At 56.9% G+C, this 56,694-nt stretch carries 54 protein-coding genes, 1 tRNA gene and 1 CRISPR repeat array (2 of these 56 cut by a window edge); of the genes, 21 read left to right on the forward strand and 34 right to left on the reverse strand.

Annotation, left to right across the window (positions count from 1 at the left end):
• Window positions 1-260, forward strand: the 3' portion of a protein-coding gene (locus DSCA_RS07880; RefSeq protein WP_155315904.1) for a GNAT family N-acetyltransferase. 181 nt of this gene lie to the left of the window's left edge; the window shows 260 of its 441 coding nt (coding positions 182-441); its start codon lies off the left edge, out of view; it ends in the stop codon at window positions 258-260.
• 278 nt (window positions 261-538) lie between these two features.
• A CRISPR array of direct repeats spans window positions 539-2,275; the repeat unit is 32 nt; unit sequence GTTTCAATCCACGCCCCCGCGTGGGGGGCGAC.
• A 185-nt stretch (window positions 2,276-2,460) separates the two neighbouring features.
• Here DSCA_RS07880 and cas2 read toward each other — a convergent pair.
• The 3 genes from cas2 to cas4 are packed head-to-tail and all read right to left on the reverse strand — an operon-like array spanning window position 2,461 to window position 4,429.
• Window positions 2,461-2,751 (reverse strand): CRISPR-associated endonuclease Cas2, encoded by a 291-nt coding sequence (cas2, locus tag DSCA_RS07885; protein WP_155315905.1) that lies wholly within the window; start codon window positions 2,749-2,751, stop codon window positions 2,461-2,463.
• Window positions 2,752-2,756: 5 nt separating this feature from the next.
• Entirely contained in the window at window positions 2,757-3,788 is a 1,032-nt protein-coding gene (cas1c, locus tag DSCA_RS07890) for a type I-C CRISPR-associated endonuclease Cas1c (protein ID WP_155315906.1), read from the reverse strand.
• The gene (gene cas4 / locus DSCA_RS07895; RefSeq protein ID WP_155315907.1) at window positions 3,785-4,429 is read right to left on the reverse strand and encodes a CRISPR-associated protein Cas4; all 645 of its coding nucleotides are present in this window, start codon (window positions 4,427-4,429) and stop codon (window positions 3,785-3,787) included. Before cas4 ends, cas1c begins: the two co-directional genes overlap by 4 nt.
• A gap of 94 nt (window positions 4,430-4,523) precedes the next feature.
• Here cas4 and DSCA_RS07900 point away from each other — a divergent pair, with 94 nt between their 5' ends.
• On the forward strand, window positions 4,524-4,823 hold the full coding sequence (locus tag DSCA_RS07900; RefSeq protein ID WP_197904759.1) for a HigA family addiction module antitoxin: 300 nt from the start codon (window positions 4,524-4,526) through the stop codon (window positions 4,821-4,823).
• 183 nt (window positions 4,824-5,006) lie between these two features.
• Here the strand turns inward: DSCA_RS07900 and cas7c are convergent, their stop codons facing one another.
• The 12 genes from cas7c to DSCA_RS07960 all read right to left on the reverse strand — a co-directional run bounded on the left by cas7c (window position 5,007) and on the right by DSCA_RS07960 (window position 18,348).
• Entirely contained in the window at window positions 5,007-5,915 is a 909-nt protein-coding gene (gene cas7c, locus DSCA_RS07905; protein WP_155315909.1) for a type I-C CRISPR-associated protein Cas7/Csd2, read from the reverse strand.
• A 34-nt stretch (window positions 5,916-5,949) separates the two neighbouring features.
• Window positions 5,950-7,962: a type I-C CRISPR-associated protein Cas8c/Csd1 gene (cas8c, locus tag DSCA_RS07910; protein WP_155315910.1), complete on the reverse strand. Its 2,013-nt coding sequence runs from the start codon at window positions 7,960-7,962 to the stop codon at window positions 5,950-5,952.
• Between the two features lie 2 nt (window positions 7,963-7,964).
• Window positions 7,965-8,705 (reverse strand): type I-C CRISPR-associated protein Cas5c, encoded by a 741-nt coding sequence (cas5c, locus tag DSCA_RS07915; RefSeq protein WP_155315911.1) that lies wholly within the window; start codon window positions 8,703-8,705, stop codon window positions 7,965-7,967.
• 22 nt (window positions 8,706-8,727) lie between these two features.
• Window positions 8,728-11,073 (reverse strand): CRISPR-associated helicase Cas3', encoded by a 2,346-nt coding sequence (cas3, locus tag DSCA_RS07920; RefSeq protein WP_155315912.1) that lies wholly within the window; start codon window positions 11,071-11,073, stop codon window positions 8,728-8,730.
• An 807-nt stretch (window positions 11,074-11,880) separates the two neighbouring features.
• The gene (locus DSCA_RS07925; protein ID WP_155315913.1) at window positions 11,881-12,855 is read right to left on the reverse strand and encodes a helix-turn-helix transcriptional regulator; all 975 of its coding nucleotides are present in this window, start codon (window positions 12,853-12,855) and stop codon (window positions 11,881-11,883) included.
• A 384-nt stretch (window positions 12,856-13,239) separates the two neighbouring features.
• Window positions 13,240-13,479: a hypothetical protein gene (locus tag DSCA_RS07930; protein WP_155315914.1), complete on the reverse strand. Its 240-nt coding sequence runs from the start codon at window positions 13,477-13,479 to the stop codon at window positions 13,240-13,242.
• A gap of 381 nt (window positions 13,480-13,860) precedes the next feature.
• Window positions 13,861-14,427: a flavodoxin family protein gene (locus DSCA_RS07935; protein WP_155315915.1), complete on the reverse strand. Its 567-nt coding sequence runs from the start codon at window positions 14,425-14,427 to the stop codon at window positions 13,861-13,863.
• Between the two features lie 242 nt (window positions 14,428-14,669).
• Window positions 14,670-15,032, reverse strand: a complete 363-nt coding sequence (locus tag DSCA_RS07940) for a hypothetical protein (RefSeq protein ID WP_155315916.1) — start codon at window positions 15,030-15,032, stop codon at window positions 14,670-14,672.
• A 250-nt stretch (window positions 15,033-15,282) separates the two neighbouring features.
• Window positions 15,283-15,483 carry a cold-shock protein gene (locus tag DSCA_RS07945; protein WP_155315917.1) on the reverse strand — a complete coding sequence of 67 codons (201 nt, stop codon included), beginning with the start codon at window positions 15,481-15,483 and terminating at the stop codon, window positions 15,283-15,285.
• Between the two features lie 326 nt (window positions 15,484-15,809).
• Complete coding sequence (locus DSCA_RS07950) at window positions 15,810-17,090, reverse strand: OmpP1/FadL family transporter (RefSeq protein ID WP_155315918.1); 1,281 nt, start codon at window positions 17,088-17,090, stop codon at window positions 15,810-15,812.
• A 120-nt stretch (window positions 17,091-17,210) separates the two neighbouring features.
• The gene (locus tag DSCA_RS07955) at window positions 17,211-17,978 is read right to left on the reverse strand and encodes an enoyl-CoA hydratase/isomerase family protein (protein ID WP_155315919.1); all 768 of its coding nucleotides are present in this window, start codon (window positions 17,976-17,978) and stop codon (window positions 17,211-17,213) included.
• Window positions 17,979-18,039: 61 nt separating this feature from the next.
• A complete protein-coding gene (locus DSCA_RS07960) occupies window positions 18,040-18,348 on the reverse strand; it encodes a hypothetical protein (RefSeq protein ID WP_155315920.1) in 309 nt (102 codons plus the stop codon).
• Between the two features lie 374 nt (window positions 18,349-18,722).
• Between DSCA_RS07960 and DSCA_RS07965 the strand changes: the two genes are divergently transcribed.
• A complete protein-coding gene (locus DSCA_RS07965) occupies window positions 18,723-20,288 on the forward strand; it encodes a sigma-54 interaction domain-containing protein (RefSeq protein WP_197904760.1) in 1,566 nt (521 codons plus the stop codon).
• Between the two features lie 27 nt (window positions 20,289-20,315).
• On the opposite strand, the gene DSCA_RS07970 is transcribed toward DSCA_RS07965, so the two are convergent.
• The 3 genes from DSCA_RS07970 to DSCA_RS07980 form a co-directional block, all read right to left on the reverse strand.
• Window positions 20,316-21,263 carry a GGDEF domain-containing protein gene (locus DSCA_RS07970; RefSeq protein WP_155315922.1) on the reverse strand — a complete coding sequence of 316 codons (948 nt, stop codon included), beginning with the start codon at window positions 21,261-21,263 and terminating at the stop codon, window positions 20,316-20,318.
• 164 nt (window positions 21,264-21,427) lie between these two features.
• Entirely contained in the window at window positions 21,428-22,231 is an 804-nt protein-coding gene (locus DSCA_RS07975) for an enoyl-CoA hydratase-related protein (protein ID WP_155315923.1), read from the reverse strand.
• 101 nt (window positions 22,232-22,332) lie between these two features.
• Window positions 22,333-23,181 (reverse strand): SDR family oxidoreductase, encoded by an 849-nt coding sequence (locus DSCA_RS07980; protein ID WP_155315924.1) that lies wholly within the window; start codon window positions 23,179-23,181, stop codon window positions 22,333-22,335.
• A gap of 323 nt (window positions 23,182-23,504) precedes the next feature.
• Here DSCA_RS07980 and DSCA_RS07985 point away from each other — a divergent pair, with 323 nt between their 5' ends.
• From DSCA_RS07985 to DSCA_RS08010, 6 genes are all read left to right on the forward strand, one after another.
• Complete coding sequence (locus DSCA_RS07985) at window positions 23,505-25,304, forward strand: AMP-dependent synthetase/ligase (protein ID WP_155315925.1); 1,800 nt, start codon at window positions 23,505-23,507, stop codon at window positions 25,302-25,304.
• 146 nt (window positions 25,305-25,450) lie between these two features.
• Complete coding sequence (locus DSCA_RS07990; protein ID WP_155315926.1) at window positions 25,451-25,918, forward strand: Zn-ribbon domain-containing OB-fold protein; 468 nt, start codon at window positions 25,451-25,453, stop codon at window positions 25,916-25,918.
• Between the two features lie 24 nt (window positions 25,919-25,942).
• Window positions 25,943-27,082: a thiolase family protein gene (locus DSCA_RS07995; protein ID WP_155315927.1), complete on the forward strand. Its 1,140-nt coding sequence runs from the start codon at window positions 25,943-25,945 to the stop codon at window positions 27,080-27,082.
• 218 nt (window positions 27,083-27,300) lie between these two features.
• On the forward strand, window positions 27,301-28,464 hold the full coding sequence (locus DSCA_RS08000) for a thiolase C-terminal domain-containing protein (RefSeq protein ID WP_155315928.1): 1,164 nt from the start codon (window positions 27,301-27,303) through the stop codon (window positions 28,462-28,464).
• A 339-nt stretch (window positions 28,465-28,803) separates the two neighbouring features.
• Window positions 28,804-29,274, forward strand: a complete 471-nt coding sequence (locus tag DSCA_RS08005; RefSeq protein WP_197904761.1) for a Zn-ribbon domain-containing OB-fold protein — start codon at window positions 28,804-28,806, stop codon at window positions 29,272-29,274.
• On the forward strand, window positions 29,268-30,089 hold the full coding sequence (locus tag DSCA_RS08010; RefSeq protein WP_155315929.1) for a hypothetical protein: 822 nt from the start codon (window positions 29,268-29,270) through the stop codon (window positions 30,087-30,089). Before DSCA_RS08005 ends, DSCA_RS08010 begins: the two co-directional genes overlap by 7 nt.
• 235 nt (window positions 30,090-30,324) lie before the next feature.
• Here the strand turns inward: DSCA_RS08010 and DSCA_RS08015 are convergent, their stop codons facing one another.
• Window positions 30,325-30,759 carry an iron-sulfur cluster assembly scaffold protein gene (locus DSCA_RS08015; RefSeq protein WP_155315930.1) on the reverse strand — a complete coding sequence of 145 codons (435 nt, stop codon included), beginning with the start codon at window positions 30,757-30,759 and terminating at the stop codon, window positions 30,325-30,327.
• Window positions 30,760-31,025: 266 nt separating this feature from the next.
• Here DSCA_RS08015 and DSCA_RS08020 point away from each other — a divergent pair, with 266 nt between their 5' ends.
• Complete coding sequence (locus DSCA_RS08020; RefSeq protein WP_155315931.1) at window positions 31,026-31,535, forward strand: hypothetical protein; 510 nt, start codon at window positions 31,026-31,028, stop codon at window positions 31,533-31,535.
• A 98-nt stretch (window positions 31,536-31,633) separates the two neighbouring features.
• On the opposite strand, the gene DSCA_RS08025 is transcribed toward DSCA_RS08020, so the two are convergent.
• A complete protein-coding gene (locus tag DSCA_RS08025; RefSeq protein ID WP_155315932.1) occupies window positions 31,634-33,016 on the reverse strand; it encodes a PilZ domain-containing protein in 1,383 nt (460 codons plus the stop codon).
• A gap of 196 nt (window positions 33,017-33,212) precedes the next feature.
• Complete coding sequence (locus DSCA_RS08030; protein ID WP_155315933.1) at window positions 33,213-33,569, reverse strand: hypothetical protein; 357 nt, start codon at window positions 33,567-33,569, stop codon at window positions 33,213-33,215.
• Between the two features lie 157 nt (window positions 33,570-33,726).
• Here DSCA_RS08030 and DSCA_RS08035 point away from each other — a divergent pair, with 157 nt between their 5' ends.
• Window positions 33,727-34,515, forward strand: a complete 789-nt coding sequence (locus DSCA_RS08035; protein WP_155315934.1) for a TrmB family transcriptional regulator — start codon at window positions 33,727-33,729, stop codon at window positions 34,513-34,515.
• A 24-nt stretch (window positions 34,516-34,539) separates the two neighbouring features.
• Here DSCA_RS08035 and DSCA_RS08040 read toward each other — a convergent pair whose 3' ends face one another.
• Together DSCA_RS08040 and DSCA_RS08045 are read right to left on the reverse strand one after the other, a co-directional pair.
• The gene (locus tag DSCA_RS08040; protein WP_155315935.1) at window positions 34,540-35,169 is read right to left on the reverse strand and encodes a rhodanese-like domain-containing protein; all 630 of its coding nucleotides are present in this window, start codon (window positions 35,167-35,169) and stop codon (window positions 34,540-34,542) included.
• 10 nt (window positions 35,170-35,179) lie between these two features.
• On the reverse strand, window positions 35,180-35,341 hold the full coding sequence (locus tag DSCA_RS08045) for a hypothetical protein (protein WP_155315936.1): 162 nt from the start codon (window positions 35,339-35,341) through the stop codon (window positions 35,180-35,182).
• 325 nt (window positions 35,342-35,666) lie between these two features.
• On the opposite strand from DSCA_RS08045, the gene DSCA_RS08050 reads away from it, so the two are divergent.
• The 5 genes from DSCA_RS08050 (at window position 35,667) to DSCA_RS08070 (ending at window position 41,767) form a co-directional block, all read left to right on the forward strand.
• Window positions 35,667-36,509, forward strand: a complete 843-nt coding sequence (locus DSCA_RS08050; RefSeq protein WP_155315937.1) for an MBL fold metallo-hydrolase — start codon at window positions 35,667-35,669, stop codon at window positions 36,507-36,509.
• Between the two features lie 11 nt (window positions 36,510-36,520).
• Window positions 36,521-37,651 carry a branched-chain amino acid ABC transporter substrate-binding protein gene (locus DSCA_RS08055; RefSeq protein WP_197904762.1) on the forward strand — a complete coding sequence of 377 codons (1,131 nt, stop codon included), beginning with the start codon at window positions 36,521-36,523 and terminating at the stop codon, window positions 37,649-37,651.
• Window positions 37,652-37,943: 292 nt separating this feature from the next.
• A complete protein-coding gene (locus tag DSCA_RS08060; RefSeq protein ID WP_155315938.1) occupies window positions 37,944-39,296 on the forward strand; it encodes a saccharopine dehydrogenase C-terminal domain-containing protein in 1,353 nt (450 codons plus the stop codon).
• 2 nt (window positions 39,297-39,298) lie between these two features.
• Window positions 39,299-40,612 (forward strand): bifunctional lysine ketoglutarate reductase /saccharopine dehydrogenase family protein, encoded by a 1,314-nt coding sequence (locus DSCA_RS08065; RefSeq protein ID WP_155315939.1) that lies wholly within the window; start codon window positions 39,299-39,301, stop codon window positions 40,610-40,612.
• A gap of 18 nt (window positions 40,613-40,630) precedes the next feature.
• Complete coding sequence (locus tag DSCA_RS08070) at window positions 40,631-41,767, forward strand: saccharopine dehydrogenase family protein (RefSeq protein ID WP_155315940.1); 1,137 nt, start codon at window positions 40,631-40,633, stop codon at window positions 41,765-41,767.
• 191 nt (window positions 41,768-41,958) lie between these two features.
• On the opposite strand, the gene DSCA_RS08075 is transcribed toward DSCA_RS08070, so the two are convergent.
• The 4 genes from DSCA_RS08075 to DSCA_RS08090 all read right to left on the reverse strand — a co-directional run bounded on the left by DSCA_RS08075 (window position 41,959) and on the right by DSCA_RS08090 (window position 45,621).
• Window positions 41,959-42,690 (reverse strand): amino acid ABC transporter ATP-binding protein, encoded by a 732-nt coding sequence (locus tag DSCA_RS08075; RefSeq protein ID WP_155315941.1) that lies wholly within the window; start codon window positions 42,688-42,690, stop codon window positions 41,959-41,961.
• On the reverse strand, window positions 42,687-43,697 hold the full coding sequence (locus DSCA_RS08080; protein WP_155315942.1) for an amino acid ABC transporter permease: 1,011 nt from the start codon (window positions 43,695-43,697) through the stop codon (window positions 42,687-42,689). Before DSCA_RS08080 ends, DSCA_RS08075 begins: the two co-directional genes overlap by 4 nt.
• Window positions 43,698-43,848: 151 nt before the next feature.
• Complete coding sequence (locus DSCA_RS08085; protein WP_155315943.1) at window positions 43,849-44,673, reverse strand: transporter substrate-binding domain-containing protein; 825 nt, start codon at window positions 44,671-44,673, stop codon at window positions 43,849-43,851.
• A 234-nt stretch (window positions 44,674-44,907) separates the two neighbouring features.
• Window positions 44,908-45,621 carry a glutamine amidotransferase gene (locus DSCA_RS08090; protein WP_155315944.1) on the reverse strand — a complete coding sequence of 238 codons (714 nt, stop codon included), beginning with the start codon at window positions 45,619-45,621 and terminating at the stop codon, window positions 44,908-44,910.
• A gap of 233 nt (window positions 45,622-45,854) precedes the next feature.
• On the opposite strand from DSCA_RS08090, the gene DSCA_RS08095 reads away from it, so the two are divergent.
• Window positions 45,855-47,981, forward strand: a complete 2,127-nt coding sequence (locus DSCA_RS08095; RefSeq protein ID WP_155315945.1) for a 6-phosphofructokinase — start codon at window positions 45,855-45,857, stop codon at window positions 47,979-47,981.
• Window positions 47,982-48,121: 140 nt separating this feature from the next.
• On the opposite strand, the gene DSCA_RS08100 is transcribed toward DSCA_RS08095, so the two are convergent.
• Window positions 48,122-48,355 (reverse strand): hypothetical protein, encoded by a 234-nt coding sequence (locus DSCA_RS08100; RefSeq protein WP_155315946.1) that lies wholly within the window; start codon window positions 48,353-48,355, stop codon window positions 48,122-48,124.
• 220 nt (window positions 48,356-48,575) lie between these two features.
• On the opposite strand from DSCA_RS08100, the gene DSCA_RS08105 reads away from it, so the two are divergent.
• A complete protein-coding gene (locus DSCA_RS08105) occupies window positions 48,576-49,625 on the forward strand; it encodes a cytidine deaminase (protein ID WP_155315947.1) in 1,050 nt (349 codons plus the stop codon).
• 910 nt (window positions 49,626-50,535) lie between these two features.
• Here DSCA_RS08105 and DSCA_RS08110 read toward each other — a convergent pair.
• Window positions 50,536-51,096, reverse strand: a complete 561-nt coding sequence (locus DSCA_RS08110) for a DUF4136 domain-containing protein (protein WP_155315948.1) — start codon at window positions 51,094-51,096, stop codon at window positions 50,536-50,538.
• Between the two features lie 159 nt (window positions 51,097-51,255).
• Between DSCA_RS08110 and DSCA_RS08115 the strand changes: the two genes are divergently transcribed.
• Together DSCA_RS08115 and DSCA_RS08120 are read left to right on the forward strand one after the other, a co-directional pair.
• Window positions 51,256-51,918 (forward strand): MBL fold metallo-hydrolase, encoded by a 663-nt coding sequence (locus DSCA_RS08115; protein WP_167527665.1) that lies wholly within the window; start codon window positions 51,256-51,258, stop codon window positions 51,916-51,918.
• A 57-nt stretch (window positions 51,919-51,975) separates the two neighbouring features.
• Window positions 51,976-52,248 carry a hypothetical protein gene (locus tag DSCA_RS08120; RefSeq protein ID WP_155315950.1) on the forward strand — a complete coding sequence of 91 codons (273 nt, stop codon included), beginning with the start codon at window positions 51,976-51,978 and terminating at the stop codon, window positions 52,246-52,248.
• Window positions 52,249-52,390: 142 nt separating this feature from the next.
• Here DSCA_RS08120 and DSCA_RS08125 read toward each other — a convergent pair whose 3' ends face one another.
• From DSCA_RS08125 to DSCA_RS08140, 5 genes are all read right to left on the reverse strand, one after another.
• Entirely contained in the window at window positions 52,391-52,672 is a 282-nt protein-coding gene (locus DSCA_RS08125) for an integration host factor subunit alpha (protein WP_155315951.1), read from the reverse strand.
• A gap of 47 nt (window positions 52,673-52,719) precedes the next feature.
• The gene (locus DSCA_RS32920; protein ID WP_269434654.1) at window positions 52,720-52,848 is read right to left on the reverse strand and encodes a hypothetical protein; all 129 of its coding nucleotides are present in this window, start codon (window positions 52,846-52,848) and stop codon (window positions 52,720-52,722) included.
• An 82-nt stretch (window positions 52,849-52,930) separates the two neighbouring features.
• Window positions 52,931-53,263, reverse strand: coding sequence for a hypothetical protein (locus DSCA_RS08130; RefSeq protein ID WP_155315952.1), 333 nt, complete (start codon window positions 53,261-53,263; stop codon window positions 52,931-52,933).
• A 167-nt stretch (window positions 53,264-53,430) separates the two neighbouring features.
• On the reverse strand, window positions 53,431-55,281 hold the full coding sequence (locus tag DSCA_RS08135; protein WP_155315953.1) for an ATP-dependent helicase: 1,851 nt from the start codon (window positions 55,279-55,281) through the stop codon (window positions 53,431-53,433).
• Window positions 55,282-55,498: 217 nt separating this feature from the next.
• Window positions 55,499-55,574, reverse strand: a tRNA-Thr gene (locus DSCA_RS08140).
• Window positions 55,575-55,605: 31 nt separating this feature from the next.
• Between DSCA_RS08140 and mfd the strand changes: the two genes are divergently transcribed.
• Window positions 55,606-56,694: the start of a transcription-repair coupling factor gene (gene mfd / locus DSCA_RS08145; protein WP_231716418.1), read on the forward strand. It continues 2,415 nt past the right edge of the window; the window shows 1,089 of its 3,504 coding nt (coding positions 1-1,089); the start codon lies at window positions 55,606-55,608; the stop codon falls past the right edge of the window.

The raw sequence follows: 56,694 nt of genomic DNA on the forward strand, positions 1-56,694 counted from the left end.
GCGCCGCCATCCCCCACGGCAACGGCGTTTTCGAAATGGCCAAACTGGCAGTTGCCCCATCTGCACGGGGCAAGGGCATCGGCCGGCAACTGGCCCGGGGCGGCGATCGATTACGCCAGGAATGCCGGCGCGCGGAAAGCGGTCCTGGTGGCCAACCACCAGCTGGCCACAGCGCTGAAGCTTTAGGAACCCATGGGGTTCGTCCCCCCCCTTCCCGCGGACCTCAGTTATGTGACCGCCGACGTCTACATGGCGTTTGAACTGTGAGGCGGTGATCAACGGGCACTGATAATGCAATTTTCCCATCAACTGCTTCCGCTCCGGCAGACGGTTCACTCCCATTAAGCTCATGCAGTATGGTGCGGGAAAATGGCGCGCAAATGCTAAAAAAATTGTATTTTCTTATCGTTAGTGTTCGTCCAGAAACAGGCAAATTTGGCAGAGATCTCCCGCTGAAAACCAGACGGGCCAGAGGAACGCGCGCGAAAAATTTTACCGCCTCGTATGGATCACGGGATGTCCCACAGGCATATAGTTGGTGTCGATCCACGCCCCCGCGTGGGGGGCGACTAACGCCGGGTATATTTTGGAGCCGGAAATACAGGTTTCAATCCACGCCCCCGCGTGGGGGGCGACTATCTCATTGTTAATGTTCCATGCACTGCGATCAGTTTCAATCCACGCCCCCGCGTGGGGGGCGACCTGCCTATGATGCCGATGGCAATCCTATCTATAAAGTTTCAATCCACGCCCCCGCGTGGGGGGCGACGTGACACTGAGAATGTTTCCAACGCTTGACGATGTTTCAATCCACGCCCCCGCGTGGGGGGCGACTCAGGCTTGAGCAGGCCCGGAATCAGTGTCTGCAGTTTCAATCCACGCCCCCGCGTGGGGGGCGACACCCATTGATATAGAAAACAATATCGTTATAGGAGTTTCAATCCACGCCCCCGCGTGGGGGGCGACTCAAAGACCTTGGCGAGGAATCCTACAGCAAGGGTTTCAATCCACGCCCCCGCGTGGGGGGCGACATCTCCTTGATTAGTAGATTTTCACCCGTGGCAGGTTTCAATCCACGCCCCCGCGTGGGGGGCGACGCGTTACCCGCACGCCGGCGTCGCGCAATCGCTTGTTTCAATCCACGCCCCCGCGTGGGGGGCGACTGCCCATGGCCATGCCAAGGCACATCGTCTCCTGTTTCAATCCACGCCCCCGCGTGGGGGGCGACAACCTGTGACGGCCCGTTGGTTCCGTCACCGATCAGTTTCAATCCACGCCCCCGCGTGGGGGGCGACTGCCGACCCCGCATGCTGGGCCCCGACAAAACAGTTTCAATCCACGCCCCCGCGTGGGGGGCGACGGACGGCGTCAACCTGCATATGGAGGCAATCCATGTTTCAATCCACGCCCCCGCGTGGGGGGCGACCTTCCTAAGTCAAGGATAAATGTAACACATAAGTTTCAATCCACGCCCCCGCGTGGGGGGCGACCGTTTTATCCGCACTGGTGGCCATCAGAACAAATGTTTCAATCCACGCCCCCGCGTGGGGGGCGACGATAGAATACGACCTGTCCGAGGAGTATTCTTCGTTTCAATCCACGCCCCCGCGTGGGGGGCGACCGCCCCCCATGTAACTCCCCCATGATAATTGTTGTTTCAATCCACGCCCCCGCGTGGGGGGCGACAAAATCGTTTTTTAAATAAAGAGGTTTAAAATGGTTTCAATCCACGCCCCCGCGTGGGGGGCGACCACCATTTATGGGATTGATGATTGCCATAAAAAGTTTCAATCCACGCCCCCGCGTGGGGGGCGACGCTACCATCTGTTAAAGTCGTTTCTTTAAAAATGTTTCAATCCACGCCCCCGCGTGGGGGGCGACCTGTCTTCTGGCCTTGTTGGGAATGGGGACCAAAGTTTCAATCCACGCCCCCGCGTGGGGGGCGACCTGGTGGGCTCGATAGTGTTGCCAATCCAACATTTGTTTCAATCCACGCCCCCGCGTGGGGGGCGACTCATGATTCCTCCCTGCCCGTGCGGGCTTGTTTGTTTCAATCCACGCCCCCGCGTGGGGGGCGACGCCCAATCTGTGCAATCAAGGTAACCAGGGGCTGTTTCAATCCACGCCCCCGCGTGGGGGGCGACTAGGCTTTTTCATAATTTTTGCCCACGCCATACGTTTCAATCCACGCCCCCGCGTGGGGGGCGACTGGGCCACCCCGCCGGGTGGGGTGGATACCAGCGGTTTCAATCCACGCCCCCGCGTGGGGGGCGACCGCTGCTGTTTAAAGCCTTGTTTTTTAATGCACAAATTGCCGCCCTAACGCGACAATTGTTGAAATTGGCGTTAATGTTCTCACCAGAAAATCCCACCACCGCCTTATCCGAATTAAAACCAAGCATATAAAGCACTTTGCGAACACCCCTGAAAAATCGTGTGCACTTGGGGTTCGCAACGGGATCAGACGATCAGCGGCCCCTCCTGGTCGAAACTCGCTTTCGCGCCCACATGCTCGATCCGTTTTCGCCAATTGGCGCCGAGAAAGTAAAACCGCAGGCTGTCGGTTTCAGGTTCGATCTGGTCCATGAGTTTTTGCCTGAAGACCGTCCATTGGGCCGGATCCACGATGCACTCGAACACGGAATATTGAACCCGCTGCCCATGGTTTTTGCATATTTTCGCCACCCTTCTCAGGCGGCCCGGCCCGCCTGCATCAACAGTCGACACATCGTAACTCACGAGCACCATCATGGGGTTTACCTCCAGACAAACGGCGGATACGCATCCAGGTCACCCCGCATATACCGGGCCAGCAACAGGGCCTGGGTGCTGAACAGTAACCCGATGCTGACTTTTTCCTCCAGAAAGGGATGGAAAATCTCATCCTGCTTGCGCTTCTGGTATGCCATCAACACCCTCTTTCGCAAATCGTCGCCCATGAGCACCGCCCCGGTTTCCTGGACAACGAAGTCCTTTTTTACCGCCTGGCCCCGGTTGATCAAAGACAACACCATTCGATCCGCAATGATCGGCCTGAACTCCTCCATCATGTCCAGTGCCAGTCCGGGACGGCCCGGGCGATCCCGATGCAGATACCCGACCGCCGAGTCCAGGCCCACGGCTTCCAGTGCCGAGCGCACGTCGTGCAGCAGTATCGTGTAGATAAAAGATAGCAGGCAGTTGACCGGGTCCAACGGGGGACGGCGATTGCGCCCATTAAACGAGAATCCGTTGCGTTTATTGACGATGAGATCGTCGAAGACGCCGAAATAGGCCCGTGCGGCATCCCCCTCCATTCCCCGCAGAGAATCCAGCGGCATGCCCGGCCGGATGCTCTTGAGCAGGGCGGAAATGTGGTTCGATGCAGAATTGATCTTGGTCGCGTCCACTTTATCACCATGGTCCCTGACCGCCCGCTGCAATACGGTTCGGGTGTTGGCCAGTTTACCCACCAGGACGTCATGGGCGATGCGGGCCGACGCATCGTCGCTGTCCGCTCGCCGATACTGCTCACGCCGCAGGAGCACATTGCCGGAAACCGGGCCCTGAACCCGCGCCAGGAATCGACCGTGCTCGGTCAGGAAACTCACCGCCACATCCTTGTCGGCACAAAACCCCATGAGATAGGGGCTGCACATCACACGTCCGAAGCAGACGATACCGTCCAGGGTGTGCACGGGAAGCTGAAGCTTCTTTTCTCGGTCAACGGAGATGACGACGGTCTCGCCTTCCTTGTTCAGGTAGGCGCCCTGGGTGGTCACGAACAGGGTGTTGAGATGCTTTTTCATTTTTCCTCTCGGATGGCATCAAGGTAACGGCCGGCAGACTTTTTCCCGTTCAATTTTTCAGGAAGGCAATAGGAGAAAAAAGAACAGTTCGGGCAACGTTTGTCGAACACGGGTTTAGGCGTGACCCGTGCCTCGAAGAGTGCATGAAGACGAACGGCCATCTGTTCCGTCTCCTTGCGCAATGAACCATCGATAGCCACGTCCTGCCGTCGACGGGTCTTCCCGTAAAAAAGCGCCCCATTGTCGATGCGATGCCCCAGCATCTCCTCCAGGCAAAGGGCCTGTGCGCAGAGCTGAATCTTGTCGCAGTTGTCCTTCTTGGGCCGCCCGCGCTTGTACTCCACGGGAAAGGGTCGCCAGTAAAATTTTCCGTCTGAGGTCTTTTCCCGGTGAAACTCCACCACATCGGCCTTGCCCACCAGACCCAGCCGCAGCGATCTCAGTGCCACCGTATAGGCGATTCGCACATCCCGCCGCGACTCGCGTTTGCCCGAGTCCACCCGGTCGTGCATGATGCGCCCTTCGGCGGTAAACCGGTTTTCCAGCCACACCTGCTCCACATGGATCAGGGCGCACTGCCGCTCACAGAAGCATATGTGTTGAAGCGCAGAGAGGGGCAAGAGATCGGATTCTGCAAACATAATAACCCTTGGCGATACTATCTCGAGTGGTTGCTAATGTGACCATGATGGTGACTATACAGTCGAAATTGTCGACTACCATTGAGGTATGACCATGAGAAATTTTCCACCCATCCATACCGGTAAAATCCTGCTGGAAGCATTAATGAAGCCCTTGGGCATCAGCCATTACCGCCTGGCCAAGGACATCAGCGTTCTTGCCATGCGCATCAGCAAAATCTGCAACTGCAAAAGCGGCGTCAGCGCAGACACAGCCTTGCGCCTGGCCCGTTATTTCGGCACCTCCGTTGAATTCTGGACCGGCATCCAGACCCACTATGATACCGAACGGGTCAAAATGGAGTTGGGTGACCGGCTTGAGAAAGAGGTAAAGGTGCTGGATCGGGTGGCGTAGCCGAGTTCACACTTCAATTTGTATATCTGGTCGATGGCCCGCGCATGGTCTACCACCTCTTCATGGTCCTTGAGCTGTTGGCCGGCGATGGTCACGCCCCCTCCAGCACGAAAGCGGCTTCACCAAGCGTCAGGCCGTTGCTGAGAGCGAAAATACCAGCAAATTGGTTTTTCAGGCACTAAATCACTTGCAAAGTCTTTGCAACGCCTCACCTTCCAATGGATCGAGTTCTTCCGGTTTTAGATCGTTTAACGTGTCCAGTTTGTCGTAGGTTCCGTCTGCTTTCACGATGTCCATCAACGTGCGGTGAACCTTAGCGGAAGAATATTGACCGCTTGGACTTTTGTGTTGCCACCATATCACTTTCACGACTTCCATGCTGCCCTCGGGTCGCGCAGATGAAACATCATTGACAAATAGCGTTTGCAAAGCCAATTTGATTTTATTAGCGTCGTCATCCGAAAAGCCGGTCTTGCTGGCGAGTTGCGTATTGATAGCGCCGTAGGTTACGTAAATGCCTTTATCAACGCGGTGCTTCATCCCCATGGTATCACCGCTTTTTTTATCAGGATTTTTCTCGGTTTCGAGATTGACACTCTTGGTAATTTGCAAGCTATCCGGCGTAATCGGCTCGATACTAAACGCGCTTTGAATGGTTACGGGGCCGCGAATTCCAATCGACACTGCGTCTGCGTCTTTATCTTTATTCCCTTTGAACGCAAAAACTTGTCCGAATGCCCGCACGTCCATCCATTCTTTGGGTGCGTTGTTTCTTGTATCGGCCGATTCGATTTTCTTATCCTCAACATCCTTTTTCCACCTACCTAAGGCGGCCTTAAATCGGTCATTAAGCGAACGAAACTCATCACCTGGAGCCCGATTGTCATCCGACTGAACAAAAATGGATTCGCCCATATCCTGCAGACGGTTGCGAACTTTACGTTTGAGACAAACGTCCGAAATTTCACCAAAGCCGTCGTAGGTTTGGCGAGGACGGTTTCCGTTCAGCGGGTCGCCATTGGGATTCGCCCGATTAACGGAAATAATTACTGCAAAATCAATTTTGTTCGTGAGCGCTTTATTGTCCGTCATTGTTATCCTCCTATTTTTTATAATCGGTTGATTGTTATTTCTTTTCAGCAGCAGCCTTAACCAGACTGTCGATATAGGCGCGTTCATGGTAATAGCCAATTAGATACGAACCGTTCAGCGGCGTATCTTTTTCGTAATCACCCGTTGTAAATTGATTCATCACCGCTTGAATTTCATTAAACGCAAATCCACCTTTTACAGTTTGAATATACGGATTGAGGCAACCGTGAATGGTTTGCCACGTTCTGAACGGACGCTGGACAAATGCTTGCATATGCCGAATCGCAGCGGTAACAACACGGGGGTTATCCTTTTTGTATAGGGCGTATTCCTCCAGTTTGTCCGCCGCACCAAGCAGTCTGCCATAAAGGTAATCACGGCCGGTTCTGTCGAGTTCAATGCTCAATTTGTAGTCCTCCTCGTTGCGTTGTTTAAAATCCTTGCGCACCAGCGCACATACCGTAGATGCGATTTGCTCATAACCATTACGGTCAAATTTACCATTCCTTTTAATTGCCAACGGATTGGCGGCCCGCCGAATAGCCGCCACCACATAATCTTTAGGCAAAAACGCTCCGTCAAAAACACAGCGGAGCAACCGTTCCCGTGCCGCTTTTTTGATCTTTGTATAGCTCTCATCCTTACCGCCTCTTGGCTTGCCGTAAACCGCCTCGATGATTTTATCCACGGACGGCGCGCCGATATAGGGAACATATTTCTCATCAACTTTTTCCCAAAACTTTTGATGCCATTTAATGGAGCTATGCCAGTCGGCGACTCTTTCAAGATATTCGTTTCTGTCCAGTTCGCGGTAAAATGTAATAGACAATCGACCTGATTTATCGCTAACAGCATCCAGCGCAATCACCGCAGTTTTGGCATGTTGCTTCAACGCCTGACTGTGTCCAAATCCGCCAAGGGAACTCCTCAGGGCATCCGCATAATCAAATCCCGTTTCGGCGCGAAGGTCGATTTGAATATCGCTTTCCGTTTTAACCGATGATCCTTTCAGAACAGCCAAAATACTTTCGTCTTCAATCGGAGGCGCCAAGAGTTTTTCCATGGAGCCAATCGTAAAGGACAAAATCACCTGCTCGCCACAACCACATCCCCGATCATTGATGAGATATCGCAAAAACTGGTGCGCTTTCTGAGAAGCGTTGTAACCAATGGATACGGCCTCGGAGGGTTCGCTGAATTTCCCTCGAAACGTGTAATTCGTTTTATCATTACCGGAAATAAGCTTTGCATTAGCAGAAACACTGGATATCTTTTTGGGGTGAAAAGTGGCAGCCGGTTCTTTCTTGCCAGTAATATAATCCAACGATTTCAAGCTGTTTTTTACAGAGAAATAATATTGATGCCACGCACTGAAAAACGTGTCCTCTTCCCAAACTTTTGTTTGCTGATTACCGGGTATTTCTACTTGGAAAACAACATTTACATTATCTTTTAATTTCATGTCTTTCAGGTCAGTGGCGACTTTTCGTTTGGAAATATATTTATAAATTGCTTTAACCTGTTCTGTTGCAAACGAAGATTTGGCGAAACTTTCCAGTTGCTCTAAATAAGTTTCTAATTTTTCCCAACTCCTTTTCAGCTTTTCAACGCGGTTTTTATAGTTTTTCCATAGTTTATAATATGTAGAAGACTTTTTACTTTTTTTTATCTTTTTTTCATGGTCTTGGATAAAATTTAGATGGTTCGATAATACACTTAAATTTCGTGGGTATTTTCCAGGTAAGCCTTTAAAATACCCGTATTGGTCAAACATCGGGTAAGGAATTATTGATGTACTGGTTCTTTTCAAACTTTCTTCAGATGTGGGTATCGTGATATTGACAAGAGGATTCCCGGGGTCTTTTCTGGTTGGTTTTTTCTTTTTTTCGATTTTATCGTAACCAACAAAGTTCCCGTCACCATCAATAAGTATAACGGCAATAATATCGTTGTTGTTGGAAATGGATGTCGTCGAAAGCGGATACGTTTTTTTCAACGCATCAGCATTCTTGTCGTAACTGACCGCTAAATGTTGCCAGAATCCCATGATTATTCCTCCTCCAACAAATCCGCCACGGAAAGATCATCATCGACAAATGAAAAGTTCCGGCCTTTCTCGAATTCTTTTGCCGTCATTTTACGGATAAAACGTCGCATGGAAGAATCACAATTTTTCGGCATTGGAAACTCGATGATGCCGTCTATCATCTTCGGCCTCCACAGACGAACCACCAGTTCACCTTTTCCGGTTTCATCGGGATAGTCATATCCGTGAAACATCACACCGAAATCGAGTTGCCCATATTTTTCGTAAAAACATTCGCCTTCTTTGCCGAAAACACAAGGTTCGACATAGCCTTGACATTCTCGCGTACCGAAAAAAATATCCCGTCGCCCGCCTTTTTTGATGCTGCGTCTGGCGATGTTGTGATGTTTGTGTTCGTTGCGATCATCGAAAAGTTCTTTTCGGTGTTCGTTCCATTCGAAATGAGCAAGAACCTGATACTCCACATCCCGCAAGTAGGTGTAGTAGGAAAGGTCGTTGCCACCGCTCATTTTAATCGGCTTGATTCCCTTGGACTCGGTTTGAATCTTTTTCATTACCCGAACGGCATCGATGTACCAGATAAAAGTCGGCTTCCAGTAAACGCTTTCAAGAATGCCTTTGAGTGCCTGATAGGTCGGAATCTGGTAGGAAAATTTCTCACCGCCTACTCTTGTAACGGGATCGGCAAACATCGCATATCGCCCCGATATTTTAAATTCCACAGAGTTGCGTTTTTTGTTCATCTGGCACCTCTATCCTTTTGATTTACGCATTTAAAAAAGAAAACATAGCTTCGCGTTTCAACCCCTGCTCTTCCGCGTCGTAGTAATCCGGACTCAACAAGTAAAACGTGCCATCCACGAGACTGGCCCCCTTTTTGATTTCATCCAGACAATTTGAATAGATGGAGACCGTATATTTCTGCATTTGCTTCAAGATGCGCATTTTTTCCTTCGGTTCATGACTGCGTTGGAATTCATCTACAAGTTTCAGAGCCTCGCCATAGGGCACAACCACACCGGTCTGGATACCGTCAATCACGGAAAATTCGTCCGCCGCAGTTTGAAAAGCACAAGGCAGTCCCTTGTAATCCCTGTTGTTGCGGTTCCGGTAAGCAACCGCTCCCAAAGAATTCTTGTTGAGCAAGTTATAGATCGTTGTTTTATCATCCTTTGTTTTGTAATCCATTTTGCCTACGTTTTTCCCTTTTTGCTGGTCGAAAAAGTAATACTGATAAAACAAATTGATCACCTCATCACTCAGCAAATTACCATCCCGTTTTTCACGGAATACTCTTGCCGTAACATCCTTGCCGTCCTTAATTTCCGGTAAGCGCGAAAGCTTTTCATCCTGGATATCGACGACAAAGACCGGCTGCGGTGTTGGATTCTCTTTGTTGCGGTTGCAGCGTCCAGCCGCCTGGATAATGCTGTCCATACCTGCCTGAGCCCGGATCACACAGTCAAACGACACATCCACGCCCGCTTCAATCAGTTGCGTACTGACGCATAACGTCACTTGCTTTGTTTTAGGGGATAGGTTTTCCCGTAATCGCTCAAGGACATTCAAACGGTGAGCAGGACAAAGGTCGGTCGTCAAAAACGCTTTCTCGCATTCAATCGACCGGCACTCTTCATACATTTTGCGAGCATCACTTTTTGTGTTCAGGATAACAAGTGTGCTCTTTTCCTGTTCAATCTGTTTTCTTACCATCTCCGCGATCTGCTCGTGATCCCTTGCCGGCTGAGTTTTATTCTCAATGTAGACTCGCTCAAAAACTTCCAATTCACCCTGTGTGATACTGACAATATCCGGTTTGCCAGATAACAATATCGGACGCTCCGCCTTATGAAGGTGCGGCTGTGTGGCTGTACACAGTAGGATGGTTGATCTTCCGAAGGTTTGCAGAAAATTCACAGCATCATTGAATAGATGAGTGCATTTTATCGGAAGAGCCTGGATTTCGTCAAAAATCAGAACCGCTTCCGACATATTATGAAATTTTCGGAGCTTGGACGCTTTGTTGCTGTAGATTGATTCAAGAAATTGAACCATTGTGGTTAAAATAATTGGACTGTCCCAACGGGAAGTCAGCAGACGGTATTGTTCTTCGGCGTCATCCTCGTGCGGCGGTTCGATGTTTGAATGATGTTCTAAAATTAACTCATCCGTTTTTCGATACGCTTCACATTTCTTCCGTTCTTCCTCACTTTTCTTACACTGTTTACTTTTATCACATCCTGCTAAAGCGCACCTAATTGTCGTTGCCGTTTGATCAAGAATCGACAAATAAGGAATAACATAAATGATGCGTTTAAGCTTATGCTCCTTGGCGTGTTCCAAAGCGAACCGCAGGCTCGACAATGTCTTGCCTCCACCGGTTGGAACAGACAAAGTATAAATTCCCTTATCTCGGCCGCCTCCTTGCTTGCACTGTTCAGAAATGCTTTTGCGAACTTCATCAATATCACCATCACCAGAAAAAGAACCAAGATAGTTTTCTATTTGTTGAATCAAATTTTCCCAATCCGGCACAGCATTATCAATTTCCAAGCCGGCGCTGTTGCATCTATCCGCATCTACAAGGCAAGAATAAACGGCTTTCGTAAAAAAATGCAGCATAAAGAACGGGTTTATTTTTTTCGTTTGGCATTTTTGGCAGAAGCCACGAATTTCCGCCTCCAATTCGGTTTCATTGATGCGGGGACTAAAATTTTTGACCGCTTCTTCATAATGGAGTTTATCTTCGCTTTTATCGGTCCTGACGGACAAAGTTCTTTCACCATCGGTAATGCTGTCGAACAACCCGCCGTGATGGGTTGCGATGACATTACCGATGATATCCGCAAGCAGGTGGTCATTGATTTTTTCTTCAACAAACTTCGCTCCTTGTAGGGCATGGATAACTTCGCCACGCTGTACTTTATCGCCCCGCAGGCTACGTTCCAGATAATCCTGAAAAGCCTGCGTGTATTTCCCTAAATCGTGCAACAAGCCGGCTAAGTATGCAGTATTTTCACAACCAAAAACACTGGCGAATACTCTTGCAAGATTTGCCGTATTTGTGATGTGTTCAGAAATCGTCTGATTTTTACGTGCGAAATAAATCATATTTATTGCAGTCCAAGTTGATATCTTTAAAACCGTTTCAGCAAGGCACGTAATGGTGAAAAGACTCCCGCGTTTTACCGAGGTTGTGAAAGCTTCTGTATTATCGACCCTGTTCCCTCACATTCCCCTCAAACCAATCATCACACCCCTCCCCCGGCTCTCGATAAAGCCCCGCCTCTGAAACGGACCATGAGTCCATAATATACCGACTTCCAACACGGTTAGGATGGCGGCAATACCCAGACGGCGGGCCGTCCAGCATGGCCGTGTGGCGTGGCGGCACATAGTGGCGGCAGTTGGCGCAGCAGCGGAAACGGGCATCCGGGTTTGGACCGGCCTTGGCGCGGCCGGCGAAAAGCGCTGCCAGCGGACTGGAAAAAAACGCCTTGAGCAGGTTTCTGCGTGAAAAACGAACTGTCTTGATTGGTTGCATTGGTTGAATCGGTTGAACGGGTTCGATTGGTTTGAAGGGCAGAATACCGTCTATCCAAAAGCCTACAGACTTCAGCCTCCCCACCTGTTGTCCACCGCCGCCAGCCTATCCACCTGGTTTCTCCACTGTTAACTGTTCACCGTTCACCGTCCACATCACCTCGGCTACCTTCATATCAAAGGTGGTCGGTCAAAACGTGTCATAGGTGATAAAAAAAACGGTTCGCTGGTTTCGTTAGTTTGATTGACTAAAAAGACAGAATACCTTCCGCCCTGACAGCCTACAGCCTTCAACCTAACCACCTGGCTTCTCCACCTTCCACCTTCCACCTCCCACCTTCCACCTTCAACCTTCAGCCTATCAGCTACGAGCTATCAGCTTTGAGCTAAGTACATCTCCCCCATCCGCCGAACCTCCTCCCGGATCTCGGCCCTCAACGCCTCCGGCGCCACCACGACCACGTCGGCGCCGAACTGGAGAATTTTCATCCTGATTTCGCGGAAATCGGCCACGGGCAGGCGCAGTTCCAGGCTGCCGTCGTCAAGGGGAACCATCCGCTGGGCCGGATGCCAGTCCTGTTCGCGGACCCACCGGGCGCGGAAGGGGGTGAAGCGCAGGATGACATCAACGGCCCGGCCGCCCTGGAAAATGCCGAATGCCCCCTCCACCCGATGCCGCCATTGTTCTGCAGGACGGGGGGTGAAGGTCTCCCGGGTATCCGTTACCCGGTCCATGCGGGCCAGGTAGAACTTGCGCCACCGGTCCCTCAGCAGGCAGCGGCCCACCAGCACCCATGAGGCGTTGTAGTACTGCAGGTGGTGGGGTTCCACGGTGCGCGTCGTGGTGTTGCCGGTTGCCGGCGAACGGTAGGTGAAGCGCAGGCGCCTGGATGCAATCAGGCATTGCGATATGCGGTGGAAGGTACGGGCGTCAACCGGTGCATGGCCGGTCCAGGCGGCGGAGAACAGCCGGTCGATGGTACCGGCGTCCAATCCCAGCCCCCCCGCCTCGACCGCCAGCTTGCGGCTGAAACGGCCGATATCCCGGCTGATAAATCCGCCCGAGGTGGACGACAGCAGGCTGCGCGCCAGGAGCAGGGCCAGGATCTCCTCCTGGCCGACCTGGAAATGGGGCAGTTCAAACGAGTCGTCCCGGTAATAATAGCCTCTTTCCGAAGGGTGGTATTCCAGGGGGGCACCGAAGCGGTCACGCATGGCCTCGATGCAGCGCTGGGCGGTTTTCGGGGACAGCTCGAACCGTTCGGCCAGTTTGGTCGCGTTGGGGTATCGACGGCGCCTGGCCTGGTCGTCGAACCAGAACATGCGCTCCAGGGTGGCGATGGTCGGCATGGCCGCTGCCCCGCTTGCTGGGTAGTGAGAAAATTACATGGAACGGAAAGGGAAGACAAGGTGCAGGTTAACGGATGAATAATGAGGAATCAAGGCCTTTTTGGGTTAATACTTAAAATTGGCCTTGAATTAAGGGATTGGACCCAATGGTGAACGGCGATGCGTGAACAATAAAAGGAAACGGTACCCCTTAACCTGAGAATCCGGGATCATTCCCAATATTTTGACTGCGTCCCCTCGCCCCTTTGGGGGAGAGGGACAGGGTGAGGGGGATATTACAATGGGGCACAGCTTCCACCTGTTGCCTCCACTTTCACCCTGACAGCCTACAGTCTACCCACCTGCTGTCCCCGCCTTCCACCTCCGATCGCAGGCGCTCCCGGATCAGCGCAGTTTTTCAGGCGTGTGGGTCAGCATGGCCGCGCCGGACGGCGGCGCCGCGTCGAATTGCGCCTGCCGGCACTTCTGCCGCGCCTGGCGGGAGATGGTGACCCGGTCCACCACGCCGAAGTCCGGCTGCTTCTGGGATTCGGGATCACCGGCTGACGGGCCGGGTCTACGGATTCGGCCGACAGGAAGAATTATCTGGTTGTCGACAACAATATAGGGGATTGGATCGGTCATCTCCGTATCTTCCGTTTGCTACGGCAAGTCTTACATTTTCACCTGAACCCGAAGATCTTTTATAGTGGCCGCGTTGAGGATAACTGCCCCACCGATCCGACAGGATGGCTCCGGTATGCGGCATCTTAGATTGAACCCTGCCTGCTGGTTGGACGGGTCTGTGTATGGTTGAAATGCAAAAGCCATGCTCATTTGCACCTTTTTCAGGATTCGGATGAATGCTCATTGAATTCTGACAGATAGCAGGCACGCCGGAGAACCCGACACCACAATGTGATAGCGATTTTTTTTCCGATTAAGGTCCTGATACCATATATTCTTTTAGGGTTCTCAGTTCCGTGTTCACTGTTCACCGCTCTCTATTCACCGTTCACTGTTATTCTACCCGACCAGCGATCGCGCCAGGGCCACGGCCTTCTCCTTTTCCACATCGGAAAACGCGGAAGGATCGCTGCACCCGGCCAGGTACAGGCCGCCCTGTTTTCTGGCCAGCAGAAAGTCGGCAAATCGTTCGAAGGCGGTGAACATGCCTTCGGCATTTTGCTCGAAGGCGTCCCCGCCCGTGACCAGCAGCCCCACGCGCTTGCCTTCCATCAAAGAGGTATGGCCGGGCTTGTGGTAATTGGTGACCAGGGAAAAGCAGCGGTCGATCAGCAGCTTCATCTGGGCCGGAAAGCCCCAGAAATAGATCGGCGAAGCGAACAGCACCCCGTCGGACAGGATCATCCGTTCCATGACATCCAGGGCCTCGTCCTTTTGAACGCAGGCGATCTCATCGGGGTTCTCACGGCATTTGGCACACCCCAGGCAACCATGGATGGACGTGTTGTTGAGATGGATCCGCGCCACCTCGTGGCCCAGGGATTCGAGTTCTGCTTCTATCCATCCCAGAGCGGTTCCCGTGTTGCCCTTCTTTTTGGCGCTGCCCAGCAGCGTGCAGATCTTCATGGCTGATCCTCCTGTTTTCAGTTTTCATCTTTTTTGCGATTGACCGTCAAACGACCTCCACCGTTTTCAGATGTCCAATCAATTGCTTTTATGCGTTCCATCAAAGTTTGTGATGCGTATGAATCTGCGGATGGATTTGTGTTCCCGTTGTATGGAAAAGCGGCTTGCACGGGTGTTACCGCTTTTGGTCGGGCCTGTGAGCTTGCCTGTCCGCCGGGGGGCAGGCGTCCTGGGTTCTCACATCAACAATTTAACCGCCCTTTACGCGTGTTCCAGATATTGATCACACCTTCCCGCCAACCATGCAAAAATGAATCATTATCGGCCCGCTTGAATCGTTGTGCTTCGCCGGGACATCGTTTTTCTATGAATGTAAAAAAAACATTGCGCATGAATGCAAAGTAGTTGGTGTCATGGCGGGCATTGGGGCGCCGAAGAACATCTTTGATTTCCTGGGGGGAAGCACTGTTTATCCACTTTTTGGCAACCGCTTTTCCACTGTGGAATGCATTTTTCTTCAGTTCGGATTCACTTCCATTTTTTTCTTTTTCCTCGTTCTCAATCATCATTTTTTCTATTCTATACTTGTCAATCAACTTAATCATATCATTACCTTCAGTATATTATAATTCCGTTACCACACTTTTAAAGCCTCGCCGTCATCCCGGGCCTGATCCTGCCAGATGGGTGCCTTCTGACCGTCATTGTTGATATTCGCAGTTTGAAGCGAGCAAATTGACTTTCGCAGTCAGAGGGTCTTGAACCATTCCACGGAGAGGGGATGAAGGCCAACCAGACAAAAAGGGCAACCCCACGATATCGAAAAGGATGCCCATTTTATTCGCTAAAACAAGGTTAAATCACTGTGACATTGCTAGCGGAAGGACCTTTAGGCCCCTGCTCGATTTCAAATGAAACCCGGTCGCCATCACTGAGCGATTTGAATCCGGTCGCATTGATGGCGGTATGATGGACAAACACATCCGCGCCGTCTTCCTGCTCAATGAATCCAAATCCTTTTGAGTCATTGAACCACTTAACTGTTCCATTGGTCATAATAGCGTCCTCCTTTCTTAATAAATTTTCAATTTCACTACCTGGAGGGTGCCATTTTTGGCAAATGGAGATATCCTGCAGAGAGGGATGGCCTTGAAGAAATCAGAGACTTACAAGACTTGATTGAATACGGTAATAATAAGCCCATTTTCAATTTTAGCAAGTTAATTATTTGTTTTTTTTATAATATTTTATTTTGAGTATGAATTTTACCCTGCAAGTCCATTGCGTTACGTGAGTGACTGGCGTCCTGGTCAGGACTTCAGCATGGGTGCGTTCACCATCACCCTTTTCACTGTTCACCACGCACCGTCCACTGTTTTTTTCTAAAACCGGTAACTGGCGCTGACCGACAGCGCATGGGTGACAAACCCTTCAAAGTCGCCGCTGATATCCGGCAGGCCGGCTTCAGCGCCGCTGGTTTGGAAGGATCGGTCTTCACTCGTAATCAGCAGGTACGCCAGGTCCACTTTTAAGGGGCCTTTGGAATAACCGAGCCCCAGGGTGAAATCCAGACGATCGCCGACCGGCACCAGCGGGTCCAGGGTCGCATCCGGAACGGGGCTCGGGTCAAAAATGAGGCCGGCCCGAAGGCGCCAGTCGGGGACGGGGGCATATTCAGCACCCAGTTTCCAGGACCACGTGTCCTCCCAGTCGGTGACGACCGATGATCCACCGGTCTGGTTGATGCCTGGGACCCCTTGCAGACGGTCGAATGCGAAACCCAGTTCATCGTAGGATGACCACTGCGTCCACAATACACCGACGGCCAGGGTCCATTTATTCCGATGCCATGACAGACCGATATCGGCGTATGCGGGAAGGGTGGCCTCCACGTCGATGGAGGCGTCCGTGTATCCGTTGACCCCGTCATCATCTATTTTGAAATCGCCGGACAGGGTGTGGTCGGTTTTACTCCGGTAGGAAACACCCAGATCGAGCGCCTCGGTAAGCCGGGCCTTCAAGGCAACCGTATACCCATAGGACCAGTCATCCCCTTCGATCCGCGATCCCGTTTCAGAGACCGCCAGGGGGCTGGGCCCGATTCCGAACCCGCCCAGCAGGTTGGGCATTTGATTCTGCAGGTCCACGCTGAAATAACGGGCCACCGGACCGGCGGCCACGCTCAGGGCCGGCGTCACCTGATAAGCGACCACGGGGTTGAGGTTCACGGTCAGTGACTCGGCATAGGTCGATCCCAGGAGAAACCGGCCCTGCCAGTCATCTTCCCAATCGGTGGCCAGCCCGAAATCGCTGAATACGGCAAATCCCAGGGCCACCCTGTCTCCGGTCTTTCCGGACACATAGACATGCGGCAAGGGAATAAGGCTGTCCTCCAACCGGGCGGTCTCGCCGCTGTCGCTCTTAAATTCCCCTGAGACATCATAGACGGTCACACCGCCGGACACGTTGATGCCATCCAAGCCGGTCAATGCGGCGGGATTGAAATAAGCGGCGGAAGCATCATCGACCGAAGCAACGCTCGCAGCGCCCATGGCCGTCGATCTCGCACCCAGGTCGGAAGTATAGAAACCGCTTCCCGAGGCGGATGAGGAGGTTAACACAAGCAGGGCCAGGCAGACGGCAGCGACAATAGTTCTTTTCATAGGATGGTCCACGTTCTGGGTTCTGGGTTCCGGGTTCCGGGTTCACTGTTCACTGTTCACTGTTCATTTTTAACTGTTCATCGTCCACCGTCCATCGTCCACTGCATTCCCGGCCGGCAACTATCGGATATGGGTCTGGTACAGGGCCCTGACCAGTTCATGGTTCTCCATCTCCAGGTACTCGGCAAGGTCGGATTCACAATGGCTGACCAGGCGTTTGGCCAGGCGCAGCGAGGTCGCCGGAATCCCGGCGAACCGACTGGCGATGCGAAGCGATTCGGCTTCAAAATCATCCGCCGGCACCAAGCGGTCCACCAGGCCCATTGCCCGGGCCTCGTCCGGCGTCAGGCTCTGACGGGCCAGAAGCAATTCCAGGGCCTTGCTCCTGCCCAGAAGGCGCGAGAGAAACCATGCCCCCCCGCCTTTGGCGATCAGCCCCAGTTCCAGGGCCGGGTTCTGGAAGCAGGCGTTGTCCCCTAAAATGCGATAATCGCAGGCCAGGGAAATATTGGCGGCCATGGGCAGTATCTGCCCGCAATCGGCGCTGATGAAAAACAGGCTGGAGGCGCGGATGTGCAGGATGATCTGATCGACGGCACGATAAAGGCGCATTACGCTGTTTTCGGACATCCGGCCGGATTTGACCATGTCGATAAACGACAGGTACTCCTCCCGGCGGGATTTTCTGGCCCGGGGCACGAGCAGAAGCACCCGGGCCTCAGAGGAGGCCGACACCGCTTCGAAATAGTCCAGCACCTGCTCCTTGGCCTTCAGGATGGTCGACCGCAGCAAAACGTTTCCCTTGGGACTGAAGACGACCACCCCGCCCTCCAGGCGCGCCGAGAAGTAGTCGTTGTCGCATGTCAGGTTTCGTGTACTTTTTTTCATGACACCCTCCTGATTCTGAAAAATGAGGCCGACGGCACGGGCCTGCGCCGGTTGTCTGCGTTCATGTCGATGACGCCTTTTTTTTCTTCAGGCTGTCCCGGCGTTGCCAGCCGCAATGATGGATCTGGCCGAATTCCGAAAGTGCCGCCGCCAGCTGAAACCCGAGCCGGCTCTTCCCGTTGAGCGGAAAAACGCCCTGCCAGCGGATGAAAAGGCTCAGATCACCCTCAGGTCCAAGGCTCTGAAACAGGTCGATGGATTCGAGCCCCTTCTCCCGGTTCGGAAAGGGAATCTCCCGGAAGGCCGAAACGGCCCGGCTCGCCTGTTCGCGCCCGGATGACCGCAGTTGTATAACCTCAATCCAAAGCATTATCGCCGGTCCTGTCGTTAACTGGATAAGCCGGTATCCCAGCTGACCATACAGGGTAGCGAATGCCGTGCCATTGGTGATCTTGGGCAATATCGGCCTTTTTCCAAGGCGGATCTTTTTTTCTTTCGAATTTAACAGTTATCGCCTTTCTCATTTGAAAGCCAGGTGATATATTCTTTCAAATAAAAAAGTTTTTAAAAGGGGCATTGCCGGGTAAAGGCGATTGACCCCTGATGGAAATTCATGGTCGCAGGCATGGCCGGTTATTGCTGCAAAACGGCATCCGGCCCGGCCCTCGGCTGCTGCGGGCGCGGGTCGGCCCTGCGAAAAACAGGCGATCGCCCCCAATGCGGTCGCCCCGGGGGGATGATAGGGTGGGGATTGACGAAAACGATTTTTTCCGGCAGGTGACCCTGCGCATGTCCAGCAGTCTTAAAATTGAAACGGCCATGAAACGCTGCATGGCGTACCTGAAGCAGCATATGGCCATCGACGGTATGCTTTTCGGCCTGTACGACCCGGAGTTGAATGTCGGCAGGATTCTGGCCGGCATATGGCCGCCCGAAATCAGGGCACCGGGAAAAACGATCTATGTTCCCGTTGAATTCTGGACGCGGATGAAAGCGGAGTGGGACCGGGGGCCGGACACCCGGGTTTACAACGACATCGATGCCGAACCGGATGAGATGCGTCAGATCTTCCGATTGATCTGGCCGCCTGAATGGTCCCATATCACCATGGACCTGGAGCTGGACGACCAGCGGCTGGGCCTGTTCCACCTCTTTGCCCGGGGAAAGCACCGTTTCACCGGGGAACAGGCGCGGTTGCTCTCGCTGGTCCACGATCCGCTGGCGCTGGCCCTGTCCAACATGTTGCGGCACCAGGAAATTTCACGTCTCAAGGACATCCTGGCCGACGACAATCAGTACCTCCGTCAGCAGATGATGGAAATGACCGGAGACACCATCGTCGGCGCCAACTTCGGGCTCCGTGAAGCAATGAGAATGCTCCGCCAGGTGGCCCCCCTGAATGTTCCCGTTCTCCTCATGGGGGAAACCGGCGTCGGCAAGGAAGTCATCGCCAACACCATTCATCAGCTGTCGGGCCGGGACGCGCATCCTTTCATCAAGGTCAATTGCGGAGCCATCCCGGAGAACCTCATCGACAGCGAATTGTTCGGGCATGAAAAGGGCGCCTTTACCGGCGCCATATCGAAAAAACGGGGGCGCTTCGAACGGGCCCACACCGGAACCATTTTTCTCGACGAGATCGGCGAACTGCCGCCGCCGGCCCAGGTCAGGCTGCTGCGGGTGCTTCAGCATCATGAAATCGAACGGGTGGGCGGGACCGGAATGATCCCGGTGGACGCCCGCATCCTCGCCGCCACCCACCAGGACCTCGAGGCGATGACCCGCAGGGGCGGATTTCGTGAAGACCTGTGGTTCCGCCTCAATGTGTTTCCGATCACCATCCCTCCCCTGCGCCACAGGGCAGGAGACATCCCGGCACTGGTTTACTATTTCATCGATCGAAAATCCCGCGACCTCAAGCTGCGGGACCTGCCGCATCTGGCGCCGGGCACCATCGAGGGGTTGCAGTCGTATCACTGGCCGGGAAATGTGCGTGAACTGGAAAACCTGGTGGAACGCGCCCTGATCCTGCACCAGATGAAGGACGGCGACCAGCCCTTGAAGCTGGATCTTATACGGCAATCGGCATCCGCCGGGAAAACCGCAGCCACGGCAGCGGAAGATCAGCGGTTCTGCTCCCTGGACGAGGCCATCAGCGCTCATATCCGCAGGGCAATGGACCGGTGTGGCGGGCGGGTGGAAGGTCCGGGCGGGGCGGCGCAGCAGCTCGGGCTGCACCCCAGCACACTGCGGGGCCGCATGCGAAAACTGGGAATTCCCCACGGCCGACTGGCGCGGCAGGGCCACTGACGGGGTCGGGTTCACCGTTCACTGCTTTTATTCAGGAGCGGCGACCGGGACAAAACTGACCTTGTTTCGCCCGTTCCTTTTGGATGCGTACAGGGCCCTGTCAGCGGCATCGATAATGTCGGCTTTGCCGCCAGCCGGTGATCCCGGCTCCCAGGTGGTCAGCCCCAGGCTGATGGTCATGCGGATGGTTTCCTCATCGGCCCCGACTTCCAGCCCTTCCACCCTTTTTCGTATCCGTTCGGCCAGGAGCACGGCGCCCTTCAGGGTCGTTTCCGGAAGAACCACGGTAAATTCTTCGCCACCGTATCGCGAAACGATATCGGATTTTCTCACGGTCTGCCTGATCGTTGCACTGACCTGTTTGAGCACCGCATCCCCCGACGGGTGGCCGTAGCGGTCATTAACTTTTTTGAAATGATCCAGGTCCAGCATGATCAGCGAAAATGGCCGCTGGTAGCGAACCGCCTTGCTGAATTCAATGTCCATGCACGCTTGAAAATAACGATGGTTGAAAAGCCCCGTCAGGCTGTCTTCAAATGCCATTCCCCTGAGCTTGTCGTTGGCCGTCTGGAGTTCGCTTGCCAGTTTTTCGGCAGTGTCCAGGGATGCGATTAAACCCGCACTGACCCCGGCGGTGACCGATCGCTTCCAGAACAGATCAAAATCAAAGTTCTCCTTTGATTCGAACCTCATTTCCCTGGCAATGACAAAGGAAAGGGCGATATTTTTCAAGACGTTGCAGCCTAAAATGGCCATGGCCCGCTGAATGCTGTCCACCTTGGCCGGCAGGGAGTAAAAGGAAGAGTTGGCGACCTTGAGAATTCTCGTTGAAAGCGCCGGGTCAGCGGATATGATCCGCCCCAGTTCATCGAAGGAGGAGTCCTCTTTATTGACCGCCTCCAGAATACGGACCGCAATGGCCGGGGGCGAGGGAAGCTTAATGTCCGTCTGGATAGCGCTGTCTATTGGGTTCATTCTGCATTGACCTTCGGTCCCGGTTCAGGCGCCAGGAAAAAAAATGGGCCGGGATGAGGAAAAACATCGCGTTTTGCGCCCCCCGGTGTTTGACTCAATTGAGACAGATTGGATCCGGCTTTCCGGCGCTGCATGAGAAATCGGGTTTCTAACTGTTAAGCAGTTTATTCACCCGTAAACACCGGCTCCCGTTTCTGTTTGAAGGCCCTGGGACCTTCCTGTGCGTCCTTGCTCAAAAACACCGGGATGGCAAGTTCCATCTCCCGGGCCAGTGCCGCTTCGACATCCTTCCCGCTATTCTCCCGGACCGCCTGCTTGACCGCAGCCACGGCCAGGGGGCCGTTGTTGGCGATGATCCCGGCATAGCGTTGCGCCGTTTCCATCACCCTCTCCCCCGGCACCACCCGGTTCAAAAATCCATCGGCCAGAGCCTGCCCGGCGTCGATCAGTTCGCCGGTAAGCAGCATCTCCATGGCCCGTGCGTAGGGGATCTGGCGGGTCAGGTGCACGGTGGACCCGCCGGCCGGCACGATGGACCACCTGACCTCCTGCAGACCGAAGCGGGCGCCTTGGGCGGCCACCCGGATGTCGGTGCTGTACAATATTTCGAAACCGCCGCCGACGGCATTGCCGTTGATGGCGGCAATCACCGGTTTGGCCAGGGTGAAATCCCGCAGCAGGGCCTTTTGGGCCAGCATGGGGTTGGCCTGAACCTGACGGTCCGCATCGGTTTCCGGCTGTCGGGCACCGGTCCACAGAGGAATCAGTTTGCCCAGGTCCGCACCGGCGCAAAAACTCTTCTCCCCTGCCCCGGTGAGAATGGCGCAGCGCATCTGCGGGTCCCGGCTGAAATCCTGCCAGGCATCCACCAGCTCGACCACCGTCTGCGGGTCGATGGCATTGTGGGCTTCGGGTCGATTCAGGGTGATCGTGGCGACATGGTTTTTCTTCTCGTAAATCAGTGCCATGGGTTCCTCCGGGGTTCTGGGACGGGAAACGGGTGGTTGGTGCTTTATGGCTTATGGTTGGTCGTTGCGGGTTTATGGTTCCTGGGTTTCGGGTTCACCGTTCACGACTCACCCTCCGGTCCTCCGGACGCGTGCCCTGCAAAATGATCCATGGACCGATCGAGGCCGGTCAGGGCGACCAGCCGGTCGACCCATGCCGCCGGCAGCAGTTTCAGGAAAGGAAGCACGTGGACCATGAACGGAATCTTCAGATAATCGTTTTCCCGTTTGACCGTGTCTACAATCCGCCGGGCAACGTCGGCCGGTTTCAGCAGGGGGCTGAACAGCGGCGGGATGAACCCGGCAAACATGCCGGTTTCGACGACCGACGGACAGATGCAGGCCACCTTCACGCCGGGGCAGCCCGACCTCTTCATCTCCATGCGCAGGGCATCCGAATACCCCAGAACGGCAAACTTGGTGGCGCAGTAATCGGAGAGTCCCGGCACGGCCAGCATGCCGGTGGCCGAAGCGACATTGACGATGTGGCCCCGGCCGGCGGCCATCATGTCGCCGAGGAACTGGCGGGTCATCCACATGACGCCCAGCAGGTTGATGTCCACGATCCGGCGAAGGTCGGCATAGGAGGCCCGCGCCGCCGGTTTTCCCACCACGATACCGGCGTTGTTGACCAGGACGTCGACAGGTCCGAAATCCTGCCGGATACGTTCGGCCACCGCCCGGACCTGTTCGGGATCGGCCATGTCGCACCGGTAGCCCGTCACCCGGCCCCCCTCGGCCGTCAACCGGCCCACGCGCCGTTCCAGCGCCCCTGTGTCGATATCGACAATGGCCAGGCGGGCTTTTTCCCGGGCGAACACCCGGGCCATTTCCCAGCCGATGCCGGCCGCGCCCCCGGTAATGACCACCGTTTTCTCCGCCAGAATTTTCAAGGCATGGCCTTCCAGCATGGCGTAAGACGCCCTGCAGTCGCCGGGTCGATTTTGTGGGGCCGCCGGCGGTAAAGATCACCCCCGCACTCCGCCGAGCCCCCCCTCCGGGCCTGGTGTTCTTGAATTTGAATCTAATTATGTTCCTGAACATTCTTCAGATCATAGTTGACTTTTAATAATTAATCCCATATGGAAAGTCAAGCTTATCTTGAATCTCATTATAATTTCGAACCTCATTCATGGCATGACGATTTCATTTCTGCACCAGCCGGCAGACAGGCCCGCCTGCCGGCTGACCCCCGACCCCCGCCGCCGGGGTTCGGCAACAGGACAGGGAAGCCATGGAAAAGACCATCAACCGAGTCTTTGTAAACCGGACCGATCAATACAGAAACCGGCTGGCCGTTGAAAAAAAGCGCAACGGTCGATGGGAAGGCGCCACCTGGCGCCAGTATTATGACCGGTCGCGGGCGGTGGGGCTGGGACTGGCCGCACGGGGTGCCGAAAAGGGCGATCGGGTGGCCCTGCTGGCTGAAAACCGCCTGGAGTGGCTCTACACGGACATGGGCACACTGGGCATCGGGGCCGTCCTGGTTCCCATCTACACGACCCTGACCGCCGAGGAAGTCGCCTACATTGTGGGCAACGCCGGCGCCCGGATCCTGGTGGTGGAAGACCCCGTACAGGCCGAAAAGGCGCTTTATGCAGCCCGGCGCTGCCCGCACCTGGAAACCATCGTGGCCATGGAAGCCGGAACACTCACCCACGCCGGCCTGATCTCTTTTGCCGCATTGATGCAATCCGGCCTGGCGGCCCACCGGGCGGATGCGACCGCCTTCGAAAAAAAGGCCCGTGCCGTAGCTCCGGATGACCTGGCCACCATCGTCTACACGTCGGGCACAACCGGCGTGCCCAAGGGGGCCATGATCACCCACAGGAACATCATGGCCGTCATCGAGGCCCTTGACCGGATCACCCCCGGGTATGCCAATGAGGCGGACCAGGCCGTCCCCTTTCTCCCCTTGAGCCACGTGTTCGAACGGGCCGCCGGCCATTTTTACGGAATGTACAAGGGAATCACCGCCTCGTATGCCCAGAGCGTGAACACCGTTCTCGACGATTTCTCGGAAAAGCGCCCCACCATCATCCTGGCCGTTCCCAGGGTCTGCGAGAAGGTCTACCAGAAAGTTCTCATGCAGGTTGCGCAACAGCCGCCATGGCGCCGGAAGGTCTTCGACTGGGGGCATCGCATCGGCGTCCGCATCTCCACGCTCCGGGAAGAGAAAAAAACGGTGCCGGCCCTCCTTCACCTGAAATACCGGCTGGCCTACGCCCTGATATTCAAACGCCTCCGCCGGGCGCTGGGCGGGCGCGTGCGGTGGATGACCGCTTCGGGGGCGCCCACCGCACGGGAAATCATCCTTTTTTTCAACGCCGCCGGCATCCAGGTCGTGGAGGGCTACGGCATGACTGAGTGCTTCGCGCCGGCCACCATGAGCAATCTGGCCGACTACCGGATCGGAACGGTGGGCAAGCCCCTGCCGGGCGTGGAAATCAGGCTGGCCGAAGATGGAGAAATTCTCATACGCGGCGACAATGTATTCAAGGGCTACTGGAAGATGCCCGCCGAGACGGAAGCGGCATTCACCGAAGATGGCTTTCTGAAAAGCGGGGACATCGGAAGTTTCGACGGCGCCGGATTCCTTAAAATCACCGATCGCAAAAAAAACCTGATCATCACTTCCGGCGGAAAGAACATCGCCCCCCAGAAAATCGAAAACCTTTTTTTAAGCGACCCGCTGTTCACCTATTTCATCGTCATCGGCGAGCGCCGCAAATTTTTAAGCGCCCTGCTCACGGTCAACCTGGACCAGGCCGCCCTGATTGCACAGCAGCAGGGCATCGCCTTCGGCGATGCGGCGGAACTGCTGGACCACCCCTCGTTCGTGGGCATCGTCGACGCCCATGTGGCCGAACGGAACGGCCACCTGGCCCGCTACGAGACGATCAAGCGCTACCGGATCATCAAAAAAGCGTTCTCCCGGGAAAACGGCGAGCTGACCCCGTCCCTGAAGTTGAAGCGCAATGTGGTGCAGGAACGATACGCCGGCCTGATCGAGTCCATGTACGCCGATGCGTGAGTCAGGATCGAGGCATGGCGGATCGACGGACTGAAGACCGGAAGCGGCGCGGAGCACCACGAGCGGTGCCCGCCGATCCATAAACCACCAACGACAAACCGGAATCCAACATCCCGAAACCTGGTACGAACGAGGACACAGCAATCATGAGCCATTCTTTGACGCAGGTGGATCCCATGGTGGTTCGCAGCCGGATCAGCGTGCCTTACACCTGGTGGGCCGGTGATACGGCCGGTCGGTTTCTCAGCGCCCTGCGCGACGAGCAGACGATCCTGGGAACCCGCTGCGAACGCTGCCAGAGGGTTTTCGTGCCCCCGAGAAAGGTCTGTCCGACCTGCTTTACCCCCAACGACGACTGGACGGCCGTTTCCGATGAAGGGACGGTGACCGCATTCACGGTGGCCAGGCGGCAGCTGGCGGCGATTGCCCGGCCGGTGCCGGTGATCTTCGCCCTGATCCGCCTGGACGGCGCAGATACGGCGCTGCTGCACACCATCGGCCGCACCGATCCGGACCGGGTCGCGATCGGCATGCGGGTCAGGGCCTGCTTTTCAGGGAAAGCCGGAGCAACGATAGCGGCCATCTCCCACTTTGAACCGGTGGACCACCAGTAATCTCGAATTTACGGGAATATCGCTATGGACAGCGCAGCAATTGTAGGCATGGGGATGACCGCCATCGAGAAGAACAAGACCGGCGACAATTTTGCCGACATGGCCTGGGAGGCGGTCAACCTGGCCCTGGCCGATGCAGGGATGTCCATCGACGACATCGACAATGTGGTCACCACGTCCAACGATTTCTGGGACGGGCGCACCATCAGCTGCATGGCGGTGAGCGACGCCAGCGGTGCCCGCGACAAAAACGTCTCCTGCGTGGAGGGAGACGGCACCTTCGGCGCATTTTATGGATTGACGCGCATTCTGTCCGGCGCTTACGGCACCACCCTGGTGACGGCCCACAGCAAGGGCTCGGAAAGCGTCTCCAGCCTGATCACCAATGCCGCCTTCGACCCCATTTACGAACGCGCCATCGGCATGGATATGATCAGTGCCTGCGCCATGCAGGCCAATGCCTACCAGCACCGCACCGGCACCACGGCCCGCCAGCTGGCCCGGGTGTCGGTGAAGAATCACGGCAATGCCCGCCACAACCCCAAGGCCCAGCTGCCCATGGCGATCACCGTGGACGATGTGCTGGCCTCGGAAATGATCTGCGATCCGCTCCACAAACTGGACTGCTCGCCGGTGTCCGACGGCTGCTGCGCCCTGATCATCGCCGGCAGGGATCGGGTGGGCTGCGGGACCAAACCGCCCGTGTGGATCAGGGGCGCGGCCTTTTGCACGGACGCCTATCACCTCGGGGACCGGGATCTCTCCCGGGCGGCGGCCCTGACCCGGGCAGCCAGAAAGGCCTTTGCCATGGCCGGTATCACCGATCCGTCCGGGCAGGTCCATGTGGCCGAGCTTTACGACGCCTTCACCTACCAGGAATTGATGTGGCTGGAAGCCATGGGATTATGTGCCGACGGCCAGGCCGGAAAACTGGTGGAAGCCGGCGCCTTCGACATCGGCGGCCGGCTGCCGGTGAACCCCTCGGGCGGACTGCTCAGCGGCCATCCGGTCATCGCCGCCGGCCTGATCCGCATGGCCGAGGTGGTCCGCCAGCTGCGCGGCGAGGCGGGCGGCGCCCAGGTCCGGAATCCGACCGTGGGCGTGGCCCAGGGGGTCAACGGGCTTTGCGGGCAGTCGCACTGTGTCTGGATTCTTGGAACCTGAAGTCGGCGGACAGAAACCGGACATCGGACATCAAACGGGATTCAGGCTGTCTTCTGTGATCGCATACAGATGGCAGATTCCGGTTCAGGACAAGGCCGCAGCGAGGTTGAAACCGCAGGCGCAGCAGCGCTGCACCGAGGATTTCAGCCGAGCGAGAACGCCGGCCTGGGCCGAAAGATGCCGTCGGAATGCGATCACTGACAGAGGAGAAAAAAATAATGAGCAGACAACGCGTCGCCATCGTCGGCACCGGCCAGACCTATCATAAAAGCCATCGCCCGGACGTGAACGGCCAGGAGCTGATCAACGAAGCGGTCCAGGCGGCCCTGGCTGATGCGGACCTGACCATCGGCGACATCGATGCCATCGTGATCGGCAACATGGACCATTTCGAGGGCATCAATTACGTGGACTGCTGGAGCGTTGACGGATCCGGCGGGTTCATGAAGCCGGTGATCAAGCTCACCACCGGGGGCACCACCGGCAGCACCCTGGCCATCGGCGGCTATCACCTGGTGGCCTCGGGCCTGTTCGACCGGGTACTGGTGATCGGCTGGGAGAAAAACTCCGAGTCGGACACCACCGGCGCCATCACCACGGCATTCGACCCGGTCTGGGACCGCCTGGTCTTCGCCGGCGCCATTTCGGGGCTGGCGGCCGAGGCCCAGGCGTACATGGCCAGATACGGAGCCACGGACCGCGACGGGGCCCGCGTGTCGGTGCGGGACCGCAGACACGCCTGCAGCAACCCCTACACCCAGCTGCGCAGGGAAGTGACCATCGACGAGGTGCTGGCGTCTCCCATGCTGGCCGACCCCATTCACCTGCTGGATGTCTGCCCGCGCACCGACGGGGCCTGTGCCGTGATCATGGCCGGCGAACACGTGGCCGAACGGATCAGCGCCAGACCCGACTGGATCTGGGCCACGGCCAACCGGCACACCTACACCTGCCTGGGGGATGCCAACTTCGGCCGGCTGGATTCCATGGCCGCCGCCTCCCGGGAGATCTACCGCAAGGCGGGCATCCGGGAACCGGTCAAGGAAATCGGCGTCATCGAGATGTACCAGCCCTACTCCTTCGCCGGCATCATGTGGATCGAGGATCTGGGGCTGGCGGAGCATGGCGGGGGGGCCGAACTGGTCTGGAGCGGCGCCACGGACATGGGCGGTGAAATCCCCATCAACCCGTCCGGCGGGGTGATCGCCTGCAACCCCATCGGCGCCACGGGCCTGATCCGCTGCGCCGAAGCCGCCCTGCAGGTGATGGGCAGGGCCGGAGACCGGCAGGTGCCGGACGTGGACCTGGCCCTGAGCACCGGGTTCGGCGGGTGCTTCTGGACGGACATCCTGCTCCACGGCAGGAGAAAACCGGATTTCTGATGTCGAAGGCCGGATGTCCGAACGGAGACGACCGGGGTAAAAGGATTGAGGGATTGATACCGATGGTGATGCGTGAACAGTGAACGGAAACGGTAAACCCTTTACCTGAAACTCCGGGACCATTCCCAAAATTCTGACTGCGTCCCCTCGCCCCTTTGGGGGAGAGGGACAGGGTGAGGGGGATATGAGATGGAGGGATTGAGGGTACGCCTTCCAGCCGCGTTCCATCTTGTATGAGCCATCCGCGTTGGGCTTATCCAGTCAATAACGCCTGACGCCGCAAACGCTCTAAACGATAATAACCTTCTTGACCAACAAAACGGACCGAAGGAGCCCACCATGCCAGACACAGCCCCTGTCATCATTGAATCGGGGACGGCCGCACAGCCGTTCAATTATGCCGTCGGTCTTCACGGCAGCCTGTTTTTGCGGGAACTGAGGGACCACCGCCGGTTCATGGCCGTCAGATGCCCCCGGTGCGCCACGGTGTACATCCCGCCGCGCCGGGTGTGCGGTGCCTGTTTCGTGGAGATGGACGATTGGGTCGAGGTGGGGCCTGCCGGCACCATCGGCACCTTCACCATCCTCCGCTATGCCTTCATCGACCCGGAAACCGGAGAACAGAAACCGGTGCCCTATGGGTACGGCTTCATCCGGCTGGATGGGGCCGACACCCTCCTTCAGCACTACATCGATATCCAGGACGAATCCAGGGTTAAAATCGGCGCCCGGGTGGAACCGGTCTTTTCCGACACCCCCAAGGGGACGATCAAGGATATCCGGTATTTTCGAATCACCGATCAATGCTGAACCCCTTCAGACGGGCCCTTCGCCTGCCCGGCCGGCTGGGCGCCCGCCTGATCACCGGAACGGAAAAAGTCCGCTGCGGATACGGCAACGGGGACTGCCTGCTGGTCGACTGCCGCCACGGCGTCTTTGCCGTGGCCGATGCCACCGAGCGGTTTCCCCAGGCATCCCGCCGGCTGCTCGGGCAGCTGGCCCATGCGGTGTGCCTGAACGGGCCGCCGGGCGACGAACTGGAGTTCAAGGGTCTGCTGGAGCGAATCTGGTCCCGTCAGAAATATATCCATCGCACCACCCTCAGTTGTGTGGTGGTGGTCCCCCATGGCGGAGGGGCGATCATGGTCGCCAACAACGGGGATTCATCGGTAACGCTCGTGTCACCGGACGACGGCCGTCTTCTCTTCCGGTCCGGGGCGGACATGAATTTTGCGGGCCGCAGCCAACACCCCAATCCGGTTTCGACCCTGGCGATGAGCGGCGTCCCCCCCCTGACCCTGCTGGCCACCGACGGTGCGGGCAAGGTGGCCGAACGCCTCGACCGGGCGCTCTTGAAAACCCCCTATCGCATCGTCGAGCGGTTGACCGGCCAACGGCAAAGCGGCCATGGAGAGACGGACGACATGGGGGTGATTGCCCTGGCAACGCGGGACAGGGTCGCCGATACCGGTGAGAGCGTCATCATGGGCGGTACGCGTCCGGGTGTGGAATCGGCCTTTGGTCGACGCACCGGTGAAATGGCAGCCCTGGATCGCTGGGATGAGCTGGCGGCCTGGAAGCATCATCCGGAAGGGCTTGCGAGGGCGGGGATACAGATTTTTTAATGTCGATCCACAAAACGAAAACAAAGACAGCTCCGGGAATCCGATACCATCGCCGGGTGGCGGTTCGATCACCGATTCGGTGTATTCCACATCGCCGGCCGGAACAAAAATTCCGGGATCGCTTTCGAAACCAGGGCCGGGGTCGTCCTCAACGCCGCCGTTTCCCTGAAATCAAAAAGGCCGCCGCCGGATCGATGCCGGCAGCGGCCTCACCAATTGTCATGACATCAGGGTCCTATGCCGATTTTTTGAGACGATAGGCGTCCAGCGCCTTGTGCAGGGTCTTGACGGCCAGCTGGATGCAGTGGTGCTTCTTGACCGGAATCTCCTCGAGGACGTTGAAAACGACGCCGTCGTCGATGGTTCGGGCATAGTCCAGATCCTTGCCCTTGATCAGGTCCACCACCGCCATGGCGGCGGAAATGGCGCCGGCGCATCCCATCACCTGATATTTGGCATCACCCACCACACCATTGTCCATCTTGATGTAGATCCCCATGGTGTCGCCGCAGGAACCGGTCATCTGGGAGGTGATATCCGGATCGGCAATCTGGCCCATGTGCGGTTTGTTGATGTAGTAATTGATGGCCGTCCTGGAGTAACCGGAGGCGGTCAGCATCTCTTCAATACCCTTGGTGTCTTCTGGCGTTGCCGCCTGGATCTGAGTCATGTCTCATTCCTTCTAAATAGCGATGGTTATTGCGTAAAGCGAAGTGAAACGAATAAACCTTTCTGCTATCGGTGTCAAGGTCCGGCAGGAAAATACGAAGGCCCGAAAGCCTGAATGCCTCGGTGGAGTTGCCGGACAAACATCGGTTTCAAGCTTGTCAAACCGGGCAAAAACGGATAACAGACGGGGCATCGGTCGATTCCGTCAAAACTCCCTGAAAGGTTGATGCCATGAAATGCCGACGCACGATAGGAGTGTGGTTGTTGATGGGCCTTGCGCTGTGGGGCTGCAGCAGTGCCGGGCATCCGTCCAGGGCGATATGGACGGCCGGACCGGAATCCCGTGAAGTTGACAACCGGTGGTTCAATGCGCGCGTAGAACCCCGAAAAGGCGCATCCGCCTTCTACTCTTTTTTTCTCCTCACGATCACGAATAAAAGCGATTCGGACCTGGTGGTCGATTGGAACGACAGCCGTTATCTGTTCAACGGCAGCCCCCGGGGGATGCTGGTGTTCGAAGGGATCGACCCGCAACAGGTAAAAAACGCGACGGTACCACCGGAAACCATCGCACCCGGTGCAGTCTTTTCACGTGTCGTCATGCCGCTTGAACGGATCGCCTGGCGCCCCCTGAAAGAGAACACGACCGACCGCCGGGGCATCACCCCCGGCATGTTGCCCGCCGGCGAAAACGGCATCCGCCTGGTGGTTCGACGCGACGACGGGCGGATGACCCTGCCCCTGTCTGTCCGCATCGCCCGGAGAGAGGCCCCCTGACGGGAAACCCCGGCCTGCCGCGGGTTGCGTCTGTACGGAACCGCCGTAACCATCACGTCCCGACATTTTCAAAAAAACGTTTCACGGCGCAGTCAGGATCAGGCACTCAGACGAAGCCGCTCCTGATCGAGGATGTGGTTGCCGATGCGGGTCACCAGCCGCAACCCCAGGCCTGCGTCATCCGCCCGGACCACCTTGCCGGCGATCGGCAATGCGCGCCGACCGGCCAGAGCGATGGTGCCGCGGACGATGCGCGAATGGGCCATGCCATGGTCCGATGCCAGGCGCATGCCGGCGGCGCTCAGGTCCAGGACGGGAATCGAGCGGCCGTCAATGGTGCATCGCGGACGCCGGTCCACAGGATAAACCAGCCGGCCGTGCCGCCGCCTTTCATTGGCCGGTCCGTCATCGCGCGTTCCCTGGACCCCGTCATCGGCTGCCGGCAGGGAGGCCTTCCTTCTGGCCGTGAGCGACGCCTCGATGTCCAGCAGGTCGGACATGATCTGCTGACGGGCCGCCTCGTCGCCGTCAACCGCATGGGAAGGGGACAAGCGGTCCGCCGGAGGGGGCGGGGAAGAAGGCGGTTGCGCTGCGGTTGTCCGCGCGGCCGGGTCCGCCGTCGGTTCCTGGAACATGCGCATCCGCTCGCGGGCCTCGATCAACGTATGGGTCAATGCCTTCAAGCGGGACTTTTCCTTTTCCAGTCGATCTTCGGCACAGACCGCTTCGGCAGCGGCGGTTTCCTCTGATTTGCGGATGCGCCGGGCCTGCTCCCGGGCCTTGTCCGCCTCGACCGAGGCTTCCCGGGCCGCCTGCCGGGCGGCAATCACCCGGTCGCGGGCCTTTTCCGCCACGGCAATGGCCTCCGCCATGGCCCGTTTGACTTCGATGTCCAGCAAAAGCGCACGGGACTTGGCGGATTTGGCGGCAATGACGGCATCCATGCTTGCCTGTCTGGCCGATTCATGCTGGCGGCTGGCCGATGTCACCGCCGCCGCCGCCGACGTCACCGCCTGTCGGGCGGCCGGCAGCGCCGACTCCGCCTGATGCAGGCGCCGCGCGGTAATGGAAACCGCCGCTTCAACGGTTCGGGTGTTCGGTTCGGGAAGCACGGGGGCCACCTCCCCGGCCGCATCCTCGGCCGGGTCGGTGTTGAAATTGATGGTAAAGTGAAGGTCGGTCGATTCGTGTCCGCCGGCGGCCGCCGGCCGGGCCGTGGCCGCTGCCGATTCGGGGGCGTGACGGGGATCCTGATCCGAAAGGAACCCTACCGCTTTTTCATAGGCGCAGGTGAGCAGTTCCATATCCTCCTGCCGGTCGCCGCCTTTTCCGGTGCCGGCATCCTGGTGAAACTGGTCAATCATCCGGTGAAGATCGGCGTAGGCCCGGTTGGCGTCATCGATGGTGGCATCCGGCGGCAAATCCAGCAGCTTCAGGCTCGCTTCCAGTCCCATATCTTCCTTTCCGTTGAAAAACAGCATCGTGGCCTCAAAAGGGTCGGGTCATTGGTTGAACAGCACGATGTCTCGATTCTACAAGTTCCATGCCACAGAAAAGAATTAATCCGGTGAACGAAAAAGCCGGATTTCATGCCTTGGGAGGAGTCACCACCCGCTTCCGGGGGCGGTCCGGTGTCAAATAGATGGCAAGTGAGTCAAAAATCGGGGGCGTGGCCGCTCAGGGAATGCGGTGGTAGGTTTCAATGGCGCCTTCTCCGGGAAAGGCCAGGGTCAGCCGCTCGCCCAGCCGGGTGTACCGGGCATCGACAACCTCCGCATCCGCTTCACCGTGCCGGATCTCGAACTGGATGCCGTCCGCACCCACCAGCCGGTATTTTCCGGAAACGGGCATGCCCTCGTTGTCGACGGCATGAAACCCGCCATCGACGGCAAATTCCACGCTGGCGCTGCCTTCCATCGCTTTCCAGCGGCCGACGAGGCTCGGCCCGGAAGCACAGCCATGGGCGGCAAGCACCAGAGTGATCAGGGCAATCAGGATCCGGCCGCAGGGCCGGTGAGAATGGGTGGATGTCATGGTCGGCCTCTTTCGCTGTCCGCTTTACCCGACAGGATAATCGGCACCGCAAGGAAAATCAACGCCAAAGTGCCAACCGGCCGGCCAGGTTGACAACCGGTGCCGCGGCTGTTAGTCAAATTAGTTGTACGCTTTGTGACAACAAAAAGGAACCGCCATGCAAACGTCATACAACCTGGCGACGCTCGGTCTGTCCGATTATGCGATCCGCACCTATCTCTCCCTTCTCGAGGACTTCCCCACCAATGGATCCCAGTTGAGCAAACGGTCGGGCATCCCCCGCGCACGGATCTACGATGTCCTGCAAACCCTGAGAAGGCGGGGATTTGTGGCCGAGGCCAGCAAAGGGACCTTTGTCCCGCTGCCGCCCGACGAACTGATCAAACAATTGCGGCAGGACCACGAAAAAGACCTCGATCGTTTCAAACAGCTGGTCGACCGCGTCCGGGCGCCGGCGGACCACGACTTCATCTGGACCGTAACCGGCTATCACCGGGTGCTGGACAAGGCCGTGGAAATGATCGAGAGCGCCCGCCGGGAAATCTACATCCGGCTGTTTCCGCAGGAGGCCGAAAAGCTGGTCCAATCACTGAAGAAGGCGGAGAAGCGGGCGGTGCAGGTCAAATGTATTTTCATGGAACCGTTTCCCCGGACCTTTGCCATCCAGGTGACCCACCCGCAGCATGAAGTGGTGGAACGCAACCTGGGCGGGCGCTCCTTCGACCTGGTGGTGGACAAAGCGGAGTTTATCGGCGGCCTGTTCACGGCGGGAGACATCGATACGTGCCGCATCAACTGGGGCCGCAACCGATGGTTCGTCACCACCGGGCGGGACAGCCTGAGGCACGATTTTTTCCACTATTTCCTCTACAAAATCCACACCCTGCACCAGCCCCTCGATGACAATGAGAAGCGATTTTATGAAATGATTCAAAATGACATGTAGGTCCTGAGGCAGCCGGGGCCGCTGTTACTGGGAAACCTTCAGCCGCGTGGGCGTCATGATGGTGGCGGCCTCTTTTCCGTCAAGATCCGGCCGGTACATGGTGGCGGCGTCCATGGCATAGGTCCAGGGCAGCCCCTCCCGTTTCCAGCCGCCGTCCCAGCGTTTGCCGTAGTATACGCTGGTTGGGTTTTTGTTTTTCCCGCCTTCGAAGCCCCCCATCATGTTGAAGACCCTGTCTTCGCTGAAGCCTGCATTGACGGCTTCGTCGCAGGCCGTGCAGCTGCGGCCGCCGCTGCGGCACAAGACGATGAGGGTGTCCTGATCCGGGTTGAACCGCGCCCGCAGTTCGTTTGCAAAATCGGGATTGGCCACGGTCGCATACCCCGTTTTGCCGGCGGTGGTGGAGAAAAAACGCAGGGGAATGTGGTGGGCCCCCACCGGATGCCCCACAAACTGGTATTCCGCCCGGGTCCGGCAATCCACCAGAAAGGTGTGATCGGGGTCTTTCCGGACCATTTCGTATGCCTGTACAGGCGTGACGTCGCCCCCGAGGTGCGCCTTGCCGGCCTGATAGGCAAACCCGCCTGCCGAAGCGCCGGCGGACATCGCAAGCACCATTGCCAGAGTGAAAAAAATGCCTTTGCGGATCATCATCGGACCTCCTTTAACGGTTTGGGTAGCTGATCTGGGGAACGATCACACCGCCATTGGCCTGTCGTTCCCATTCGTCCATGTCGGCCATGACCCGAAATAAAGGAATGGCGGCGGCATGGGTTGCCGTTTGGGTGGCGGAGATACCTGAACAGACGGCAAGCGGTGCATTCACGACAATGGCCCGCCGAAGGCGAATGAATGAGCAGAGGGCGCGCGAAAGGCAGGAACAGCGAGGAATCGGACCGTGCGATGGGAACCCCGGAAAGGATAAGAAAAGCCTATACCCGGTCCGACCGGAATGTCAACAGGGAAGACGGGCCGCAGCGCCCGGCAGATAAATATTGACAAACCGGTGCCTGAAACACAAAAAATGGCATATGCCCAATAAATAAAACCACTCCCCTCCCTGACCCTTTCGCTGAAGCAGCAATTACGGCCGCGTGAGCGATTGCAGAGCACGGGCTTTGAATAACGGCGCCCAACATGGAGGTATACATGTGAAACTGACGGTGCTGGTCGACAACAACACCCTGATCGATCGCTATTTCCTCGCCGAACCGGGAGTCGCCTTCTACATTGAAATCGATGACCGGCGGGTGCTCTTCGATACGGGCTACTCGGACGTTTTTATGAAAAATGCGGCCAAGATGGGCATCGACGTGCTCGATGTCGACACGGTGGTGCTCTCCCACGCCCACCTGGACCACACCTGGGGGCTGCAGCATCTGATCCAGGCCTATGCCGAACGGCGGTTCGAAAACCGACCGCTCAAATGCCCCGCCCTGGTCGCCCATCCGTCCATATTCGACCGGCGCTTCATCCCCGGCCTCGGCGATATCGGCTGTCTGGTGCCGGAGGAAACGGTCCGCCAGTATTTTGAACTGCAGCTGTCCCGGAAACCGCAGTGGCTGCATCCGGACCTGGTATTTTTAGGAGAGATCCAAAGAGAAAACGAATTCGAGGCTTGCGATCCCATCGGCCGCATCCGGCAGGCCGATACCGAAACGGATGATTTTCTGCTGGATGATTCATCCCTGGCCTACCGGTCGTCTCGGGGGCTGGTGATCATCGCCGGGTGCGCCCATGCGGGCATCTGCAACACGGTGGCCCAGGCCATGCGGGTCTGTGACGACACCCGCCTGGCGGACATCATCGGCGGGTTCCACCTGCTGGATCCGACCCAAAAGCAGTTGAACAAAACCGTTGAAAAGCTGGCGGCGTGGGAGCCGAAAACCCTCCACGCCTGCCACTGCACCGATTTGAAATCCCGATTGGCATTGTCACGGGCAGCCGACCTTCAGGAGGTCGGCGTGGGACTTGAACTGAATTACGAAAACTGAAAAAGGAGAAAATGATGCGACGAGGGAAGCGAATGGCGGCGATGGTGATGGTGTTGCTTGCGGGCGCCCTGTATGGTGGGCCGGCGGCCGGTGCGGAGGGCACGGTCAAGATGGGCGTCGCCGGCGCCCACAGCGGCGATCTGGCCTCCTATGGCATTCCCACGGTAAAGGCCGCCGAACTGGTGGTCCAAAACATCAATGCCAGGGGCGGCGTACTGGGAAAACCGGTGGAACTGGTGGTCGAGGACGATCAGTGCAAGACCGAAGTGGCCGTCAACGTGGCCACCAAACTGCTCACCGAAGACGTGAGCGTGGTGCTGGGGCACATCTGCAGCGGGCCGTGCAAGGCATCGCTGGGAATCTATGCCACCAAGGGGGTGATCCTCATGTCCCCCTCCGCCACCAACACCGACCTGACCAAAAGCGGCCAGCACGGCAACTTCTTCCGGACGATTGCCCCGGACGATGCCCAGGCCCGGACCCAGGTCGATTTCTGCCTGAATGAACTCAAGGCCGGAAAAATCGCCATCGTACATGACAAGGGCGATTACGGCAAAGGGCTGGCCGTGTTCGCCAAAGGCTTTCTGGAAAATGACGATCGGGGCGAACTGGTGCTTTTTGAAGGCATCACCCCCGGTGCGGTGGACTACTCGGCAGTGATCAACAAAGTCAAACGCACCAGAGCCGACGTGCTCCTGTACGGCGGTTTTCACCCCGAGGCGTCCAAGCTGGTCCAGCAGATGCGCCGGAAAAAAATGAAGACGATCTTCATTTCCGATGACGGTGTCAAGGATATCACGTTCATCAAAGTGGCCGGCCGGTATGCCGAGGGCGTTTACGCCACCGGCCCCACGGACACCACGGGCAACCCGCTGGCCATCGCTGCCATCGAGGCGCACCGCAAGGCCTACGGATCGGATCCCGGGGCCTTTTACCTCAACGCCTACGCGGCGGCGACCGCTCTTCTGGAAGGCATTCAAATTGCCGGCAGCACCGACTATGAGGCGGTTTCCAAGGCGCTGCGGAGCAACTATTTCGATACCCCCCTGGGGCATATCAGCTTCGATCAACGCGGCGACGCCATCGGGGTGGGGTTTGCCGTGTTCCAGGTAAAGGATGGACAATACGTCGAGGTCAATTAAGCGATCGGAATCCATGGGCCAGAAAACGCCTGGCCCGTGGAACAAGTTCACGTGTCATTGCACCCTTTTCCTTCTCTGCATTCGTATAGCCAATGCGATATCGTCATCCCCATCCAACAGACCACCCGGGCCGGGCCTGAATTCCCTTGACACCAACCGACCGGATTGGTAGATGTTGTCCTGTTCGTGACAACATTTTTCCCGGGGCAGCCGTATATTCCTGAATCGTCTTGTCAATTCTTATTTCCTGCCTGCCCATCCGGGGGCGAGCAGGCCCGTAAAGTGAGGACCCATGAAGCAGATACTGATATTGGGCGCCGGCCTGGTGGCCCGACCTGCGGTTCGATACCTGCTCGAAAAAGGCGGCGTCCGGGTGGTCCTGGCCGATCAGGCCGTGGAGAAGGCCGACGCCATCATCGACGGACACCCCAATGGCCGCGCCGTCCGGTTGGATGTGGCCGATGCGGAAGCGCTGGACCGGCATGTCTCGGCGGCCGACATCGTGGTCAGCCTACTGCCGTGGACCCTGCACCCGCGAATCGCCGCGATTTGCCTGGCCCACGGCACGCACCTGGTCACCGCCTCCTATGTCAAGGAGGAGATGCAGGCCCTCCATGCCCGGGCAAAGGAAAAGGGCCTTACCTTCCTGAATGAGGTGGGGGTGGACCCGGGCCTGGACCACATGTCGGCCATGCAGATCATCGACACGGTCCAACGGGACGGCGGCCGCATCGACAGTTTCTTCTCCTATTGCGGGGGCCTGCCCGCCCTGGAGCACAACAACAATCCATTGGGATACAAGTTCTCCTGGAGTCCGGAAGGAGCCATGCTGGCAGCCACCAATGACGGTCGCTACAAAGAGCACGGTCAGGTGATCGACGTTCCCGGGGATGAACTGTTCAGGCATTACTGGCTGAAAAGTGTTCCCGGCGCAGGCGTTTTCGAAGCCTACGTCAACCGCGACGCCCTTCCCTACCTTGACATTTACGGGATCCGGGATGCCGCCGGCATGTACCGGGGAACCCTGCGCAACATCGGCTACTGCGAGACCTGGGATTTCATCAAGCAACTGGGACTTCTCAACCAGCAGATGAAATTCGATTTCGATGAACTCACCCCCCGCGAGGTGATCGCCAACATCGTCAACTGCCGGGCGGAAGATATTCGCAAGGGGGTGGCCGCCTACCTCAACATTGCGGAGCACTCCCTGACCCTCAAAAAACTGGAGTGGCTGGGGCTGCTCTCCGACCGCCGGTTGAAAATCGGTACGGCATCGGTCTTCGACATGTTCGCTCACACGCTCAAGCACCGGCTGGTCTACGACGATGGCGAAATGGACCTGCTGGTCATGCACCACGAATTCGAAGCCATCTACCCCGACCTGCCCCGGCAGCGCATCCAGTCCACCCTCATCGACTGCGGCATTCCCGGCGGTGACAGTTCCATGTCGCGCACCGTGGGCTACCCGGTAGGCATTGCCGCCGGCCTTCTGGCCGACGGGGAGATCACCCTGACCGGCGTACTCAGGCCGGTATATCCACAAATCTATGAACCCATCCTGGCCCAATGCAGCCGCATGGGCATCCGCTTCAATGAACGGCGATCCGACCTGGACGCCGACGAACGCAGTTATTGGGGAGACTGAAAATGACGAAGACACTGTTGATCCGGGCCGAAGACAAAAACCGCTGGGAGCGGCGGGCGCCCATCGTCCCGGCAGACCTGGCAGATATCCTGGCAGCCACCGGCGGACGGGCCTTTGTGGAGACGTCGGACAAGCGCTTTTTCGGCATGGACCGGTACACGGCAGCCGGGGCCTCGGCCTGTACGGGCATGGCCGACGGGGATGTCATCTTCGGGGTGAAAGAGATTCCCATCGAAAAGATTATTGACGGCAAGACCTATCTCTTCTTCTCCCATACCATCAAGGGACAGTCGGACAACATGCCCCTTCTGCAGCGCATCATCGACAGCGGATCGACCCTGATCGACTATGAGAAAATCACCGATGAACAGGGCCGCCGGCTGATCTACTTCGGGCCCTATGCCGGGGATGCCGGAGCCATCGACATCCTCTCGCTCATGGGCGAACACTGGGCCGACAAAGGCATCGACACCCCCTTTGCCGCGGTCAGGCGGGCACACCAGTACGAATCGGTCGAAGCGGCCAGGACGCACCTCGCCGACATCGGCCGGACGATTCGCCGGGAGGGCCTGCCTGCGCAATTGTGCCCCTTCACCGTGGGCATCCTGGGCTACGGCAATGTGTCCAAAGGCGCCCAGCAGATCTTCGACTGCCTGCCGACCGAACGCATTGCCGCCGACGACGTCAATGCCTTCGTTGCCGACAGTCGCGGCGACCGCCATACCGTATACCTGACGGTGTTCAGGGAACAGGATCTGGTGCGGCCCAGGGCCGCCGGCACCACCTTCGACCTCCAGTCGTATTACGATCATCCGGAGCGCTACGAGAGCCGGTTCGAGCAGTTCCTGCCCAGCTTCACCCTTCTGGTCAACGCGGTATACTGGGAGAAACGCTACCCCCGGTTCGTCACCTGGCAGGCGTTGAAGCGCCTGGCCGAAGCCACCCCGGTTCCCAAGCTGGGCGGCATAGCAGACATCACCTGCGACACCTTCGGTTCCATCGAGTGCAACGTCAAGTCGACCGACAGCGACATGCCGGCCTACCGGGTGAATCCCGCGGCGGCAACCACCAGCGACAGCCACCTGGGAGACGGGATCGTCCTGCTGGCGGTGGACAACCTGCCCTGTGAACTGCCCAACGACAGTTCGACGTTTTTCAGCAACCAGTTGAAACCGTTCGTGCCCGCCTTGTTGGCGGCCGACTATGGCGGCACCCTCGATGCGTCGGGGCTGCCTCCCGAAATCAAAAAGGCGGTGATCGTTTACAACGGCCGGCTGACGGAAGATTTCGAATACCTCAACAACCATTTAAAATAACCCCAGAGGGAGAAAACGATGAACATCGTGGTTCTCGGCGCCGGACTCGTCGGTGCCCCCATGGCAAAGGACCTTGCCGGTGACGCCGGCGTGCGGGTCACCGTGGCCGATATCAGCGACACGGCCCTGGCCCGACTGAGCGGACAGGACGGCATTCAAACCGTAAAGGCAGACCTGGCCGACCAAACGGCCCTGGCAGGGGTCATGGACGGTGCGGACATCGTGGTCAGCGCCGTTCCCGGTTTCATGGGGTTTGCCACCCTGAAAGCCATCATCGAGGCGGGAAAAGATGTCGTCGATATCGCTTTTTGTCCCGAAGACCCGCTTTTGCTGGACGCCCCTGCCAGGGAAAAGGGCGTCACGGCGGTGGTGGACTGCGGGGTGGCGCCGGGCATGAGCAACATGCTGACGGGCCACTGCCACAGCCGTCTGGACCGCACCGATTCCGCCATCATCTACGTGGGCGGCCTGCCCGAAATCCGCCGGTGGCCTTATGAGTACAAGGCGGTGTTCTCGCCGATCGATGTCATTGAGGAGTATGTACGGCCGGCATTTTACGTGGAGAACGGGACGATGGTGAAGCGGCCGGCGCTCAGCGATCCGGAGTATATCGATTTTCCGGGCGTCGGTACGCTGGAGGCCTTCAATACCGACGGGCTTCGCTCGCTGGTCAAAACGCTTGAGATTCCAAACATGAAAGAAAAGACCCTGCGCTATCCCGGCCACATCGAGAAGATGGCCGTGCTGCGCGAATCGGGTTTTTTCAGCACCGCGCCCGTGGAAGTCAACGGTGCCATGATCCGGCCGCTGGACCTGACCGCCAGACTGCTCTTTCCCATGTGGCAGTTGAAGGAAGGGGAGGTGGACATCACCTTGATGAAAATTGTCGTCGAAGGTGAAAAAGCCGGCCGGCGGATCCGGTATACCTGGGACCTTTTTGATCGCTACGACCCGGCGACCCGGGTCCACTCCATGGCCCGCACCACCGGTTATACGGCCACCATGGCGGTCCGGCTGATCAGGGACGGCCATTTCAGCCAGAAGGGGGTGACCCCTCCGGAACGCATCGGCATGGTGCCGGAATGCGTGGCGTTCATCCTCGACGGCCTGGCCCGGCGGGGGGTGGAATACCGCGAGACGGTAGAGAAGCGGTAAGTCCAGGAAGGCCCGGATGCGCATGCATCCGGGCCTGTATTTCGGCAGGATTCGGGCTGAAGGCGTTTAGGTCGGGAGGCGTTCCCTCTTTTCTATCCAATCGAACCAGCCGGACAAATTAAACCGGCCCTATCGAACTGTCCCTCCCCTCCAGCCGCAAACTAAAAACCAGGAACCACAAACCGTCGCCCTTACAGTATCTGGCTGAGGAACAGCTTGGTCCGGTCGTGTGTGGGGTTGACGAAAAAGTGCTCCGGGGTCCCCTCCTCCACGATGGCGCCCGCATCCATGAAGATCACGCGGTCGGCCACTTCCCGGGCAAAGCCCATCTCGTGGGTCACCACCACCATGGTCATGCCCTCCTTGGCCAGGGTTTTCATGACGTCGAGCACTTCCCCGATCATCTCCGGGTCCAGCGCCGAGGTGGGCTCGTCGAAAAGCATCACCTTGGGGTCCATGGCCAGGGCCCGCGCGATGGCCACCCGCTGCTGCTGCCCGCCGGAAAGCTGGTCCGGAAAGACGTCTTTCTTGTCAACGATCCCCACCTTTTCGAGCAGGGCCATGGCCTTCTTCTCGCTGTCGCCGCCCGACCGTTTGCGCACCACTTTCTGGGCCAGGGTCACGTTTTCCAGAACGCTCTTGTGGGGAAACAGGTTGAACGACTGGAAAACCATGCCCACTTCCGCACGGATTTTGTTGATGTCCGTCTTTTGGGCCAGGATGTCGATCCCGTCGATAAAAATATGTCCGCTGGTGGCATGTTCCAGGCGGTTGAGGCATCTCAGGAAGGTACTTTTTCCCGAACCCGAGGGACCGATCACCACCACCACCTCAGCGGCTGCGATGTTGGCCGTCACATCCACCAGTGCATTGATTTCATGGGGCGCATAAAAGGTTTTATATACATTTTTTGCCTGTATCACGATGTCGCCATCCTCCTCTCAAGATGTTGCACGTACATGGAAAGGGTAAAGGTAAGCACCAGGTACAAAAGCCCCAGAAGGATGTAGACTTCAAAGGGCTGCAGCGTTGCCGTAACGGCTTCCCGGGCCGCCTTGGTCAACTCGCGGATGGCAATGATCCCCAGCAAAGAGGAATCCTTGATCAGGCTGATGAACTGTCCGGCAAGGGGGGGCAGGATCCGCCGAAGGGCCTGTGGGAGAATGATGTATCGCATGGACTGGGCATAGGTCATGCCCAGTGATCGGGCCGCCTCGGTCTGGCCGCGGTGTATGGACTGGATGCCGGCCCGCACGATTTCCGACACGTAGGCGCCGGCAAAGCAGGCCAGGGAGGCGACGCCGTACCAGAGGGCCGGGATCTGCCCGAACCCGTAGGCATATAAGAGGTCATTGATCAGGGTTCCCAGGACGAAGTACCAGATCAGTATCTGGACCATCAGGGGAGATCCGCGGATCAGTTCCACATAGACGATGGATGTCCAGCGCAGGGCCGGGTTGTCGGAAATGCGCATCAACCCGCTGATGATGCCGATAATCACGCCCAATATCGTGGCCAGCACGCTGATCTTGAGGGTGATCCACAACCCGATGACCAGCAGGCCGGGTTTCCAGCGCTGGTAGCGGGCCAGGCTATCCCCGGGGGAAATGAACTCCCCTTCGGTCACCCGCAGGCTCTCGGCGGGAGCGGTATAGCTTTCCTCTTCACCGATCCCCTTGACCGTAATGATCACCTCGCTGCCTTCCGTCCGGATGGAAGACACTTCGCCGTCGACCTCGGAGGTAATATCGATGTCGTCCTGGTAGGCAAAATAGATGGGCGTGCGGTTCCATCTCCAGTTGTACTGGATCTTCTGGGTGGCGTAGTAGAACAAGCCCAGAAATACCAGCACGCCAAAGCAGAAAACCATGACCCACTTGTTGTAGCCGGCGGGTCGTCCCGTAATCCGTTGATTGTTTTCATCGCTCATGGTTGCATCTTCTTCCTGCTGGGGTAAACGCGTGGGGGCAGTGGGTTCAGGGGGCTGTCGGGATCCGGCGCCATGGCAACACAGGCCGGCCGAAAAGGATCCGGCCGGCCTGTGGGTGGATCATGGTCACCAATCTGTTCACGTCAATCGATTATTCGAGTTCTTTCTTCCAGTCCGAACTCAGGATCCATTTATTGTAAACTTTTTCGTAGAACCCGTCTCCCTTGCACTGCATGAGGAAGTTGTTCAGGAAATTCAGGAAGTCCGGGTCGCCCTGGTTGATGGCCCAGGCCAGCGGTTCGTAGGTGAACGGCTGATCCAGAAATACGGTCTTGCCCTGGCCCTGGCTGGAGTAGAGAACACCGATGAAGGGAAGATCGTAAACCAGCGCATCGGCCTTGCCGTTGATCACTTCCATGCCGCCTTCGGCCTCGGACTCGAACCCTTTATAGGTGGCCTTGGGAATCATGCGTTTGATGGCCTGCTCACCGGTGGTGCCCATGCGGGAGGTGAGGATGTACTTGGGATCGTTGAGATCCTTGTAAGATTTGACCTTGCCTTCGTGCTTCTTGTTGAGAAGAATGGCCTGCCCCACGACGATGTAGGGGTTGGAGAAAGCGACTTTCAGGTTTCTCTCCTGGGTGATGGTCATGCCGCCCATGATGATGTCGAACTTGTCGGTGACCAGGGCGGGAATGATGCCGTCCCAGGCGGTGTTGACGGGAACGAACTTGACGCCCATGGCCTTGGCCATCCGCCGTCCGAAATCCATGTCGAAGCCGATGAACTCACCTTTTTTGTTCGTCATTTCAAAGGGCATGTAACCGGACTCGAACCCGACGCGCAATTCACCGCGCTCCAGGATTTTCTGGATGTGAGATTTTTTGGCCAGTTCGATGTCCGCGCCGAAGGCCGATCCCATGCAGAAGGTCAGGACGGCAACAATCGCCAGTGCGGTAAATAAACCTCTTTTCATACGTGCTCCTCCTCCTTAGATAGATTGAAACATAACGAAGCCGCCGGCCGGCGGCTGGATCCACAGTGCCGCTGAAGAAAAAGCCATTTCGGGAGAACCCCGAAGTGTCATCCATCCACAGGGATAAATGCCGTTCACTAAAAAATGATGGATACAAAGACAATCAACTTTTATAATAAGTTAGGGACAAAGTAAAGCCCTGATTGGCAGCGAAGGCCGCCCCATCCCCGCGGGTCAGGCGCTCAGGACCTGAAACCGGCGCAGCAGCGCTTCGCTTTCCGGCGTTTCCCGGACACCCGCCATCAGCTGGTCCGCATCCTGGCCCTGCTGACCCAGTTCGGCGCTCAGGCACCTGATGTACTCCCGAAGGATCCGGCCGTCGAACTCGGGATGGAACTGGACCCCCCAGGCCCGCCGCCCAATGGCAAAGGCGTGATGGGGGTCCATATCCGATGCGGCCAGCAGGGTGGCCCCGGCCGGCAGTTCGAGCACGCTCTGGCTGTGACAGGCATGCACGGGCAGCGACGTTTCGGGCCGGCCGCCGAGCAGGGGGTCCTGCCGCCCCGGTTCGGTAAGCCGGATCGTGACCGTACCGATTTCCCGCCCCCGCGGGTTGTCACCCACCACACCGCCCATGGCGTGGGCCAGCAATTGATGGCCGTAGCAGACCCCCAGAACCGGAATATCCGCTTCGACCGCCTGTTTGAGCCACCCGGCGGTCTTCTCGCTCCACGGGTGTCTGTCCGTCACCATGTCGTGGGACCCGGTGATGATGATGCCGCCCAGCCCCGCCGCTTCCGGCAGTACGCCCCCGGAAAAAGGACTGACCGTTTCGATGGCGGACGCCGACCGGTCCATGCGCGCGATGAACCAGTCTTCAAAGTCACCGAGCCGTGCCGCCATATCCGGAAAGGTACCGCCGGTCTTGACGATTAAAATGGGTTTCATGGGTGGTGCCGATCCTCCGGGGTTGAAAATTAAAAGCCTTCAATAAACGGCCCATACGCTGCTGTCAAGGTTCTCTGCACACCGGCTGCGGCCGTTCCCGGGGGGACTATGGCCTTGACTTGATGCCGCGCCCGGGGATAAAAGAACACCCATTGATCCAGCTGGCCTGACCGCTTCCCGCCACCGGAGGCGCCATCCACCCAATCGAACCATCATCCGTCCAGGAGGGCTGAATGCCGGAACCATCCACCATCCGACTCGATAAACTGCTCGACCACCCCGCGGTTGCGGACGCCGTGGCCGATGTCAATCTGGAACTGAAGGAGAGAATCGCCTACCAGCCCCCGGCGTGTGAGGTGTTCGACCGGAAATTCACCACCCTGGAAACCGACCCCGGGTACCAGTTCGACATCGACAAGGAAGCCCGCCGCCGGTTGTCCCACATCATCGGCAACACGGTGCAGCGGGTCGTGGGAAGCGATGACCCCGGCGATGCCGCCGGGGCCGACTATGGCAAGGCACGCCGGATCGGCATCGTCTTCTCCGGCGGCCCGGCCCCCGGCGGCCACAACGTCATCGCCGGCCTGTTCGACGCCGCCAGACGCGTCAATTCGCAGACGCGGCTGTTCGGATTCCTCATGGGGCCCGACGGCATCATCGACGGCGACTACGTTGAGCTGACCCGTGACCTGGTGGATCGCTATCGAAACGTGGGCGGGTTCACCATGATCAAGACCGGCCGCACCAAGATCGACAACGAGAAGAAAATGACCCTGTCCCGGGAAACCTGCAAGCAACTGGGGCTGGACGCCCTGGTGGTGGTCGGCGGGGACGACTCCAACACCAATGCCGCCTTTCTGGCCCAGGAGATGTTTGCCGACGGCATCCAGGTCATCGGCGTTCCCAAGACCATCGACGGCGACATTCAGGTTCGCGACGCCCGGGGCCGGGTGCTCTGCGCCATGTCCTTTGGATTCCACACCGCCGCCCGCGCCTTCTCCCAGGCCATCGCCAACCTGTGCACCGACGCCAGTTCGGACGTGAAGTACTGGCACGTGTGCAAAGTCATGGGCCGCGTGGCCAGCCACCTGGCCCTGGAAGTGGCCCTTCAGACCCACGCGAACATCACCCTGATCGGCGAGGACCTGGCCGACTATGTGGACCATGCCCGCCTCGAAAAAGCCGAACGGGAGGGCGTGGTGGACTACACCGCCTACGGCATGACCCTGCGGCACCTCTCGAGGGTGATCTGTGACGCCATCATGGACCGGGCCGCCGTGGGAAAAAGCTACGGCGTCCTGGTGATCCCCGAAGGGGTGCTGGAATTCATCAACGAGATCCAGACCTTCATCATCAAGTTCAACACGATCATCGCCAACTACAACCAGGTGCACGACCGGGATTTTCACACCGCCTTTCCCACCCTGGACGACAAGCTGGAGTACCTGCGCCGCCTGGTGAGGGGCATCCGCAAAGACGTCTCCTATAACGTGTGGAATGCCCGGGACGACGAGCTGTTCAACGACATTCCCGCTTTCTTCCAGGAAGGGCTGCTCACCGAACGGGACAGCCACGGCAATTTTCAGTTCTCCCAGGTCAAGACGGAAAAAGTGCTCCTCGACCTGGTGAAAGACTACCTCAATATCTTAAGGGAGAAGGGCCGCTACAAAATCGGCATCGATGCGGCACAGTTCGCCAAGACGATGCAGAAGGGGGGGCTGGACCCGGAGCGCTACGGCCCCGTTCTTTTCGACAACTGGGAACAGGCGCGCTACCTGATGATCAAAAAAAACATCATCTCCAGAAAAACCCTCACGGCAGCGCTGGTCAATGCCGGCTTTCTGGGCGCCGACGATCCCATTCCGCCGCCGGTCGAGAAGATCTTCGAGCAGTCCGTACCCAAGCTGAAAACCCAGACCCACTTCTACGGCTACGACGGCCGGGGCAGCGATCCGACCCGGTTCGACTGTATCTACACCTACAACCTGGGCCGGACCGTATTCAGCCTGATCGCCAACGGCGCCACGGGACAGATGGCCGCCATCCTGAATCTGGAGCAGGATTTTTCCAGCTGGCGCCCCATCGGCATCCCCATTGCCCCGCTCATGCACCTGGAAGAGCGCAAGGGGAAACTGGAACTGGTGCTGGAGAAAAGCATCGTGGACGTCAACGCCCCCGCCTTCCGGGTGGTCCAGGCGCTGCGCGGCCACTGGCTGGCCGCCGCCCCGGGAGAAGACCACTACCGCCACCCGGGCCCCATCCGGTTTGCGGGCAACAGCGAGGAGAACCGCCCCATCACGCTGCTGCTCAACGCCATGGGGGGGCATCTGTGCGGGCAGGAGGAGAAGGCGGGCGAATAAGGAAATCCGCACAAAAATACCCGGGACCCGGGGAGAGTCATCCCTGAAAAGGCTGTCGACAGCCATCTAAATTGCAATCAAGGGTCCAAAAACCATTGCCGCAACACTAAATGAAAGGCACACAAATGATCCAATAGGATCTATGGGGGGGTAAAAATGGATACCGGCTTGGTCGTGCTATCGATTCCTTTAACTATTTTTACTGTAACCATTTCAGTGATTTTATTCAGTGCATATTGGAAATCTCCCAGCGATGAAGGACATTCCTTTGAAATGGTTTCGAAACTTTTGATTAAGATTCTAAGTATTTTTTCACCATTCTCAAAAAAATAGATAATGCTATCGCTGTTTTTTAGTGCTACTTCTGCAATCAACAGCAAATAGCACCCAACCAGCTATTAAAACTTTGAGGATAGATATGGCTGCCTTCTTTAAAATCTACAAGTTGTTTCCATATCCTCAATATTTTTATTAGGTAACAATCGAAATTCCAGTTGGTGGTTCGATTAATAATACCTTATGTGATATCGAGACACACCAGTAAACTCCTATTAACACTCTTCATTTCTATCTATCAATCAAAGAAACTGTGAAATGAACGCGATTAAGACCCTGATAAATAAATGTGAAATTCGTTTAGATACCAATGAAAAAACAGAAACGTTTTACAAATCATTAAGAGAATTAGTTACTTTTCTATTTTCCGTTATATTTGGTATTGGCCTTTACCAATTATCTGAAGTTGATACAAAATACGAGACAATTGTTTTGTTTTTGGCCTATATTTCTATTTTATTAAGCTGGTGGGGGTATCATTGGGGGAAAGTACAAGGACCAGAAGAAACAAATGTTTTGTGCTATGTAGTCGATTGTTTATTACTAGGAACTTATTGGTATTTAATTAACGACAGATATCCTATATCCAATGTTTTCCGAAATTATTTCTTTATGTTTCTTTTGTACTGGGCATGGGAAGCCATAAGATATTTAAAAATCGAATTAAGTGAAGTTGAACGCTCTAAAATTAAAAAAGCAAAAATAACAAATTTTCTATTTACACTATTAATGATTTATTTTTTATTTATAATATATGATAAAAATATTGGAACTGATAACAATGTACCGAAGAAAATTCTTGACGGTTCTACCGGTGAATGGTTTCTAATTCTATCCCAGTATTTCTTTATTATCCTCTATAGATTTTTGATACATAAAGCTTATAAAACCCCAAAGGTTTCAGCCCCAATCCTTGAACATCAAAATAAAGATGATAAAAGGCTAATTAAAGAGGCTATTGCAGCTTCAAATAATGCGAAAGCCTATTTATCCAATTTTAATGTCGGCGCAGCCATTTTAACACGCAATGGCACTATATTTAGAGGTTGCAATATAGAATTTGACAACTATTCAAACACAATACATGCAGAAGGATCTGCAATTAGCTCTATGATCATAAATGGTGGTATTGATCCGGTTGCAATTGCAGTTTTCACTCGTAGTGAAAAACTCGCATTCTCATGTGGGATGTGCAGGCAGTCTTTATATGAAGTAGGTGGACCTAACTTAAGAGTTATAACCTGTAACGAACTTAATTGTAGTATTAAAACTATGGAAGAACTTCTTCCAGAAGGATTTCATTTATGAAAAATAAACTATTTATATTTGACATTGCTGGTGTTGCTTGTGACCATGCCAGTCAAGTTTGCACTTGGATTAATGAAGAATATGGTTAAAATAGCAAACCTGATGATGTAGTTAGTTGGGATTATGATCTTGGTCCTATTAATTTTTTGGATGCTGTTGAAAAATACTACCAGATAAGCAACTTCATACTAACTATGGAAGTATACCACGGTTTTAATGAATTATTGTCTATTATTTCAAATTTAATGGACGTCATCTTCGCAACGAATAGACAATATTCAGACAAAGAAACTAAAAAATGGCTTAATGAAAAATTTGGAAAATTTGCAGTGGGGTTTGTAAGTAATACAAACTGACATTAACTTTGATTTCATATTAGAAAATTATCCCAATTCAGCTATTGCTGCTGCAAAAGCTGGAAAGACCAGCTTTTTAATTGAACGGCCATGGAATAATTGCCAAGAATTTCTCTACTATCATAAATAACACCCAAAATACTTATTTCGTATCGAATTTTAATGAAATACTTAGCTCGATTAGATTTATTTCCTTTTCCTTCCAAAAAACACTTTTAGTATGTTTGATTTCTACTTACGATAACCACTCCAACCGAAAAACACAATTTACTCTCGGGAAGCATTCGAAGGACCCAGGACTTAACCCGGTCCTATATCGAACTCATCAATGCCATGCCGGTGGAATGCGCTCCCGAGTACGTACCGCAGATAAAGGCAGGCGCTCAACAAAAAAGCAGGGATGCCGAGCAACGGATAAACACCGGAAGTGTTTTTACCACTGCATCCGACACGGCCTATAAGCCATCACCAATAGGGGTTTGATTAGCGGGGCGCGGTTTTTAGATTTTTGTCCACGGACTTTCCCCGGATCAACGCGCTTGTGTCCCGACGCGTCACTTCCACCCCACCGGCGGAAACTGAGACAGGATCCTGTCCACCGTTTTCTGCATGGCCGCATCAGCCGCCGCCGGGGTTTTATGGGTTTTCAACCGGTACACCCCCACCCCCCGCCAGAGCAGTGCATCCGTCCCGGCCGCACGGATATCGATGGTCAGCCGGCTCTCGTCATACTGGTAAACGCGCGTGTCGGCGCCCATGCCGCCGTACCAGGGGTGGTGGTACCTTCCCACGCCCACCGATGAATAGTAGGAATCGCTCTGGATCTTCCGTTCGATAGCCAGGTGATAGACCAGGTGCAGATCCGGTCGTTCCACGGCAGGGCGGATGTTGCGGCCCGTCAGGTGGGCCTCGACGGCCCGGCGGATGCGGCCGTCGAGCAACGGATTGTCAACGCGGATATCCCCGGTCGCCCGCTGAACCGGATCCTTCCACTGCCAGGTGCCATAGTGCGAGAGATCCTTATGGGGGTCGTAATCCTGGCTCACCTGAACCGTTGAGCAGCCGGCCATGAAAATGACCGCCAGCAGAAAAACACCGGAACGCATCCACATCATACCCACCTCCAGATTATGCAGAACAATGGGTAAAGGGTAAGGCCAATTTGATCCCGGCGCAACGGCAGGGCGATCCTTCGGGCAGAGGGCCGATTGACAGGGCCGCGGGGAGCCGGTAATATTTTTGTACCGTCCATGAGGAGAATGCGGAGCGGCGTCATGAGCACCATCACCATCATCCGGCTGCCCCTGGGCCCCTTTCGGGTCAACACCTACCTGGTCATTTGCCGGTCCACCGGCCAGGCGGCCATCATCGATCCGGCCGGAGAGCCGCAGACGATCATCGATGCCCTGGACCGGGCGGCGGCCACCCCCTGCCTGATTCTCAACACCCACGGCCACCCGGATCACGTGCTGGCCAACGCGGCGTTGCGGGCGGCCCTGGCCGTGCCGGTCTGGATGCATGCCGAAGACAGCGGTTTCTTCGCCGATTCACCGGACATCGGGGACCTTGAAGCCCGGACCGGGCTGACGGTGGACACCGTGGCGGACCGGCTGTTTGCCGATGACGAGCGGCTCCAGTTGGGAGCGGCGACCATCCGGGTACTGCACACACCGGGGCACACACCGGGGTCCTGCTGCTTTCTCGTGTCCGGGCATCTGTTTACCGGCGACACCCTGTTTGTGGGCGACGCCGGGCGCACGGATCTGAAAGGCGGCTCGCTGGACCGCCTCATCCGCAGCATCGAAACCCGGCTGATGAATCTTGCGGACGACACCCGCATCTGGCCGGGTCACGATTACGGCGACCGGCCCGGCAGTACCATGGGCCGTGAGCGAAAAGAAAACCCGTACATCACCGATTTCATCCTCGACAGCTGATTCATCTGCGCCGGTCGCGACATGACAGGCAGGCGCCCCTAAAAGGAACGAGGCACCATGAATTCCCTTCACGTCAGTTTCGATGAAGCATCCAGGGCCGTCGACCCCATTGCATCCGCATCCCCGGAACCCTGGGAGGAGGTCTGCGAGCGGTTTGACAACGATGTCCGGCGGATAATGGCCGTTTCGGACCACGAGGGCTATACCGCCCTTTACGCCTGTTTTGACGAGAACAATCAGCCGGTCTATTATCTGGTGGAAGAAGGTGAGGCGCTGATGAAACTGCGGCGAAAAACATTTCTCAGCAAGCTGGGGCAAACGCAGGCCTGAGGGGTGTTCGCCGGTGGCCGGGCGGCGGAAACGGATGGATTCGGTTGGGGCAGGTTTTACGGGGCTGCGGCGGACAGCGGCCTCGCGGTAAAGCCCCAGGGCAGCGTCGTCCGTCCCGGCGGGTCACCGTCCGCGGCCGGGATCAGCCGCCATTGATCTTGTTTCGCAGCTTTCCCGAACATTTGAAGGTCACCACCTTGCGCTCCCGCAGGATCAGGTCTGAACCGGTGGCCGGATTTCTGCCCCGTCGCTCCTTTTTCTGCTTCACGCAGAACTTGCCGAAGCCGGATACGAGCACATCGTCACCGCCCTGGAGGTTTCCTTTGATGATTTCAAGCAGGGATTCGACGGTCTCGATGGATTTTTTTTTGGTGAAACCCAGGTCATTCACCTTTGCGACGATATCGTTCTTGGTCAATGCCATGGCGCCTCCTGAGGAAAAGGGTTTCCGGATCAAAAAGAACGCGCCGGTCACTCCCCGCCGTCATTCTCATCCTTGTCTTCGGGAATGACCCGGGCGACCTTGTCCATAATCGAGTCCACCCGGCTCATAATTTCGTCGATCTCGGCTTTAAGCGCTTCGTCATCGGTTTCGGTCATTTGAGAACTTCCTTGCCGGATTCAGGTTCAGTGTTCTGATCGCCCCCGGGAATCCCCGTGCCGGTTCCGGGGCCCCTGCCGGTCAGCGCGGGTAGTTGCCGTGGGAATACACATAATCGTAGCAATACGCCTGGTACTCGGCATCGCACCGGGCGCCCGCCTCCTGTTCGGGGTCGACGGTTTTTTCCAGCCATGCCAGCCACTGGGCTTTGGCAAAATCGTACAGGACCCCCCGGATCAGCTCCGGTGCGTCACAGACCTCGGGATTGTTTTTGACAAACAGGCCCACGCCGTCGATCACCGCCTTGACATTGCGGATGTATTCACTCTCGTCCAGACGGTACTCGGTGGACACATCCAGGAATTTTTCCAGCAACGCCTTGGCCGTCCCTTCTATCGCGTCGATACAGTTCATTGCACCACTGATCCGCCGCCCCTCGACCGGGCCAGCGGCTCCAGAGACTGTCAATTATCGGTGAAACACCGCTTTGTTTAATGATATCATACAGCTATTAGAAATATACGCAAGGCCGGATGATGTCAAGTTCATATGATGCAGAAACGAGCCAGACGCCTGTGAGATCACTCGGACAGGACCGAATCGATCTCTTCCAGAAACCGGCTGCGGGGGTTGAACTGGCCCTTGCGAAAATTGGCGGAGGTGATGAACAGGCAGCGTTCCGCCCGGGTCACCGCCACGTACATGAGCCGGCGCTCCTCTTCCAGATCGTCGGCGCTGTCCATGGACCGCCAGTGGGGAAACAGCTGTTCTTCGCACCCGATCACGAAAACCGTGTGAAACTCCAGGCCCTTGGCACCGTGAACGGTGGACAGGTTGACGCCGGCGGATTCCTCCTCGTCATCCTTGTCCTCACGGACCAGGGCGGCCTCTTCCAGGTAGTCCACGATGGTCTCTTTCTGGGAGGCGGCGTGGATCAGCTGGTCGATGTTTTCCTGCCGGGCGGTAAAATCCATGGAATTGGAGCGGGTGTAGTTTTCCAAGTGATCCATGTATCCGGTGCGGGCGATCACTCGCCGGATGGCTTCGTCGGGGGCCAGGTCCCGGATCTCGTCGAGCAGCGCCAGGAGCGCTTTCAGCCCGTTGTACAGTTTGGGCGTGAGCACCCGTTCGGCCACCGCCTGCCGGGCGGCCTCTTTCAGGCTCATGGATCCGCTGCGCATCCCTGAGATCTTTTTCACGGTGCCCGGGCCGATGCCCCGCTTGGGCGTGTTGAGGACCCGTTCGAAGGCCGTGTCGTCCTTGTCGAACACCGCGGCGGTGATATAGCAGTTGAGATCCAGGATCTCCACCCGGTCGAAAAAGCCCTTGCCGCCCATCATGCGGTAGGGAATGTGCGCCCGGCGAAATGCCTGCTCGAAAGGCAGGCTGCAGAACTTGGTGCGATAGAGCACCGCCATCTTTTCGTATGGGATGTTCATGCGCACCATGCTGCGAACCTTGTCCGCCACCCAGCGGGCCTCCTCCTGGTCGGTGACAAATTCATGGGTTTCGACCACCCCGCCTTCCTTTTCCGAAAAACAATCCTTTTCCATGCGGCTTTCATTGTGGCCGATCACCCGGTTGCCCAGCTGCACGATTTCGTCGGCGCTGCGGTAGTTCTGCTCCAGCCTGAAAATCCGGGCGCCCGCGTACTTCTTCTTGAAGGAAAGAAAGTGGCTGACGTTGCTCATCCGGAAGGAATAGATGGACTGCCAGTCGTCGCCCACGGCAAACAGGTTCCCGTCCCTGAGCAGCAGGGCGGTGATCTCCTCGTTCAGGTCGTTGGTGTCCTGGTATTCGTCGCACAGGATGTACTGGAATTCGGCCTGGTAGCGCTCCCGGATGTCCGCATGGTCCCGCAGCAGGTTGCGGGTCAGCAGCAGGATGTTGTCGAAATCCACGGCATTGGCCGCCTTCAGGCGCGCTTCATATTTCTGGTAGACATCGACCAGGCGGATGTTGCCCTGCCGGGGATGGCGGTCAAAATATGCACCGGGATGCCCGCTGTTCTTGGCGTTGGAAATCTGCCCGAGCACCCCCATGGCGTGTTTTTTATCGTAATTGAGGCCCAGCAGCACCTCCTTGACCGTCTTTTGCTGGTGGTAGGTCGTAAAGACCTGGAGGGGCGGATGGAAATCAAGGCGGTCGCTGTGTGCCTTGAGGATCTGGAAACAGGCACTATGGTAAGTGCGCACCCAGGGAAAGCGCGAAAGCCCCATTCCGGTCATCTGAATCAGGCGGCCCTTCATTTCTTCGGCCGCCTTGTTGGTAAAGGTAATCGCCAGAATGTGTTCCGGCGGCAGGCCCGATTGGACCAGGTGGGCGAATTTGGCGGTCAGGGTACGGGTTTTTCCCGACCCGGCGCCGGCCACGACCAGGGCCGGCGATCCGGTATGTTCGACAGCGGCTTGCTGCTGGGGTGAAAGCTGCATGGATCATGTCTCCTGTTGCGACGCCGGGGTTGACCGATCGGTATCGTGTTGACGCGGGAAAGGCCGACAACCGCAGACGGCGGTTGCAAAACCGGCACGGGTTGGGCTATTAAGACGGCCCATCGGAGAACATCCGCCGCACCGGGAACCGCTTTGCGCCCTGTTGAAAAAAAACGGGTTCCCGCAATACGCACAAGGGGGAACCCGAAAGTGGCTATGGAGCCACCGCGCGGAGTCGAACCGCGGACCTACGCATTACGAGTGCGTTGCTCTACCAACTGAGCTACGGTGGCTGAAAAAACAGAAAGATTTCGTATAGTGTTTATGGACCAAAAGCAAGCAAAAAGTGCATCGGACAGACTGATCGGGGACATTGCCGGGCGCACCGGCCCCCTTGTGATTACCGGCATGGCCGGCAGTGCCGGTGCGCACCTGGCAGCCCGCATCCGCAGCCGGCTCAAACGGCCCGTTCTGGTGGTGACCGCATCGACCAAAGCCGCCGAGCAGCGGCAGATGGAAATCGCTTTTTTTTCCGGGGAAACGGGCCCGCCGGTGGTTCACTTCCCGTCATACAATATCTCCCCGTTCAAATTCATGTCCTACCACAACGAAACCGCGGCACGGCGCATCCGGGCCCTGTACGGCATGATCGACGGGCACCGGGGGCAGACCACGGTGACCACGGCCGCCGCCCTGCGCCAGCGGCTGATTCCCAAATCGGTGCTCGCCGGTTTTGCCGAGCTGATCATCGCCGAGGAGGAGATCGAACCGGACCGGCTGGTGGCCAAACTGGTGGCCGGCGGCTACACCCGCAGCGTCGTGGTGGAGGAACCGGGGGACTTTTGCGTGCGCGGCGGCATCATCGACATCTTTTCGCCCCTGTATGACAGCCCCCTGCGCATCGAGTTGTTCGGCGACTATGCCGAAACCATCCGATTTTTTTCCCCGGCCAGTCAGCGCAGCCAGGACCATGTGAACGAAGCGATCATTCTGCCCGCCAGGGAAGTCACCCTGGAAAAAGACCGCCTGGATGCCATCGTCGGCCGGTTCCGGGCACGGGCACTGGACCTGGAACTGCCCCGCACCACGGTCCGGGACATCGTGCAGCGCATCAAGGAGCAGGGGGTCTTTCCCGGCATCGAAAGCCTCACCCCGCTGATCTACGACCGCATGGGCACGCTGTTCGACTACCTGCCGGACAACACGGTCATCATCGCCGAGAATCCGGCCGAACTGGCCCAGGCCGCCGAAAAATGCAGCCAACAGGCCCAGGTCAACTACCACAAGGCCCGCGACGACAGGCACCTGTGCGTCGAACCAGCCGATCTGTTTTTAACCTGGGAAGCGATCGAAGGCCACCTGGACCGCCGGGAAGCCATCAGCCTGGCGCCGCTGGCAGTGGCAGTGGCCGGC

Source organism: Desulfosarcina alkanivorans (assembly GCF_009688945.1).
GTDB classification, from domain to species: domain Bacteria; phylum Desulfobacterota; class Desulfobacteria; order Desulfobacterales; family Desulfosarcinaceae; genus Desulfosarcina; species Desulfosarcina alkanivorans.

Excerpts from the sequence above, each read along its gene's own strand:
- cas2 (WP_155315905.1), bottom strand. The coding sequence starts at position 2,751 with ATGATGGTGCTCGTGAGTTACGATGTGTCGACTGTTGATGCAGGCGGG.
- cas1c (WP_155315906.1), bottom strand. The coding sequence starts at position 3,788 with ATGAAAAAGCATCTCAACACCCTGTTCGTGACCACCCAGGGCGCCTAC.
- cas4 (WP_155315907.1), bottom strand. The coding sequence starts at position 4,429 with ATGTTTGCAGAATCCGATCTCTTGCCCCTCTCTGCGCTTCAACACATA.
- DSCA_RS07900 (WP_197904759.1), top strand. The coding sequence starts at position 4,524 with ATGAGAAATTTTCCACCCATCCATACCGGTAAAATCCTGCTGGAAGCA.
- cas7c (WP_155315909.1), bottom strand. The coding sequence starts at position 5,915 with ATGACGGACAATAAAGCGCTCACGAACAAAATTGATTTTGCAGTAATT.
- cas8c (WP_155315910.1), bottom strand. The coding sequence starts at position 7,962 with ATGGGATTCTGGCAACATTTAGCGGTCAGTTACGACAAGAATGCTGAT.
- cas5c (WP_155315911.1), bottom strand. The coding sequence starts at position 8,705 with ATGAACAAAAAACGCAACTCTGTGGAATTTAAAATATCGGGGCGATAT.
- cas3 (WP_155315912.1), bottom strand. The coding sequence starts at position 11,073 with ATGATTTATTTCGCACGTAAAAATCAGACGATTTCTGAACACATCACA.
- DSCA_RS07925 (WP_155315913.1), bottom strand. The coding sequence starts at position 12,855 with ATGCCGACCATCGCCACCCTGGAGCGCATGTTCTGGTTCGACGACCAG.
- DSCA_RS07930 (WP_155315914.1), bottom strand. The coding sequence starts at position 13,479 with ATGACCGATCCAATCCCCTATATTGTTGTCGACAACCAGATAATTCTT.
- DSCA_RS07935 (WP_155315915.1), bottom strand. The coding sequence starts at position 14,427 with ATGAAGATCTGCACGCTGCTGGGCAGCGCCAAAAAGAAGGGCAACACG.
- DSCA_RS07940 (WP_155315916.1), bottom strand. The coding sequence starts at position 15,032 with ATGATTAAGTTGATTGACAAGTATAGAATAGAAAAAATGATGATTGAG.
- DSCA_RS07945 (WP_155315917.1), bottom strand. The coding sequence starts at position 15,483 with ATGACCAATGGAACAGTTAAGTGGTTCAATGACTCAAAAGGATTTGGA.
- DSCA_RS07950 (WP_155315918.1), bottom strand. The coding sequence starts at position 17,090 with ATGAAAAGAACTATTGTCGCTGCCGTCTGCCTGGCCCTGCTTGTGTTA.
- DSCA_RS07955 (WP_155315919.1), bottom strand. The coding sequence starts at position 17,978 with ATGAAAAAAAGTACACGAAACCTGACATGCGACAACGACTACTTCTCG.
- DSCA_RS07960 (WP_155315920.1), bottom strand. The coding sequence starts at position 18,348 with ATGCTTTGGATTGAGGTTATACAACTGCGGTCATCCGGGCGCGAACAG.
- DSCA_RS07970 (WP_155315922.1), bottom strand. The coding sequence starts at position 21,263 with ATGAACCCAATAGACAGCGCTATCCAGACGGACATTAAGCTTCCCTCG.
- DSCA_RS07975 (WP_155315923.1), bottom strand. The coding sequence starts at position 22,231 with ATGGCACTGATTTACGAGAAGAAAAACCATGTCGCCACGATCACCCTG.
- DSCA_RS07980 (WP_155315924.1), bottom strand. The coding sequence starts at position 23,181 with ATGCTGGAAGGCCATGCCTTGAAAATTCTGGCGGAGAAAACGGTGGTC.
- DSCA_RS07985 (WP_155315925.1), top strand. The coding sequence starts at position 23,505 with ATGGAAAAGACCATCAACCGAGTCTTTGTAAACCGGACCGATCAATAC.
- DSCA_RS07990 (WP_155315926.1), top strand. The coding sequence starts at position 25,451 with ATGAGCCATTCTTTGACGCAGGTGGATCCCATGGTGGTTCGCAGCCGG.
- DSCA_RS07995 (WP_155315927.1), top strand. The coding sequence starts at position 25,943 with ATGGACAGCGCAGCAATTGTAGGCATGGGGATGACCGCCATCGAGAAG.
- DSCA_RS08000 (WP_155315928.1), top strand. The coding sequence starts at position 27,301 with ATGAGCAGACAACGCGTCGCCATCGTCGGCACCGGCCAGACCTATCAT.
- DSCA_RS08005 (WP_197904761.1), top strand. The coding sequence starts at position 28,804 with ATGCCAGACACAGCCCCTGTCATCATTGAATCGGGGACGGCCGCACAG.
- DSCA_RS08010 (WP_155315929.1), top strand. The coding sequence starts at position 29,268 with ATGCTGAACCCCTTCAGACGGGCCCTTCGCCTGCCCGGCCGGCTGGGC.
- DSCA_RS08015 (WP_155315930.1), bottom strand. The coding sequence starts at position 30,759 with ATGACTCAGATCCAGGCGGCAACGCCAGAAGACACCAAGGGTATTGAA.
- DSCA_RS08020 (WP_155315931.1), top strand. The coding sequence starts at position 31,026 with ATGGGCCTTGCGCTGTGGGGCTGCAGCAGTGCCGGGCATCCGTCCAGG.
- DSCA_RS08025 (WP_155315932.1), bottom strand. The coding sequence starts at position 33,016 with ATGCTGTTTTTCAACGGAAAGGAAGATATGGGACTGGAAGCGAGCCTG.
- DSCA_RS08030 (WP_155315933.1), bottom strand. The coding sequence starts at position 33,569 with ATGACATCCACCCATTCTCACCGGCCCTGCGGCCGGATCCTGATTGCC.
- DSCA_RS08035 (WP_155315934.1), top strand. The coding sequence starts at position 33,727 with ATGCAAACGTCATACAACCTGGCGACGCTCGGTCTGTCCGATTATGCG.
- DSCA_RS08040 (WP_155315935.1), bottom strand. The coding sequence starts at position 35,169 with ATGATGATCCGCAAAGGCATTTTTTTCACTCTGGCAATGGTGCTTGCG.
- DSCA_RS08055 (WP_197904762.1), top strand. The coding sequence starts at position 36,521 with ATGATGCGACGAGGGAAGCGAATGGCGGCGATGGTGATGGTGTTGCTT.
- DSCA_RS08060 (WP_155315938.1), top strand. The coding sequence starts at position 37,944 with ATGAAGCAGATACTGATATTGGGCGCCGGCCTGGTGGCCCGACCTGCG.
- DSCA_RS08065 (WP_155315939.1), top strand. The coding sequence starts at position 39,299 with ATGACGAAGACACTGTTGATCCGGGCCGAAGACAAAAACCGCTGGGAG.
- DSCA_RS08070 (WP_155315940.1), top strand. The coding sequence starts at position 40,631 with ATGAACATCGTGGTTCTCGGCGCCGGACTCGTCGGTGCCCCCATGGCA.
- DSCA_RS08080 (WP_155315942.1), bottom strand. The coding sequence starts at position 43,697 with ATGAGCGATGAAAACAATCAACGGATTACGGGACGACCCGCCGGCTAC.
- DSCA_RS08085 (WP_155315943.1), bottom strand. The coding sequence starts at position 44,673 with ATGAAAAGAGGTTTATTTACCGCACTGGCGATTGTTGCCGTCCTGACC.
- DSCA_RS08090 (WP_155315944.1), bottom strand. The coding sequence starts at position 45,621 with ATGAAACCCATTTTAATCGTCAAGACCGGCGGTACCTTTCCGGATATG.
- DSCA_RS08095 (WP_155315945.1), top strand. The coding sequence starts at position 45,855 with ATGCCGGAACCATCCACCATCCGACTCGATAAACTGCTCGACCACCCC.
- DSCA_RS08105 (WP_155315947.1), top strand. The coding sequence starts at position 48,576 with ATGAACGCGATTAAGACCCTGATAAATAAATGTGAAATTCGTTTAGAT.
- DSCA_RS08110 (WP_155315948.1), bottom strand. The coding sequence starts at position 51,096 with ATGATGTGGATGCGTTCCGGTGTTTTTCTGCTGGCGGTCATTTTCATG.
- DSCA_RS08115 (WP_167527665.1), top strand. The coding sequence starts at position 51,256 with ATGAGCACCATCACCATCATCCGGCTGCCCCTGGGCCCCTTTCGGGTC.
- DSCA_RS08120 (WP_155315950.1), top strand. The coding sequence starts at position 51,976 with ATGAATTCCCTTCACGTCAGTTTCGATGAAGCATCCAGGGCCGTCGAC.
- DSCA_RS08125 (WP_155315951.1), bottom strand. The coding sequence starts at position 52,672 with ATGGCATTGACCAAGAACGATATCGTCGCAAAGGTGAATGACCTGGGT.
- DSCA_RS32920 (WP_269434654.1), bottom strand. The coding sequence starts at position 52,848 with ATGACCGAAACCGATGACGAAGCGCTTAAAGCCGAGATCGACGAAATT.
- DSCA_RS08130 (WP_155315952.1), bottom strand. The coding sequence starts at position 53,263 with ATGAACTGTATCGACGCGATAGAAGGGACGGCCAAGGCGTTGCTGGAA.
- DSCA_RS08135 (WP_155315953.1), bottom strand. The coding sequence starts at position 55,281 with ATGCAGCTTTCACCCCAGCAGCAAGCCGCTGTCGAACATACCGGATCG.